Annotated in this window: 57 protein-coding genes (2 of these 57 only partly in view); 22 read left to right on the forward strand and 35 right to left on the reverse strand. The window is 64.7% G+C overall.

All coding sequences use genetic code 11. The features are described 5' to 3' along the window. The 5 genes in view from ACAG21_RS19390 to ACAG21_RS19410 are tightly spaced (at most 38 nt apart) and all read right to left on the reverse strand, a layout consistent with a single transcriptional unit that may run on beyond the window. Positions 1-97, reverse strand: partial view of an acyl-CoA dehydrogenase family protein gene (locus ACAG21_RS19390; RefSeq protein ID WP_370497883.1) — the 5' end (the start) only. The gene continues 1,064 nt to the left of window position 1, outside the view; only the first 97 of its 1,161 coding nucleotides appear in the window; it begins with the start codon at positions 95-97; its stop codon lies beyond the left edge, outside the window. Positions 98-135: 38 nt separating this feature from the next. Then, a complete protein-coding gene (locus tag ACAG21_RS19395) occupies positions 136-1,101 on the reverse strand; it encodes an alpha/beta hydrolase (RefSeq protein WP_370497884.1) in 966 nt (321 codons plus the stop codon). Positions 1,102-1,107: 6 nt separating this feature from the next. Next, positions 1,108-2,271, reverse strand: coding sequence for an amidohydrolase family protein (locus ACAG21_RS19400; protein ID WP_370497885.1), 1,164 nt, complete (start codon positions 2,269-2,271; stop codon positions 1,108-1,110). Further along, positions 2,268-3,314, reverse strand: coding sequence for an amidohydrolase family protein (locus ACAG21_RS19405; protein ID WP_370497886.1), 1,047 nt, complete (start codon positions 3,312-3,314; stop codon positions 2,268-2,270). The genes ACAG21_RS19400 and ACAG21_RS19405 overlap by 4 nt, the downstream gene beginning before the upstream one ends. Continuing rightward, entirely contained in the window at positions 3,311-3,670 is a 360-nt protein-coding gene (locus ACAG21_RS19410) for a Rieske (2Fe-2S) protein (RefSeq protein ID WP_370497887.1), read from the reverse strand. The genes ACAG21_RS19405 and ACAG21_RS19410 overlap by 4 nt, the downstream gene beginning before the upstream one ends. 181 nt (positions 3,671-3,851) lie before the next feature. Here ACAG21_RS19410 and ACAG21_RS19415 point away from each other — a divergent pair, with 181 nt between their 5' ends. Both ACAG21_RS19415 and ACAG21_RS19420 read left to right on the forward strand, forming a co-directional pair. Continuing rightward, on the forward strand, positions 3,852-5,078 hold the full coding sequence (locus ACAG21_RS19415) for a cytochrome P450 (RefSeq protein ID WP_370497888.1): 1,227 nt from the start codon (positions 3,852-3,854) through the stop codon (positions 5,076-5,078). Next, positions 5,075-6,232 carry a Zn-dependent alcohol dehydrogenase gene (locus ACAG21_RS19420; protein ID WP_370497889.1) on the forward strand — a complete coding sequence of 386 codons (1,158 nt, stop codon included), beginning with the start codon at positions 5,075-5,077 and terminating at the stop codon, positions 6,230-6,232. Before ACAG21_RS19415 ends, ACAG21_RS19420 begins: the two co-directional genes overlap by 4 nt. 3 nt (positions 6,233-6,235) lie before the next feature. Here ACAG21_RS19420 and ACAG21_RS19425 read toward each other — a convergent pair whose 3' ends face one another. Both ACAG21_RS19425 and ACAG21_RS19430 read right to left on the reverse strand, forming a co-directional pair. Continuing rightward, entirely contained in the window at positions 6,236-6,970 is a 735-nt protein-coding gene (locus ACAG21_RS19425) for an SDR family NAD(P)-dependent oxidoreductase (protein WP_370497890.1), read from the reverse strand. Continuing rightward, positions 6,967-7,407 (reverse strand): VOC family protein, encoded by a 441-nt coding sequence (locus ACAG21_RS19430; RefSeq protein WP_370497891.1) that lies wholly within the window; start codon positions 7,405-7,407, stop codon positions 6,967-6,969. Before ACAG21_RS19430 ends, ACAG21_RS19425 begins: the two co-directional genes overlap by 4 nt. Positions 7,408-7,785: 378 nt before the next feature. Here ACAG21_RS19430 and ACAG21_RS19435 point away from each other — a divergent pair, with 378 nt between their 5' ends. After that, entirely contained in the window at positions 7,786-9,036 is a 1,251-nt protein-coding gene (locus ACAG21_RS19435; RefSeq protein ID WP_370497892.1) for a PPE family protein, read from the forward strand. Positions 9,037-9,086: 50 nt separating this feature from the next. Here ACAG21_RS19435 and ACAG21_RS19440 read toward each other — a convergent pair whose 3' ends face one another. The 5 genes from ACAG21_RS19440 to ACAG21_RS19460 all read right to left on the reverse strand — a co-directional run bounded on the left by ACAG21_RS19440 (position 9,087) and on the right by ACAG21_RS19460 (position 14,653). Next, a complete protein-coding gene (locus ACAG21_RS19440) occupies positions 9,087-10,991 on the reverse strand; it encodes a YhgE/Pip family protein (RefSeq protein WP_370497893.1) in 1,905 nt (634 codons plus the stop codon). Between the two features lie 2 nt (positions 10,992-10,993). Next, positions 10,994-11,671, reverse strand: coding sequence for a hypothetical protein (locus ACAG21_RS19445; protein ID WP_370497894.1), 678 nt, complete (start codon positions 11,669-11,671; stop codon positions 10,994-10,996). A gap of 12 nt (positions 11,672-11,683) precedes the next feature. Further along, the gene (locus ACAG21_RS19450) at positions 11,684-12,310 is read right to left on the reverse strand and encodes a TetR/AcrR family transcriptional regulator (protein WP_370497895.1); all 627 of its coding nucleotides are present in this window, start codon (positions 12,308-12,310) and stop codon (positions 11,684-11,686) included. Between the two features lie 91 nt (positions 12,311-12,401). Continuing rightward, the gene (locus ACAG21_RS19455; RefSeq protein WP_370498026.1) at positions 12,402-13,622 is read right to left on the reverse strand and encodes a cytochrome P450; all 1,221 of its coding nucleotides are present in this window, start codon (positions 13,620-13,622) and stop codon (positions 12,402-12,404) included. 11 nt (positions 13,623-13,633) lie between these two features. Then, entirely contained in the window at positions 13,634-14,653 is a 1,020-nt protein-coding gene (locus ACAG21_RS19460) for an LLM class F420-dependent oxidoreductase (RefSeq protein ID WP_370497896.1), read from the reverse strand. Positions 14,654-14,740: 87 nt separating this feature from the next. Here ACAG21_RS19460 and ACAG21_RS19465 point away from each other — a divergent pair, with 87 nt between their 5' ends. Then, entirely contained in the window at positions 14,741-16,237 is a 1,497-nt protein-coding gene (locus ACAG21_RS19465) for an acyl-CoA carboxylase subunit beta (RefSeq protein WP_370497897.1), read from the forward strand. Here ACAG21_RS19465 and ACAG21_RS19470 read toward each other — a convergent pair. The 4 genes from ACAG21_RS19470 to ACAG21_RS19485 are packed head-to-tail and all read right to left on the reverse strand — an operon-like array spanning position 16,227 to position 20,460. Beyond that, entirely contained in the window at positions 16,227-17,276 is a 1,050-nt protein-coding gene (locus tag ACAG21_RS19470; RefSeq protein WP_370497898.1) for a TIGR03857 family LLM class F420-dependent oxidoreductase, read from the reverse strand. The genes ACAG21_RS19465 and ACAG21_RS19470 overlap by 11 nt on opposite strands. Next, positions 17,273-17,653 (reverse strand): nuclear transport factor 2 family protein, encoded by a 381-nt coding sequence (locus ACAG21_RS19475; RefSeq protein WP_370497899.1) that lies wholly within the window; start codon positions 17,651-17,653, stop codon positions 17,273-17,275. Before ACAG21_RS19475 ends, ACAG21_RS19470 begins: the two co-directional genes overlap by 4 nt. Then, complete coding sequence (locus tag ACAG21_RS19480) at positions 17,650-18,798, reverse strand: alpha/beta hydrolase (protein ID WP_370497900.1); 1,149 nt, start codon at positions 18,796-18,798, stop codon at positions 17,650-17,652. The genes ACAG21_RS19475 and ACAG21_RS19480 overlap by 4 nt, the downstream gene beginning before the upstream one ends. Positions 18,799-18,828: 30 nt before the next feature. Continuing rightward, positions 18,829-20,460 (reverse strand): flavin-containing monooxygenase, encoded by a 1,632-nt coding sequence (locus ACAG21_RS19485; protein WP_370497901.1) that lies wholly within the window; start codon positions 20,458-20,460, stop codon positions 18,829-18,831. A 100-nt stretch (positions 20,461-20,560) separates the two neighbouring features. On the opposite strand from ACAG21_RS19485, the gene ACAG21_RS19490 reads away from it, so the two are divergent. The 8 genes from ACAG21_RS19490 (at position 20,561) to ACAG21_RS19525 (ending at position 29,056) form a co-directional block, all read left to right on the forward strand. Continuing rightward, positions 20,561-21,553: a Rieske 2Fe-2S domain-containing protein gene (locus tag ACAG21_RS19490; protein ID WP_370497902.1), complete on the forward strand. Its 993-nt coding sequence runs from the start codon at positions 20,561-20,563 to the stop codon at positions 21,551-21,553. Next, a complete protein-coding gene (locus ACAG21_RS19495) occupies positions 21,550-22,188 on the forward strand; it encodes a cysteine hydrolase (protein WP_370497903.1) in 639 nt (212 codons plus the stop codon). The genes ACAG21_RS19490 and ACAG21_RS19495 overlap by 4 nt, the downstream gene beginning before the upstream one ends. Continuing rightward, a complete protein-coding gene (locus ACAG21_RS19500) occupies positions 22,185-22,805 on the forward strand; it encodes a PaaI family thioesterase (protein ID WP_370497904.1) in 621 nt (206 codons plus the stop codon). The genes ACAG21_RS19495 and ACAG21_RS19500 overlap by 4 nt, the downstream gene beginning before the upstream one ends. Before the next feature lie 8 nt (positions 22,806-22,813). Continuing rightward, on the forward strand, positions 22,814-24,472 hold the full coding sequence (locus ACAG21_RS19505; RefSeq protein WP_370497905.1) for an acyl-CoA synthetase: 1,659 nt from the start codon (positions 22,814-22,816) through the stop codon (positions 24,470-24,472). Beyond that, entirely contained in the window at positions 24,469-25,296 is an 828-nt protein-coding gene (locus ACAG21_RS19510) for an SDR family NAD(P)-dependent oxidoreductase (RefSeq protein WP_370497906.1), read from the forward strand. Before ACAG21_RS19505 ends, ACAG21_RS19510 begins: the two co-directional genes overlap by 4 nt. 127 nt (positions 25,297-25,423) lie before the next feature. After that, entirely contained in the window at positions 25,424-26,629 is a 1,206-nt protein-coding gene (locus tag ACAG21_RS19515; protein WP_370497907.1) for a cytochrome P450, read from the forward strand. Between the two features lie 64 nt (positions 26,630-26,693). After that, positions 26,694-27,911 (forward strand): CaiB/BaiF CoA transferase family protein, encoded by a 1,218-nt coding sequence (locus ACAG21_RS19520; RefSeq protein ID WP_370498027.1) that lies wholly within the window; start codon positions 26,694-26,696, stop codon positions 27,909-27,911. Further along, positions 27,908-29,056, forward strand: a complete 1,149-nt coding sequence (locus tag ACAG21_RS19525) for a thiolase family protein (RefSeq protein WP_370497908.1) — start codon at positions 27,908-27,910, stop codon at positions 29,054-29,056. The genes ACAG21_RS19520 and ACAG21_RS19525 overlap by 4 nt, the downstream gene beginning before the upstream one ends. Before the next feature lie 43 nt (positions 29,057-29,099). Here the strand turns inward: ACAG21_RS19525 and ACAG21_RS19530 are convergent, their stop codons facing one another. From ACAG21_RS19530 to ACAG21_RS19580, 11 genes are all read right to left on the reverse strand, one after another. Next, the gene (locus ACAG21_RS19530; RefSeq protein ID WP_370497909.1) at positions 29,100-29,462 is read right to left on the reverse strand and encodes a carboxymuconolactone decarboxylase family protein; all 363 of its coding nucleotides are present in this window, start codon (positions 29,460-29,462) and stop codon (positions 29,100-29,102) included. A gap of 54 nt (positions 29,463-29,516) precedes the next feature. Beyond that, the gene (locus ACAG21_RS19535) at positions 29,517-29,891 is read right to left on the reverse strand and encodes a hypothetical protein (protein WP_370497910.1); all 375 of its coding nucleotides are present in this window, start codon (positions 29,889-29,891) and stop codon (positions 29,517-29,519) included. Then, positions 29,881-32,868, reverse strand: coding sequence for an RND family transporter (locus ACAG21_RS19540; RefSeq protein WP_370497911.1), 2,988 nt, complete (start codon positions 32,866-32,868; stop codon positions 29,881-29,883). Before ACAG21_RS19540 ends, ACAG21_RS19535 begins: the two co-directional genes overlap by 11 nt. Further along, positions 32,865-33,296, reverse strand: a complete 432-nt coding sequence (locus tag ACAG21_RS19545) for an MmpS family transport accessory protein (RefSeq protein WP_370497912.1) — start codon at positions 33,294-33,296, stop codon at positions 32,865-32,867. The genes ACAG21_RS19540 and ACAG21_RS19545 overlap by 4 nt, the downstream gene beginning before the upstream one ends. 269 nt (positions 33,297-33,565) lie before the next feature. Then, positions 33,566-33,835 carry a metal-sensitive transcriptional regulator gene (locus ACAG21_RS19550; RefSeq protein ID WP_096441666.1) on the reverse strand — a complete coding sequence of 90 codons (270 nt, stop codon included), beginning with the start codon at positions 33,833-33,835 and terminating at the stop codon, positions 33,566-33,568. Positions 33,836-33,946: 111 nt separating this feature from the next. After that, positions 33,947-35,140, reverse strand: coding sequence for an acyl-CoA dehydrogenase family protein (locus ACAG21_RS19555; RefSeq protein WP_370497913.1), 1,194 nt, complete (start codon positions 35,138-35,140; stop codon positions 33,947-33,949). Between the two features lie 13 nt (positions 35,141-35,153). After that, positions 35,154-36,215, reverse strand: a complete 1,062-nt coding sequence (locus ACAG21_RS19560; protein WP_370497914.1) for an acyl-CoA dehydrogenase family protein — start codon at positions 36,213-36,215, stop codon at positions 35,154-35,156. 20 nt (positions 36,216-36,235) lie between these two features. Next, positions 36,236-37,066 (reverse strand): amidohydrolase family protein, encoded by an 831-nt coding sequence (locus ACAG21_RS19565; protein ID WP_370497915.1) that lies wholly within the window; start codon positions 37,064-37,066, stop codon positions 36,236-36,238. After that, entirely contained in the window at positions 37,063-38,718 is a 1,656-nt protein-coding gene (locus ACAG21_RS19570) for an acyl-CoA synthetase (protein ID WP_370497916.1), read from the reverse strand. The genes ACAG21_RS19565 and ACAG21_RS19570 overlap by 4 nt, the downstream gene beginning before the upstream one ends. A gap of 12 nt (positions 38,719-38,730) precedes the next feature. After that, on the reverse strand, positions 38,731-39,933 hold the full coding sequence (locus ACAG21_RS19575; protein ID WP_370498029.1) for an amidohydrolase family protein: 1,203 nt from the start codon (positions 39,931-39,933) through the stop codon (positions 38,731-38,733). Positions 39,934-39,951: 18 nt separating this feature from the next. After that, complete coding sequence (locus ACAG21_RS19580; RefSeq protein ID WP_370498030.1) at positions 39,952-40,809, reverse strand: enoyl-CoA hydratase; 858 nt, start codon at positions 40,807-40,809, stop codon at positions 39,952-39,954. 235 nt (positions 40,810-41,044) lie between these two features. Between ACAG21_RS19580 and ACAG21_RS19585 the strand changes: the two genes are divergently transcribed. Both ACAG21_RS19585 and ACAG21_RS19590 read left to right on the forward strand, forming a co-directional pair. Then, the gene (locus ACAG21_RS19585) at positions 41,045-41,338 is read left to right on the forward strand and encodes a hypothetical protein (RefSeq protein WP_370497917.1); all 294 of its coding nucleotides are present in this window, start codon (positions 41,045-41,047) and stop codon (positions 41,336-41,338) included. A 98-nt stretch (positions 41,339-41,436) separates the two neighbouring features. Continuing rightward, the gene (locus tag ACAG21_RS19590) at positions 41,437-41,655 is read left to right on the forward strand and encodes a CsbD family protein (RefSeq protein ID WP_370497918.1); all 219 of its coding nucleotides are present in this window, start codon (positions 41,437-41,439) and stop codon (positions 41,653-41,655) included. A gap of 86 nt (positions 41,656-41,741) precedes the next feature. Here ACAG21_RS19590 and ACAG21_RS19595 read toward each other — a convergent pair whose 3' ends face one another. Together ACAG21_RS19595 and ACAG21_RS19600 are read right to left on the reverse strand one after the other, a co-directional pair. Then, entirely contained in the window at positions 41,742-42,746 is a 1,005-nt protein-coding gene (locus tag ACAG21_RS19595; RefSeq protein WP_370497919.1) for a dihydrodipicolinate synthase family protein, read from the reverse strand. Positions 42,747-42,779: 33 nt separating this feature from the next. Beyond that, a complete protein-coding gene (locus ACAG21_RS19600) occupies positions 42,780-43,577 on the reverse strand; it encodes an SDR family NAD(P)-dependent oxidoreductase (RefSeq protein ID WP_370497920.1) in 798 nt (265 codons plus the stop codon). 252 nt (positions 43,578-43,829) lie between these two features. Between ACAG21_RS19600 and ACAG21_RS19605 the strand changes: the two genes are divergently transcribed. Beyond that, positions 43,830-44,636 (forward strand): TetR/AcrR family transcriptional regulator, encoded by an 807-nt coding sequence (locus ACAG21_RS19605; protein ID WP_370497921.1) that lies wholly within the window; start codon positions 43,830-43,832, stop codon positions 44,634-44,636. 15 nt (positions 44,637-44,651) lie between these two features. Here ACAG21_RS19605 and ACAG21_RS19610 read toward each other — a convergent pair whose 3' ends face one another. Then, positions 44,652-45,542 carry an enoyl-CoA hydratase/isomerase family protein gene (locus ACAG21_RS19610; protein WP_370497922.1) on the reverse strand — a complete coding sequence of 297 codons (891 nt, stop codon included), beginning with the start codon at positions 45,540-45,542 and terminating at the stop codon, positions 44,652-44,654. Next, the gene (locus ACAG21_RS19615) at positions 45,539-46,216 is read right to left on the reverse strand and encodes a hypothetical protein (RefSeq protein ID WP_370497923.1); all 678 of its coding nucleotides are present in this window, start codon (positions 46,214-46,216) and stop codon (positions 45,539-45,541) included. The genes ACAG21_RS19610 and ACAG21_RS19615 overlap by 4 nt, the downstream gene beginning before the upstream one ends. Before the next feature lie 129 nt (positions 46,217-46,345). Between ACAG21_RS19615 and ACAG21_RS19620 the strand changes: the two genes are divergently transcribed. The 6 genes from ACAG21_RS19620 to ACAG21_RS19645 are packed head-to-tail and all read left to right on the forward strand — an operon-like array spanning position 46,346 to position 53,364. Beyond that, entirely contained in the window at positions 46,346-47,167 is an 822-nt protein-coding gene (locus tag ACAG21_RS19620; RefSeq protein WP_370497924.1) for an enoyl-CoA hydratase/isomerase family protein, read from the forward strand. An 11-nt stretch (positions 47,168-47,178) separates the two neighbouring features. Beyond that, the gene (locus tag ACAG21_RS19625) at positions 47,179-47,988 is read left to right on the forward strand and encodes an enoyl-CoA hydratase/isomerase family protein (RefSeq protein ID WP_370497925.1); all 810 of its coding nucleotides are present in this window, start codon (positions 47,179-47,181) and stop codon (positions 47,986-47,988) included. Further along, positions 47,979-48,782: an enoyl-CoA hydratase/isomerase family protein gene (locus ACAG21_RS19630; protein WP_370497926.1), complete on the forward strand. Its 804-nt coding sequence runs from the start codon at positions 47,979-47,981 to the stop codon at positions 48,780-48,782. Before ACAG21_RS19625 ends, ACAG21_RS19630 begins: the two co-directional genes overlap by 10 nt. Next, positions 48,782-50,263: a class I adenylate-forming enzyme family protein gene (locus ACAG21_RS19635; RefSeq protein ID WP_370497927.1), complete on the forward strand. Its 1,482-nt coding sequence runs from the start codon at positions 48,782-48,784 to the stop codon at positions 50,261-50,263. Before ACAG21_RS19630 ends, ACAG21_RS19635 begins: the two co-directional genes overlap by 1 nt. After that, positions 50,253-51,818: a class I adenylate-forming enzyme family protein gene (locus ACAG21_RS19640; protein ID WP_370497928.1), complete on the forward strand. Its 1,566-nt coding sequence runs from the start codon at positions 50,253-50,255 to the stop codon at positions 51,816-51,818. Before ACAG21_RS19635 ends, ACAG21_RS19640 begins: the two co-directional genes overlap by 11 nt. Next, positions 51,811-53,364, forward strand: coding sequence for a class I adenylate-forming enzyme family protein (locus ACAG21_RS19645; protein WP_370497929.1), 1,554 nt, complete (start codon positions 51,811-51,813; stop codon positions 53,362-53,364). Before ACAG21_RS19640 ends, ACAG21_RS19645 begins: the two co-directional genes overlap by 8 nt. Here ACAG21_RS19645 and ACAG21_RS19650 read toward each other — a convergent pair. The 3 genes from ACAG21_RS19650 to ACAG21_RS19660 form a co-directional block, all read right to left on the reverse strand. After that, positions 53,340-53,702: a hypothetical protein gene (locus ACAG21_RS19650; protein ID WP_370497930.1), complete on the reverse strand. Its 363-nt coding sequence runs from the start codon at positions 53,700-53,702 to the stop codon at positions 53,340-53,342. The genes ACAG21_RS19645 and ACAG21_RS19650 overlap by 25 nt on opposite strands. A gap of 77 nt (positions 53,703-53,779) precedes the next feature. Next, positions 53,780-54,088, reverse strand: a complete 309-nt coding sequence (locus ACAG21_RS19655; protein ID WP_370497931.1) for a hypothetical protein — start codon at positions 54,086-54,088, stop codon at positions 53,780-53,782. A gap of 1 nt (position 54,089) precedes the next feature. After that, positions 54,090-54,746, reverse strand: coding sequence for a DJ-1/PfpI family protein (locus tag ACAG21_RS19660; protein WP_370497932.1), 657 nt, complete (start codon positions 54,744-54,746; stop codon positions 54,090-54,092). 75 nt (positions 54,747-54,821) lie between these two features. Here ACAG21_RS19660 and ACAG21_RS19665 point away from each other — a divergent pair, with 75 nt between their 5' ends. Continuing rightward, on the forward strand, positions 54,822-55,760 hold the full coding sequence (locus tag ACAG21_RS19665) for a GlxA family transcriptional regulator (RefSeq protein ID WP_370498031.1): 939 nt from the start codon (positions 54,822-54,824) through the stop codon (positions 55,758-55,760). On the opposite strand, the gene ACAG21_RS19670 is transcribed toward ACAG21_RS19665, so the two are convergent. Then, positions 55,757-56,086, reverse strand: the 3' end of a protein-coding gene (locus ACAG21_RS19670; RefSeq protein ID WP_370497933.1) for a GntR family transcriptional regulator. It continues 351 nt past the right edge of the window; the window shows 330 of its 681 coding nt (coding positions 352-681); its start codon lies beyond the right edge, outside the window; the stop codon is at positions 55,757-55,759. The two genes, ACAG21_RS19665 and ACAG21_RS19670, sit on opposite strands and share 4 nt — an antisense overlap.

Consider the following 56,086-nt stretch of genomic DNA (forward strand, 5'->3'; position numbering starts at 1 on the left):
GCACGCGCGACAGCGGCGCTTCCTTCTGCAGAAAAGACTGGGTCGTCGAGACGAAGAGTGCCTTTTCAGGCGAGTCGACGGCGGTCGCAAGAATCACGTTCTCAATATTAGCAAACGGCAATACCGTAAGCGCTGTTACATCGCGAACACCCGGCGCACCGACTGCGCGTGCAAGGCCCGGTTCTCTTGTGAGACGACCCAGTCCGGCACCAGCGAATCGAAGCCGTTGAATGTCGCTGCTATGACATGCAATTCGGTGTGTACGAAGGCATGCAGCAGCCGGTTGGCGTAGTCGATCGCTTCGTCGCGGCATGGGTCGATCTCTGAGCAGCTGATGAACGTGGGCGGCAGGCCCTCCAGGTTCGCGCGGTGCGCCGGAACATGTTGACCGCTGGCGCTGGCCGGGCCCAGGTAGTGACCCCACGCCCGGCTCACCGCCGGACCGTTGAGTCCCGGGGTGCGCTGAAATTCGCGCCGCGACGGCGTGGCATCGCTGTCCAGCATCGGCTGGTGCAGGATCTGCATCCGGATCTGTGGACCCTCGGCGTCGAACATCCGCTGCGCCAGGCTCGCGACCAGGGCGGCACCCGCATCCCGGCCCATCACGGCCAGCCGGCTGGTGTCGACGTTCAGCTCGGCACAGTTTCGGATGGCGTAGTACAAACCCGCCTCGACGTCGTCGATCGCCGCCGGGGCCGGATTCTCCGGAGCCAGCCGGTAGTCGACCGAAACGACAAGGCAACCGCCCTCGCGAGCCAGCTCGACGCATGCCGCGTGGTCCGTGTCGAGGTTGCCGGACACGAAACCGCCGCCGTGGGCGTAGACCAGCAACGGCGCCCCCGAGTCACCCTCGATGCGGCCCCGGTAGAAGCGGAGGTTCAGCTGCTGACCGCCCGGGCCGGACATCGAGCGGGTTTCGACGGCCACGCCCTCGGTGTCGACTGCCCCGGCACGCTCGGCGGCGGCCCGGTTGGCCTGCTCTCGCTCGGCGGCCAGTGTCTCGGTACGGAATTCGACGATGCCCACCTCGCTGGCGGCGTCGCGCAGCACCGGGTCGAGGCGGTTAATGCCTTGCGGGCGGGTCAGATCCGTTTGTGTCATACCTTCTCAACTTCCAGGCGTGGCATCCTCCCCGGGGAGGGCCTGGACCGTGGCCGGCAACCCGTACAGAGCCGTCGCGTTCCCGCGCATGATCCGCTCCCGCTGGGCGGCGGGGAACCTGTTGATCGCATACGTCGGCGAGTCATAGCTCCAGTGCGGATAATCCGTCGAGAACATGAGATTGTCTCCCAGGTCCATCATTTCCAGATACTCGCGGAACTCTACGGTGTCGACATCTTCCAGGGGCTGAGTGGTGAAGCGAACGTGCTCGCGCACGTAGTCCGACGGACGGCGTCGTACCTGCGGCAAGTCGCCACGGCGGGCCTCCCAGATCCGGTCCATCCGTGACATCACCGGCATCGCCCAGGTGAAGCCGCCCTCGATGAACACCACCCGCAGGTCCGGGTGCCGATCGAAGGCGCCGTCGAAAACCAGGCTCATCAGGTGCGAGACGTACAGCAACGGCCAGGACGCGAAGAAGTCGTGCCAGTGTGCGGGATTGCCGACGGGATACTGCGGGATCAATTCGAACGGTGTCTGACCCATCAGGTGGGTAGAGATCGGTAGCCCGTTGCGCGACGCCGCCTCGTACAGCGGATCGAAATGCGGGTTGCCGAACGGGATTCCGCGGGTCTGCGGTGTCATCAACACCTGGGCCATGTACGGATGGCCGGCCCAGCGCTCGACCTCGCGCGCCGCCTGCTCCGGCGTCTGCGCGCTGACACTGATCGACCCGCGCCAGCGGCCGTGCGCGTTGTGCTTGTCCAGCCACACGTCGGCGAGCCAGTCGTTGTAGGTGGACTTGAGCACGTGTTCGGCCTGCGGTAGCTGGGCATCGCACATCGGCTCCAGCGACGCGATGCTCACGCCGGCGTCGACCAGCAGTTGCTTGGCGGCGTAGTCCGGATCGCTGCCGGCGACCCCGCCGCCCGGCGGCCACGAGTCCATGCGCAGCGACGATGTCTTGAACGCATCCGGGGTGTCGTAGAAATACGACATCGGGCTCACCGCATTGCCCGTCGGCCAGATCTTGTCCACCCATTCGGCCGGCGCGTAGGACTTGAGTACATCGGTCGACACGGGCAACGGGTGGACGTCGGTGTCGACGATGGTGACGGCGATGTGGTCGTCGCGGCGGGTGTGCGATTCCATCCGTTCGATCGTGGTCATTGCGCTCGCTCCTTTGCTCCGAGGCCGTAAAGCTCGCTGGCGTTTCGCCACAACACCTGCTCGCGCTGCGCGGCGTCGAGCCCCTGGGCCGCCACGTCGGGCGACGACGTCGACCAGTGGGGGTAACTCGATCCGTACATCAGCAGGTCGGTCTTGCCGGTGAACTCCATCCAGCGCTGCGTGTGGGCCGGCTCGATCGGGCCGTCGAATGCCGATGAGCAGAACCGGACATGGCCGGGCAGGTATTCGCTGGGATAGCGATCGACCCAGGGGGTCTGGTCGCGCATCGACAACCAGAAGGTGTCCAGCCGCCACATCAGCGGGGTGAGGATGTCGTAGCCGCCGTCGGCGAACACGAACTTGAGGCCGGGCAGCCGGCCGAACACGCCCTCGATGATCAGTGTGGCCAGATGCACGAAGTAGTTCAGCGGCATGAACGACGCATAGCCGGGGTAGGTGTGTGCGTGCCCGGCGAATGTCGGGGCATGGTCGACGCCGTTGCCACCGTTGATATGCACCGCGACCGGAAGCCCATGCGCGGCGGCGGCCTCCCAGATGGGTTCGAACATCGGCTTGCCGTACGGCTCGCGGGACTGCATCGGAATACCGACCTGTACCAGCTTGGGATTACCGGCCAGGCGTTCGATCTCGGCGACGGCGCCTCGGGGGTCTTCGGGGTTGACCTTGATCGTGCCCCGGAACCGGCCGGTGGTGTCGGGGTCGAGCCAGCGGTCCAGCAGCCAGTCGTTGACGGCGGCGCAGATGCTGGTGTTGAGCAAGTAGTCGGCGATGTTGCCGCGTGTCAACGGATTCAGGATGGCGTAGTCAACTCCGGCGTCTTCGAACAAGTGGCGGCTGACGGTGTCGGGATCCGAGCCCGGGTAGTGCTCTCCGTAGAGGTCGTGGCGGTAGTCGCCACCGGGTGCTTGGTACCACTGCTGCTCGACGTCGGGGATCGCACGCAGTTGGTGGGCGTCCGGGAGGTAGCGCCGGATCTCGGCGTTGTACCGGAAGTGCGGTTGCACATTGGTGTCGACGATCATGCGGTCACATACACCTCACCGTCGGTGACATCGACTGCGTAGGTACGGACGCGGCGACGCGGATCGGCGACGCTTTGACCCGTGGTGACGTCGAATTCCCAGTTATGCCAAGGGCATCGGACGATCTGCCCGTCGCGCACCCGGCGTATCCCGCCGGGCTCGTCCGGCGCCGCTTCGGTAGTGCTCCCGAGCAGGCCCAGGCATAAGGGGGCGCCCTCGTGGGAGCAGTAATTCACGATCGCGTACAGCGCGCCGTGCACGTTGTACACGCCCACGCCGAACTTGCCGACATCGACGAGTTTCATCCCGCCGGGCGGCAGCTCGTCGACCGAGCACACGAATCTGCGCTGGGCCACTTGAGAATCACCGCCTCGTTGACCTACCCGGATCAATACTGAACCCGTTACGGTAACCATCACAAGCCTTGCTATTTATACTATGATAGCGAAAATCCGCTCGGAACACCCGCCGAAGACGCCGGGGCGGTCAGCACCGACCCACGTCAACGGCCTTACCGGTTGCTCAGGAGGAGCGCTGATGCCGTTAAGCACCGACAACGTCGGCCAGCCCGTCACCCTCGATTACACCGGTGAAACCAGCCCCTATCCGTTCTACGAGTACATGCGACGCACCGAGCCGGTCTGGCACGGCGCCCTGGGCGACCACTCGCAGATGCCCGAGGAGCTGCGGCCGAACGACGAGTGGGTGTTGTTCGGCTATGACGGTGTGTTCCAAGCCTTCCGCGACGACCGGATCTTCACGTCGGCCGCTTATGAGAAGACCATCGGATTGGTCATGGGGCACACCATTCTGGCGATGGGCGGCAAAGAACATCACGACCACCGCAGCCTGGTGGCCAAGGCTTTTCGGGCCACCGCGCTGGAGCGGTGGGAGCCGTCGGTCATCGGGCCGGTGTGCGATCAGCTGATCGACGAAATCAAAAACGACTGTCATGCCGATCTGGTCAAGGCGCTGACGTTCGAGTTCCCGACCCGGATCATCTCGGTGTTGCTTGGGCTTCCCCCGGAGGATCTCGACATGTTCCGTCGGCTGTCGCTTGACCTCATTTCGATTCCGACCGACATCATGGCGGGGCTCAATGCCGCCAGCGAGCTGCACGGCTACTTCCTCGAGCAGGTCGAACAGCGGCGCCGCAAGCTCACCAACGACATCATCGGCGACTTGGTCGCCGCCGAGATCGACGGCGAGAAGCTCACCGACGACGCGATCATCGCGTTCTTGCGGTTACTGCTACCCGCCGGACTGGAGACGACCTACCGTTCGTCGGGCAACCTGCTGTACCTACTGCTGACCCACCCCGAACAACTGGAAATGGTCCGACAGGACCGGTCACTGATCCCCGCCGCCATCGAAGAAGGCCTGCGGTTCGAGACGCCGCTGACCATGGTCATGCGTACTACCACCGAAGAAGTCGAAATCGGCGGCAAGACAATCCCCGCCGACGCGCAGATCGACATGTGTATGGGCTCGGCCAACCGCGACGAAAGCCGTTGGCCCGAACCCAATCGCTTTGACATCAATCGGCCGCGCCAAGCCCACATCGCATTCGCCGGCGGCATCCACATGTGCCTTGGAATGCACTTGGCACGGCTGGAAACCAGGGTCATGCTGAACAGCCTGCTCGACCGCGTTTCGAACCTCGCCTTTGTTCCCGACGACGGCACCGGCGAGGAGTCCAAGATCATCGGCCTCACCTTCCGGTCGCCGAACAAGCTTCCCGTCACGTTCACGCCCGCCGCATGAAAAGCCGCGCGGCGATCCTGCACGACGTCGGCGGCCCCTGGTCTGTCGAGGATTTCGAACTGGATGCACCGCGGGCCGGCGAGGTGCTGGTCGAGATGGCCGCCGCGGGGATGTGCCACTCCGACGATCACATCCTCTCCGGTGACATGTCGGCACCCAACGAGATGCTGCGCTCGCTGGGATTGCCCACCATGTTCCCGATGATCGGAGGTCACGAGGGTTCGGGCGTGGTACGCGAAGTCGGCCCCGGCGTAACGGAATTTGTGCCCGGCGACCACGTGGTGATGTCGTTCGTCGCCGTGTGCGGACAGTGCCGCTGGTGCGCAAGCGGCATGGAGTACATCTGCGACATGGGCGCCGGCGTGCTGACCCCGGGCATGCCGACCGACGGCACCTACCGCCACCACACGGCCGACGGCAAGCCGCTTGGCCATCTGGCCAAGGTTGGCGCGTTCTCCAAACACACTGTGGTGTCGACGAATTCGCTGGTGAAAATCGAGCCGCACCTGCCACTGGTACCCAGCGCGCTGTTGTCCTGCGCGATACCGACCGGGTTCGGCTCGGTGGCCAATCGCTCCAATATGCGACCGGGTGACACCGTCGTCGTGATCGGCGTAGGGGGGATCGGCACGGGCGCGATTCAGGGCGCCCGGGTCGGTGGTGCCGCACACATCGTCGCGGTCGATCCGGTGGAGTTCAAACAGAAGTCTGCGTTGCAATTCGGCGCCACCCATACCGCCGCATCCGCAGTCGAGGCAATGGATCTGGTGCGCGAACTGAGCTACGGGGTCATGGCCGACGCTGTCGTGGTCTCGCCGTCGCTGATCACTCCCGACGACGTCCGCGACGCGGTGCGGCTCACCCGCAAGGGCGGGACCTGTGTGCTGACCGGTATGACCTCGCAGCTGACCAGTTCGGTCAAGATCGATCTGCAGGATTTCATCCTGTCCAACAAATCCCTCGCCGGCACCGTATTCGGTTCGTGCAATCCGAAAGCCGACGTCTTTCGGCTGGCCCGGCTCTACCAGACCGGCCGGCTGCTGCTCGACGAGATGATCACCCGGCGCTATCACCTCGATGACATCAACAACGCTTACGACGACCTGCGAAACGGCCGAATCGTGCGGGGCGTCATCGATTTCGAGATCGAATAGCTGCTATTTTCGACGGCCCGCCACTCGCCGCATCTGGCCGTAGGAGTCGATCGGGCTGTGCAAGGACAGGCCACCGTCGGCATGCACGACCTGGCCTGTGACCCAGGGTAATTCGAGCACACCGACGATGGCCTCCGCCACCTCGTCGGCCTGGCCCAGTCCGCCGAGCGCGGTGCGTTCGGTCAACCCCTCCACCCAGCCCGGCAGTGCTTCCGGGTTGGGCAGCATCGGCGTCCGGGTGACACCGGGCCCGACGGCGTTCACCCTGATGCCGTATGGCCCCCACTCCACGGCGGCGACCTTGACCAACATGTCCACGCCTGCCTTCGATACGCAATAGGCGCCCATGTCACGATCAGCGATAGAACCGCTGATGCTGGACACCGCGACAATCGAACCGCCCGCACCGGCGTCGATCATGGCTTGGGCCGCCGCGCGGATCGTCAACCAGGTGCCGGTGAGATTGACCCCGAGCACCCGTTGCCACTGCGCGGGCGACTGTTCGAGCAGAACTCCCGCCGCCCCGATCGCGGCACAGGTAACCACGCGGGTGGGCACACTGTGTTCCTGGACAGTTCGTTCCATCGCCGATGAGACCGCGTCGGGATCGCTTATGTCGCAATCGATGTCGCCGTCGGCCAGGTCCCACACCACGACATCGTGGCCCACGTCGCGCAGCTGCTTTGCGACTTCACGACCGATGCCGGACGCACCACCGGTCACCAGTGCGGTGCTCATTTCGCCCGCCCGATCAACTCGACAAGCACACCGTCGGGTGCGGTGATCACCGCCATCGCGACGGTCCTTCCGTCCGGGGCGACGACGTCGATGCGACGGACGCCGTCGGTGAAACCCAATGCCGCCAACGTCTCGAGCGTCTCGTCGACCTCGCGCTGCAACGAGAGCAACATGAAGCCGTGCCGCAGCGCAGTGGATTCCGGTGATGCCGTATCGGCGCCCGCCAATTCCACGAGCTCAACGCTCCCGCTGCCCGGTTTGTCCGGATCGCCCAGAAAGATCGACCGCAGCCGATCGGACGTGGCGCCGAACAGCGCTGGCCAATCGCCGGCGAACTCGTAGTCCATCAATTGGGTCAAGCCGAGGCCGTCGCGCCAGAACCGAAGCGAGCGTTCGACATCGGAGGTGCAGATCGCCGAATGGTGCACACCGAGCACGAGTTACCTCCCGCGTTTCAACCCAATGATGCTGGCCGAAGTCCACCCGTGAGTGTAGCGAGCGGGGGTTAAGCAAGTGCTCAGCGGCGCGAATTTGTTGTGCCGTTGCGGGGCCGCTCGTACCGCAATTGTTAACGGGCGAGTATGCAGTAATTTACCCATCGGTCAATATTGCACTAGCGGCCCGCTCGCGCCGATATCAACCGGGCTGAGGCGGTAGCCAAAATGATCTTGAAAATTGCTGTGGCGCTTCGCTTCTGAAGAATTGAAGTTCAGTGCGAGGTCATCAAGAGTTCAGCGCAATCGTGTTTAGATCAGGACGGCTTGTTTGTACTCTTGGCCAGGATTACCCGGTCGACTCGAAAAAGGGTTTACGACATGGACTTTGGGTTGCTACCGCCGGAGATCAACTCGGGGCTCATGTATGCCGGCCCGGGATCAGGGCCGATGCTCGCCGCTGCGGCGAGCTGGGACGCGGTGGCGGCCCAGCTGGAATCCGCCGCGGCCGGGTGCTCGTCGGAGATCTCCGGATTGACCGGCCATTGGTTAGGGCCGTCCGCGATGCGGATGGCGGCCGCGGGTACGCGCCAGGTGGTGTGGCTACAAGCCAGCGCCGCTCAGGCCGCACAGACCGCGGTGCAGGCCTACACCGCCGCGGCTGCCTACGAGGTTGCGTACGCGATGACGGTGCCGCCGCCGGTGATCGCCGCCAACCGGGCGCAACTGCTGGTATTGGTCGCCACCAACTTCTTCGGGCAGAACACCCCGGCGATCGCGGCCACCGAAGCCCAGTACATGCAGATGTGGATCCAAGACGCCACCGCCATGTATACCTACGCCGCCGACTCGGAAACCGCCAGCACGCTGGAATCCTTCAACGAGCCCCAGCAGACCACCAATGAGAACGGCCAGGCGGACCAGGCCAATGCGGTCGCTAGAACCGCTGCCCAAAACAACAGTGCGCGAACCCAATCCGTCATGCAACAGCTCAGCGCGCAAGCCGCCGCCAGCCAGACCCTCGCGCCGGGCGATTCAGTTACCGCGCCGGCAGGTAGCACCGTGACCCTGGATACCGGCGCCGTGATCTACTTCGATGGCAGCATTACCACCTCGACCCCCGACGCCACGATCGCCAGCTTGACGTCCGTCACCGTCAACACCGGCAGCGCCGTTGCCCTCACCAATTCAGCTGTTGACTCAAACGGCATCGCCTATGCAGCCGGCACTACCGTGAGCGCAACTACGGGCCCCATTACCCTCATGCCCTCCTCCGCCAGTGATGCCGTCGGGGCCTCGCTCGTCAGCGGCTCCGTCACCGTTACCGGCAACGGCACCGCGATCGGCGCAATTGGAAACGGCATGAGCAATACCATCACCGCCACCGTCGGCGCCGGCGGCGCCACCATTACCAACATGGGCAACATCCCGGTCGCCGTCACCATCAACACCGTCACTCCTATTGCTTCTAGTTCGGGCGCGGCGGCCGCAGCACCACTGGCTGCCTCGCCAGGCCTGGCGGGGACGGCGGGAATTCAACCGCAGCTCGACGCGCAAGCTCTGGCGCAGTTCGTGCAAGGCCTCTCGGGTGTGGACGTCGCGGCGGCCGACCTGGCCGGCGTGGCGGGCTAGAATTCACCTGGCATACAGCGTCATTGCTGCGCGGACGGGCTGCCGAGCCGCTACATCTTGATCGCGGGGATCAGCCTGCTGAGATTCCAGACGCGGTCTCGCCGCGCGGACAGCGACGAGATCGCCAGCGCCACAGCAGTTATCGCGACAAGCACGGTGACCGCCTGCCAGAGCCGCGCGTCGATCCCGCCGAGGATGAGCTGGCGTAATCCGTTGACGCCGTATGTCATCGGGTCGAAGCGATGCAGTATCTGGAACGGTTGTGACGTGGTTTCCACCGGGTACAGGCCGCCGGCACTGACCAGTTGCAGCATCAGCAGGGCCATGATCAGCACGCGCCCGACCGCCGGGCCCACGAGCGCGTTGATCGCCTGAGTTGCAGCCACGAATGTGGCGGAAATGAGAATCATGAATCCCAGCATCGCTACCGGGTGCACCGCGTGCACGCCGAGGGCAAACCTGACCACGCAGTAGAGAATGATCGCCTGGAACAACGCGATCGCGGCCGCCGGCAGGTAGCTGGCGAGCACCACGCGGATTTCGAGCACCTCCGCGGCAATCGCGCGACTCTGCAAGGGCCGCAATACCATCCACAGTACTAACGCGCCAAAGAACAGGGCCAACGTCAGGAAGAACGGGGCCATGCCGGTACCGAAGTTGGGCGCGGCATTCTCATGCGAGGCTGCGAGCTGCACCGGGCCGCCGATGGTGTCGGCGACCGCATCCTTTTGCTGGGTCGTCCAGTTCGGCAACTGCTTGGCCCCGTCGGCGAGTTTGGTCGACAGCTCGGCCGATCCTGCCTTGAGCTGATGTGCACCGTCATCGAGTTTGGCTATTCCGCTTGCCAATTCAGCGTTGCCCGACGCGAGCTGCTGGGCTCCGTCGCGCAGCTGGGTGAGCTTGTTCGTCAGCTCTTGGCCCTTGTCGCCGACCTGGTCGAGGGCCGATCCCAGCGGGCTGCCGGGTGTGCGCAGCGCCGACGTCATCGCGATCGCCGCGTTCTGCGCGTCGGTGAGGTGCTGGCGGATCTGCGGTGTGAACTGATGGCCCCGCAGCTGGTCCTGGATGCCGCGCAGGTTGTTGGCCAACGGGTCCCCTCGTGCGGCGAGCTGATCGATCACCGGTGACAGCGAGTCCGCGGCGCCGTCCTGTGCCGTGGCGATGGCGCCGATCTGGTCGTTGGCCTGCTGCAGCGCGGCCGCGCCCTGCTGCAGCTGCTGCGTGTTGCCGCCGATCTGCGACAGCGCCCTGGTGACCGTGAGCAACGGGTCGGTGGCCTGGTTGATCCCGTCGGAGAGTTGCTGGGCGCCGGTGGCAAGCCGCGCGGACCCGGAGCGCGCGGTGTCGAGGCCGTTGACCAGCTGGCCGGCGCCGTCATCGAGTCGGGCGGCGCCGTCGGCTGCCTGCTTGATACCCGCACCGGACGAAATCACCACCGACAGCATGTGATTGACAGCCTGTCCGGAGATCCGGCTGGACACGGCGTTGAGCACCTGGTTGATGGCGGTGCGACCGATGCTCGTGGAGATGTAGTTGTTGGCGTCGTTGTAGAAGGCAATCAGGTTGGCCTTCTTCGGCTGCCCGGTCACCGGCGACGCGATCGCCGCGCTGAAGTCCGGCGGCAACTCGACCATGAAGTAGTACTTGCCGTGGTCGACCCCGTCGCGCGCTTCCGCCAAGTTCACCACGTGCCAGTCCAGACTGCCGTCGGCCGTCAGGCTCTTGGCGATCTCGTCGCCGGCGTTGAACTGCTCCCCGGAAACGACGGCGCCGCGGTCGGAATTGACCAAGGCCACCGGCATTTTGTTGGTGTGGCCGAAGGGATCCCAAAACGCCCACAAATACAGCGCCCCGTACACCAGCGGCAGCAGCATCAGCACGACGATCGCCACGCGTGTCAAACGGCTGCGACCGAACCGTTTGATCTCCGAGCCGAATGCGAGTCCAGCCAACATCTTCAATCCCCTCCGGTCAGGACGCGTTGATCGTGAAGTTCGTGCTCGGGCGCGTCGGTGCCCAACGGGTTGGTGACGCCGACCACGACGGTGCGCTGCTGTGCGATCACGCCGAGCCGGTCCACCGCGATCGCTCGCCGGGCGTTGTCGCGCACTTGCTCGAGGTCACCGACCACCAGGATCGGGCGATTCGACAGCAGCGCCAGCGTGATGCGCAGCAAAAACAGCTCTAAATCCGACAATTCGACGATGTAAGTGTCCGGGGACGGCGGGGGTATGTCGCCGAAAACCTCCGTCAGCTCGGCCTGACCGGCTTGCAGCGGCACCAGCGAATACCACGGCGCCAGCCACCGGCGCTGCTCGGCGAGCACCGTCGCCACGGTCACCGACTCCTCCAGCTCATCGATGTCGTCGAAAGCGGCGATCGCGCAGTGCCGTCGGATCGCGCGCGGCGTCGATTCGCCGAGCACGCTCAGCGAGCCGTGCGTGGCCTTGAAGCGGCCCGCGAGCGTCAACAGCAGCGTGGTCTGCCCAGGGCCCCCGGGCATCTGGATCGCCTGGAAACCCGGCGCCAGGGCGAGGTCGACGCCCGAGAAGATAGGCCCGTGCTCGCCGTCGACGCCTAATCCGGTGGCGGTGATCACCGGCGCGCTGGTGTCCGGCTCGTCTTTGGTGTCCATGCGTGGCTCTTCCTACGTGCTCGAGGGCGGGATCGATTCCAGCAGTGCGGTGATCAGTTGCGCGAGCAGGTCTGGGTTGATGCTTCCGGGCCGCAGGACCTCCTCCATCGCAACGCCCAGATTGAGCGTGACGACGAGCTGGGCGACGTCGGCCAGCCGCCGGTCCGACGGCACGGTGTCGGTCGATTCGACGATGCGCAGGGCTTCGTCGGCCGCGGCGCGACGACGCCCGATCAGCCGCTCGCGAAGCAGCGGATCACGCTGGGCACGCAGCCAGTACTCCACGAGCAGCACGTAGTAGTCCGAACGTCCGCGAACCGAGTCGAGCACCGACCGGCTCACTTCCCGGGCGGCGGCGGCGGTGTCGCCGCCGCTGCTGTCCAGCGCTATCGCGATCTGTTCGCCGCGCAGCTCGAACTCGCGGTCGACCAGCGCCAGGAACAGTTCGTCCTTGGACTCGAAGTTCGAATAGACCGCACCCTTGGTGAAGCCCGCGGCCTGGCCGATCGCGTCGATGGTGGCACCGGCAAACCCCTCGGCCGCGAACACTTTCGACGCCGCATCCAGGATCCGGTCGCGCACCTCGCCCCGGGTCGGGCGGGTGCGAAGGGGCTTCACGGGTGACATGCCCAGCAGCATACCCTCCGGTATCGGTTAGATACTAACTAGTATCGAAGGTCACTGCGGTCGAGGCCATCAGCGCAGTCGGTGCTGACTCCCTGACCCCGGCTCAGACCAGCGAGTAGCGCACCGGCAGGTGCTTGAGGCCGCCGACGAACGTGGTGGCGACCAGCTCCGGATCACCGGTCAGCTCAATCGATTTCAGCCTGGGCAGTAGCTCGGAAAAGAAGCTGTTGACTTCCATCCGGGCCAGCGCGGCACCCATGCAGAAGTGCACGCCGTAGCCGAAGGCGAGGTGCTTATTGGGGTCACGCCCGACGTCGAAGCGGAACGGGTCGTCGAAGACATCCTCGTCGCGATTGCCCGACACGTAGGACAGCAGCACCGAATCCCCTGCCGCAATCGGCACACCGCGCACGGTGGTGTCCTGGTTGGCGGTCCGCATGAACTCCTTGACCGGGGTGACCCAACGGATCATCTCCTCGGTGGCCAACGACATCAGGTCGAGATCACCGCGCAGCCGCTCCAGCTGGTCCGGGTTTTCGATAAGTGCCTGCATACCACCGGATATGGTCGCGCTGGTAGTGTCGTGACCCGCGGTGGCCACAATCAGGTAGTAGGACACGGTGTCGATGTCGGAGAGCGGCTCGCCGTCGACACGGGCATTGGCGATCGCCGAGGCAAGGTCCTCGGTGGGGTGCTCGCGGCGCGAGGCGGTCACGTCGTTGAAGTAACCGAACATGTCGAGCAGTGCCGGGATTTGGTCCTCATTCGACGTGCCGCGCTTGAATTCGCTGTCTTCACTTCCGAACAGCTCCTGGGTGAGCTTGAGCATGCGCGCGAAGTCGGCCTCCGGAATGCCGAGTAAGGACATGATCACGAACAGCGGGTAGTTCACCGCGACCTGCTGGACGAAATCGCATTCCGGCCCGACGGCCAGCATCTTGTCCACGTAGATTTTGGCGAGCTCGTCGACGCGAAGCTTCATCGCGCGCATGGCCTTTGGCCGAAACCAGTCCGAGCCGATCGCGCGTACCACCCGGTGCTGCGGGTCGTCCATGTGAATCAGCGTGCGCACCCCGGCGTTGGCTTGCAGCTCGTCGCCTACGGTGGTGGTCAGCACCGGGCGCGGCCAGTTGGTGAACGTCATGTTCTCGCGCTCGATGTCCATGATGTCGGCGTGTTTGGTGATCGCCCAGAACGGCTTGTAGTCCGGCACCTCAACCCACGACACCGGCGCGGCGGCACGCAGGTGAGCCAGCGCCGCGTGTAGCCGCGTCTCGTCGGTGTACGCCAACGGATCTGCCAAACACTTTCCGGCGTCGTCCATCGTCGTTGTGCTCACTGGCGAAACTCCTTCATTGCGGCGGTAATACAGGACTGCGAAGCGTTGTAGAAGATCGGCAGTACGCGATCGACGCCGGCACACCGGCTATGCAGCGCGGCCCCGACCGTGTCGACGGGACCGACGACCGCGAAAGCACCCAGCATGTCGTCGTCGATCAGCGATCCCATCGCGTCCCACTCGCCTTGCTTGGACCGACGATTCAGCTCGGTGTGCAGATCGCCCCAGCCGTGCAGCTCGAGCACCCTGCGATAGGCCGGCGTGGAGCCGTAGAAGGCGATCTGTTTGCGGGCGGCCGTCATGGCGGCTTCCAGTTCGGCGTCGTTCTCGCCGGTCGCGACGATGACCTCGGCCGAGATCTCGAAATCCGAACGACCACGCCCAGCGCGCTGGGCCCCGCGCATCAGTGCCGGCACCGTCACCTCGTTGAGGTAGCGCTGGGAAACCATCGGGTGACCGAGGTGGCCGTCGCCGACCTCGCCACACATCTCGGTCATCACTTCACCGACGGCCGCAATGAACACCTTCGGCACCGGGTACGGGTGCTGCTCCGGGGTGAACATCGGCGTCATGATCTTGTGGGTATAGAAGTCGCCCTCGAAACTCAGTTTCGCTTCGCCGTTCCATGCCGACCAGATGGCGTGCAGCGCGGAGACGAATTCGCGCATCCGGCGGGCCGGATGACTCCACGGCATGCTGAATCGCTTCTCGATGTGCGGCTGGATCTGGGTGCCCAAACCGAGAATGAAGCGGCCGTGAGAGTACGCCTGCAAATCCCACGCGACGTTGGCGACGGTCATCGGATTACGCGCGAACGCCACCGCGATGTTGGTGCCCAGATCGAGCCGAGACGTGTGTTCGGCCGCCAGCAGCAGCGGCAGAAACGGGTCGTGACTGGTTTCGGCCGTCCAGCCCCCGTCGTAACCGTGTTGTTCCAGGTGGCCGACTGCTTCCACCACGCTGTCGAGGCGATTGGGGATGCCACCGTCGATCTTGAGCCGGGGGCCGTCAGGCATGCGGGTAACTTTACAGTAAGCAATCCAGTATGTGACCCTGCAGGACCAGGCGCGCGCGATCGCATCCGCGAGAGGTAGGACTGACGCATGACAAAACCCCCGGATTGGGAGGAAACGCTCGAAGACCTCGCCCGCCGGCGTCAGCACGCGCGGGGCATGGGCGGCCCGGAGCGGCTCGACAAGCACCACGCCAAGGGCAAGCTCGACGCCCGCGCGCGCATCGAGCGGCTCCTCGACCCGGGCACCTTCCGCGAAATCGGCACGCTCGTCGGCGGCGAGGTGGCGGCCGACGCACTGGTCGTGGGATCGGGTGAGATCAACGGCTCACCGGTGATGCTGGGCGCCGAGGACTTCACCACGATGGCCGGCAGCATCGGGCCCGGCGGCAACTCGAAGCGCTATCGCATCGCCGAATTGGCACTGCGCGACAAGACTCCGCTGGTGATGCTGCTCGAAGGCGCCGGCTTCCGCCCCGGCGGGGGGCACTACGGCCGCGCCCCCACCGACCTGCTCGCTCAGGCGCAGTGCTCGGGCAAGGTGCCGACGGTCGCCGCTGTGTTGGGCCCCTCGGCCGGACACGGCGCGCTGGTGGCACCGGTATGCGACTTCCGGATCATGAGCGCCCAGGGCGCGATCTTCACCGCCGGGCCCCCAGTCGTGAAAGAGTCGACGGGAGAAGACATTTCGAAGGAGGACCTCGGCGGCCCAGTCACCGCCTTGCCCAGCGGAGTGATCCACAATGTGGCCGATGACGACGAGACCGTCATTGCCGACATCCGGCGTTACCTGTCGTACTTCCCGCCCAGCGCCTGGTCCTACCCCACCCCGCGGCCCCGCGACGCAGACAGCGAGCCGCGGCCGACGCCGGAACTACTCGACATCGTTTCGCGCGACAACCGCCGCGTCTATGACATGCGCGCCGTGCTCGACGTGGTCTTCGACCGGCCGGACTGGTTCGAGGTCCAGCCGCAGTACGGCAAGGCGATCATCTGCGCGCTGGCCCATCTCGGTAGTCATCCGGTCGCGGTCGTTGCGAACCAGCCCAACGTGCTCGCCGGTTCGATTGACGCCGACGCCGCGGACAAGGCGGCGCATTTCATCATGGTGGCCGATTCATTCCATCTGCCGCTGGTTTTCTTCGCCGACAATCCTGGCATGCTGCCCGGTAGCCGGTCGGAGCGCAGCGGTGTGCTGCGCGCCGGCGCCCGGATGTTCGCCGCCCAGACGGCGGCCACCACCGTCAAGCTGCATGTGACGCTGCGCAAGGCATACGGGTTCGGCTCGATGGTCATGTCGCTGTTGGGTTTCGACAGCCAGTCCGCGACCTTCGCCTACCCCGGCGCGACGATGGGTGCGATGAGCGCGGCCGCGCTGGGCCGGGCGACGCACGCCGGCGAAGACGTCACCGCGAAGTTGCGTGACGCCGAGTTGCAGGCGTCCTTCCGCTCGGCCGAAAGCATGGGATTCGACGAACTCATCGATCCCCGCGAGACCCGTGACGCGTTGCTGGCCTCCCTGCTACGAGGTTTGTCGGCTCGTCAGGCCGCCGCGCAGCCGGTGAGCCGGACCGTGATCATGCCCTGAGATCGCCGCGGTAGGCCGTGACGACCGGCTCGAGCTCGTCGGGTGTCGCGCCGTGCATGATCAGCGCGTCCGCCCCGTATTCGAACTCCTTGCGAATGCGATCGGCACACTGACTCGCCGAACCGGTGGCAGAGGGCTCCAGCCACTCGTCGGGAATCAGCGTCGCGATGTGCTCGATCTGCTCGGCCGTGGCCTTGTGGTCGATCCCCCCTGCGATCGACGTGACAACGGAATCTGCCCGGAAGCGTTCCAGTACAGCGGGATCCCAGTCGTTGGTCTGCACCATCAAGTCGCCGTAGCCCTGCAGGTAGGTGGCCAGCCGGGCGACGGTCTTCTTCAGCCGCAGCGCTTCGGGAAGATGATCGCCGACCGTCGCGAAACAGGACCACACCCGCACGCTGTCGGGGTCGCGGCCCGCCTTTTCCGCCGCGGTCTTGACGGTTTTGACGCAGCGCTGCAACGTCGCCGGTGTGAAATAGGTGTGCAGGATGACGTCGTCGAATGCTCGGCCGCCCAGCGCGAGGGTGTTGGGCCCGAACGCCACCAGCGCGAGTCGGATGTCCTCGTTGAAGTCCGGGTCGAGGAACAGGATCGGGTATTTGCCCATCGGGCCTTCGTGGTTGAAGATCAGCTCGCCGTGGAATAGCCGGCGCATCACCTGAGCCCAGTCCTCCATCTGTGCGGTCGTCACCGCCGGGATGCCGAACGCGCCGTAGATCGCGGCGATGCCACGGCCGATGCCCAGCGTGAACCGTCCGCGGGACAGCCGGTGCATCGTTGTCGCCCACGATCCGGTAATCAGCGGATGCCGGGTGTTGTGATTGGTTGCGGCAGTGGCGATCTGCATTCGGTTGGTCACCGCGCACGCCGCCCCGACCAATGACGACGCTTCCTTGACGTTCCAGCGCTCGGAGATGAACGCGGTGCCGAAGCCCAGCTCCTCGCCGCGGCGAGCTTCGTCCATCAAAGACGCCGGGCCTTCACCTCCGGCCCCGGCCAGCAGGTAGTAGCCCAATTCGTCGAGCACCCGATCAGTCAATTCCAAACTCCTTGGTGGTAGCCGCAATTCCAGACTTCGGTGATCCGGCCGGCAACGACGCGGAACACCTCGATGCTGGCGATGTGGGTTTGGTCGCCGTCGACGGTGGAGATGGTCGAGTCGTAGACGATCGCGACGTGTTCGCCATCCTCATTCGCGATCACGACGTTGAGGTCGAAGTGCAACGACTCGACTTGCGCCCACATGTCCGCGACCCGGGCAACGGCCTCAGCATGAGTGAGTGTCCGCGCCGTACCGACCTCGTGACGGATCACCGTGTCCCCCAACAGCTCTTCGGCCAGTTCGATGTCGCGTTCGTTCCACACCACCAGGTTGTAGAGTTCGACGACTTCGCGCGCCGTCCGAACCGCCGTCATCGCTGGGACACCGGTTCTGGCCCGTTCTGCGAGACCACCTCGCGCAGGAATCGCTCGGAAACCTTTTGCACGCGCCGGGAGAAGATGTGACCCACGTGGCTGCCGTCGTACCAGTACAGCTGACCGCCCCAGCGTTGCTGCAACGCGTCGGTGGGTTCACGCATCGCCATGCGATCGTGCCAGGCCCCGACGATCAGCCGGCGCTGCGGCGGCGGGGCCGGATCGACCGCCAGCGGATCGATCACCGATGTCAGCTGCGCGACCACCGGGGATCCCAACAGGTCCCGGAATCCGTCGCGCGCCGATCCCCAGCGGGAGAGGTGCCGGGCGATCATCGCGTTGAGGCCCAGAATCGGGGTGTACAGCGCCACCGCGTCGATGTGGCGCTCCAGGTGCGAAACCAGCGCGGCGACCGGGGTGCCCATCGAAATACCGGACACCACAACGGTACTGGCCTGTGGTTGTACCCAGCGCACCACGGCGCGTACCTCCGACACCGAGCGCATCATGCCCGCGACGTTGCCGAGTGGATCCATGTCCGGGTAGGCCGGCCATTCGCGGCGCCGGCACCCGTGGCCGGGCTGCACTGGCATCGCGACGTTGAACCCCAACGTGTGGTGGATGTGGCCGACGCGAGACAGCAACAAATCCTCGGTGCCGCCCTGGCCGGCTCCGTGCACCCAGATCAGCCACGGCCGCGGCCGGTCACGGTGGCGGCACAGGTGCACCACCGCGCGCGCCGGACCGCTCAGGCCGTGGGCCGCGAGCGTTTCCGGGAGCTGCGGGTCATGTTCGAAAGTCATCCTTTCGAACGCCAGTCCGCCGATGCGGTGACGCCGTATCGACTTGACCTGCAGCGGTTTTGGCGCGGCATGCGCACCGTCGATGCCCAGTGTCGACAACTCCTCGGCCGCCGGCTGGCATGCGCTCAGCGGCCGGATGTCCGTTGTCACGTTTGCGCCCAACAGCGAAAAGCCACTCAGGACAAGTTCGTCCAGCATGACCTCACCGAACTGGCGCGCTCCCCGCGGCGAGAAGGGTGCCCAACCCGTTGATTCGTTGAGTCCGGCCACGGTGCGCGGCAGCACCATGCCCAGTTCGCGGCCGAAGTCGAAGGAACGTCTCGCCAGCGAAAATCCAGCCATGCCGCTCACCTTAAACCAGCGCCGAATCAATCATGCCAACTTGAAACCGGTATATCCCGCGGCGGCGATTTCGTCGCAGCGGCGCCGATATTCGGGGATCCCACCGGTGTAGCCCATGTACATCCGCTTCTTGCCGGGCACGTTACCGCCGTTGTACCAGGAGTTACAGGACGGGTGAACTAACACCGTCGGCGCGACCAGCGCGGTGGCGTGGTCGATCCACTCCTGTTGGGCGGTACTCAGCGCTTCGATCGTGCGTATTCCGTTGTCGCGCAGATGTGCGATGCAATCACCGATCCACTCCACGTGTTGTTCCAGCGCCGCGACGAAGTTCGTGGCGGCGCTCGGGCTGCCCGGACCCTGGATGGTGAACAGATTCGGGAACCCGGCGACCGCCAGCCCGAGGTAGGACAGCGGCCCCTCGGTGGCCCAGAATTCACCGAGCGATATCGCGTCGCGGCCCCGGATGTCGATGCGGGACAGCGCCCCGGTCATCGCGTCGAACCCGGTGGCGTAGACGATCACGTCGAGCTCATACTCAGTGGCTTCGGTGCGGATGCCGTTCGCGGTGATTTCGCGAATTGGCGACTTGCGCAGGTCGATGAGGGTGACGTTGTCCCGGTTGTAGGTCTGGTAGTAACCCTGGTCGATGATCGGCCGCTTGCAGGCGAACGGATGCACCGGCACCAACGACGCCGCCGTCTGCGGATCCTTGACGATGCGAGCCACGGCTTCGCCGTAAAGCCGGGCGGCCATCCGGTTGGCTTCGATGTCGAAGAAGACGTCGCTCCAGTTGAGCGCGCCCATCACGCCGTTTTCCTCGATGGCGCGCAGTTGCTCTTCGCGCGACGCCGACTTGATCGCCGGACTACTCAGCATTTCCAGCAGGACGGAAAAGGCGCTCAACCGCGCCGCCCCGATCGGGTGGGCCCGCTGGGCTTCGCGGATCTCGCCGTAGCGACCTTTCATCTGGTCGAGCTCGCCAGGTTCGAAGCGGTGCACGCGCCAGGGCAGGGTGTATGCGGGTGATCGCTGAAACACGCAGAGCTGCAAGGCTTGTTGAGCCACCACGGGAATCAGCTGAACTCCGGTCGAGCCGGTGCCGATGACGCCGACCCGCTTGCCAGTGAGGTCGGAGCCCTCGTTGGGCCAGCGGCTGGTGAACAGCGAGGTTCCGGCGAACGTCTTCATTCCGGGGATGTCGGGGTCGAGCGGCACCGACAGGATGCCGGAGGCCGCGACGACGAACGGTGCGACAAAGGCTTCACCGGATTCAGTGCGCACCAGCCACACCGCGGCCTCTTCGTCGAACTCCATCGCGACGACCTTGGTGTGGAACGCGATATCGCGCCGCAGGTCCAGCCGGTCGGCGACGAAGTTCAGGTACGCCTCGATCTCCGGCTGGGCCGGCATCGACTCGGTCCAGACCCATTCCTGCTGAATCTCTTCGGAGAAGCTGTAGGAGTATTCGATGCTTTCGATGTCGCATCGCGCGCCCGGGTAGCGGTTGAACAGCCAGGTGCCGCCGACGTTTTCAGCCATCTCCAGCACTCGGGTACGCAAGCCGAGCTGCCGTAACCGATGCAGCATGTACAGGCCGGAGAACCCGGCACCGATCACCAGCACGTCGAAAGATGCGCCGTGTTCCGGCACTTGCGTCATCGGGCCGTTGCCGTCATTTCACTCCTTGCCGAGCACGCAACGAACTGCTGAAATCTATACTGTAACGGATCTAGTATCAACGATCACGAGAGGCGCCAGCGTGAAAGTGCCGTTCACCTGGAAAGTCACCGGATGGTTCATGGTCGGGTGGTCCCCGGAGTTCCCCGTCGGCGAGGTCCGGCCGCTGCAGTACTTCGGTGAGGATCTGGTCGCCTACCGCGACGACTCGGGCGAGCTGCACGTGCTGGAAGGACATTGCAAACACCTCGGCGCCCACATCGGTCACGGCGGCAAGGTGGTCGGCGACTGCGTCCAGTGCCCCTTCCACGGCTGGCGCTGGGGCCCGGACGGCACCAACCGCTACATCCCCTATCAGCCGGACCGTCCCAACAAGGCGCTGCGGCTCAAGTCGTATCCGGTCCAGGAGCAATACGACTGCGTCTTCATCTGGCATCACCCCGACGGCAAACAGCCGCAGTGGCAGATGCCGGACATTTTCCGGAAGTTCCCGCAGTTCGAGACGGATCCGGCCGGCTACTACCGGGCGTATCCGGAGTTCTCCAGGCGTGCCGCGCGCGAACCGGTGCATCCGCAGATCGTCGCGGAGAACGCCCCGGACAGCGCCCATTTCGAGTACGTCCACCACGCGACGGTGACACCGCGGGTGCTGGACTGGAAGATCGTCGACCAGGAATGGCAATTCGTCGCGGGCTGGCCGGATGCGCGCAGTGACAATCCCGACGATCTCGCATTACGGTTCCACAGCCACCTGTTCGGGCTCGGCGGGGCGATCAGCGTCTTCGAGGGCGCGCAGAATCATCGCCTGATCTTCACCTGCACGCCGGTCGACGACGAGTGCTCGGACCTGTTCTATTCGATCTGGTGGCCGCGCATCCCCGGTGATGACTCGGATGTACCCGAGGGCAAACTGCGCGACCTGATCGAAAAGCAGTTCCTGTCCACCGTATTCGACGACTTGGAAATCTGGCGCTACCAGAAGTACGTCGAAAATCCGGCACTGTCCAAGGTCGACGCGAAAGGCTATATGGCACTGCGAAAATGGGCGACACAGTTCTACGACGTGCCGGCATGAAGCCACACCTGGCCGACCTCGTCACGCCCGCACGCACGGCGATCATCGCCCAGGAGTGTCAGGGCGCGGTCATGGGCCCGGACGCCGGGCTGGCCATGCTCGCCGAGGAAGCCCGCCGCGAGGCACTGCCCAACATCGTGCGGCTGTTGCCCGCGGCCCGGGCGGCCGGCGTGCATGTCGTGCACTGCCTGGTGCAGCGCCGTCCCGACGGGCTTGGGTCCAACCACAATGCCAAGATCTTCGCGATGAGCGGCGGCAACCAGGTGGACATCACTCCCGGTACCCCCGGCGCGGACGTACTGCCCGAATTAGGTCCCGAGCCAACGGATTTGATTCTGCGCCGCTGGCACGGGGTGGGACCGATGGGTGGCACCGACCTGGATGCGGTGTTGCGCAACCTCGGGGTGTCCACGCTCGTCGTGGTCGGCGTCTCGCTGAATATCGCGATACCCAACGTTGTCATGGACGCGGTCAATGCCGCCTATCGCGTTGTGATCCCCCGGGACGCTGTCGCGGGCATTCCCACCGAGTACGGTGCAGCGATGATCGCCAACACGCTGTCGCTGCTGGCAACCATCACCACGACCGACGATCTGCTCCAAATCTGGCAGCAGCAGGCCAAAGGATCCTCATGACCGACACCGCCTCCGGCACCCGCGGTGGGTTCCCGGAAATCTCTCCAGTCGATAACGCACCGCCTGAGCTGGGCCGATTCGCTGCGGCGATGCGCCGTCTGCAGGATCTGACGGTGTCGACCAACCCGGACAGCTCGCTGTGGGCAAGTGCCGCACAGCACGTCGAAAACGCCTGTGCCATGCTCGACGGCCACCAGGCTCCAGAGCACGTGGCGCCGGCCGGACGCGTTCTCGAATTGCCCGGGCTGGGCCATCCGCTGCTACCGCCATGGACCCTGACGGAGTCCGGACCCGACGGCGTCACGATGGAAGGCCACTTCAGCCGGTCTCACGTCGGGGGCAACAACGCGGTGCACGGCGGCATGATCCCGCTGTTCTATGACTGGCTGTTCGGCATGGTCGTCTCCACCGCGGGCATTCGCCCGACCCGGACCGCCTACCTGCACGTCGACTACCGCAAGATCACCCCGATCGACGAGCCGCTGATCGCCAAGGGACGAATCGGCAATACCGAAGGCAGGAAAGTCTTCATCTCCTCGGCGATGACGTCGGCCGACGGTGCGGTACTCAGCGAGGCCAACGGCCTGATGGTCCGCCTGCTACCCCACCAGCCGTGAGGGCCAGAATGTCTGACACCGCAACACAATTCACGGTCACGGCCGTCGCTCGCGCGGTCGCGGACGCGATCGGCGACCGGGAGCTGCTGATCCAGGGCGAGCGGCGATTCAGCTACGCGCAGACCATCGAGCGGGCCAACCGTCTCGCGGCGTATCTGCACTCTCGGGGCCTGGGCTGCCACACCGAGCGCTCGGGGCTGGCCGGTCATGAGGTGGGCCAGGACCTGCTCGGCCTGTACGCCTACAACGGAAACGAATTCGTCGAATCGTTACTCGGCGCCTTCGGAGCCCGCGTGGCACCGTTCAACGTCAACTTCCGTTACGTCAAAAGCGAGCTGCAGTATCTACTCGCGGACTCGGGCGCGACAGCGCTGGTGTACCACGGCGCGTTCGCGCCACGGGTGGCCGAAGTCCTGCCCGAGCTCCCGAAGCTACGCGTGCTGATCCAGATCGCTGACGACTCGCGCAACGACTTGGTCCACGGCGCAGTCGATTACGACACCATCATCGATTCCAGCCCGTCGACGCCGCCACCGGTGCAGCACTCACCCGACGACCTGTACGTCCTCTACACCGGCGGCACCACGGGGATGCCGAAGGGTGTGCTGTGGCGCCAGCACGACATCTTCATGACGTCGTTCGGCGGCCGCAGTCTGATGACTGGCGAACCCGCCGGCTCGGTCGACGAGATCGTAGAACGAGCGGCCGCCGCCCCAGGAACCAAATTGATGATCTTGCCGCCACTGATCCATGGTGCGGCGCAGTGGAGCGTGATGACCGCCCTGACCACCGGACAGTCCGTCGTATTCCCTTCGGTCGTAGACCATTTGGACGCCGACGACGTGGTCCGCACGATTGAGCGCGAACGGGTCTCGGTGGTGACGGTGGTCGGCGACGCGATGGCCCGGCCGTTGCTCGCCGCCCTGGAGAAGGGCCTCGCGGACGTGTCGTCGCTGGGCGTGATCGCCAACGGCGGTGCCCTGCTGACGCCGTATGTCAAGCAGCGCTTGATCGAAGCGCTGCCGAATGCCGTTGTGGTGGACGGTGTCGGATCCTCGGAGACCGGGGCGCAGATGCATCACATGTCGGCGTCCGGCGCGGTGTCCACCGGCACCTTCAACGCCGGACCCGATGCCTTCGTGGCATCCGAGGATCTGTCGTCGATACTGCCCCCGGGACACGACGGAATCGGCTGGCTGGCCCAACGCGGTTTCATTCCACTCGGTTACAAGGGCGATGCGGCCAAGACCGCGGCGACCTTCCCGGTGATCGGCGGTGTGCGGTATGCAGTTCCGGGGGACCGGGCCCGCCACCGCGAGGACGCCAGCATCGAGTTACTGGGCCGCGATTCGGTGACGATCAACTCCGGCGGCGAGAAGATCTTCGTCGAGGAGGTCGAAACCGCGATCGCCTCCCATCCCGCGGTGGCCGATGTGGTGGTTGCGGGACGGCCCAGCGAACGCTGGGGTCAAGAGGTCGTCGCCGTCGTAGCGCTGGCCGAAGGGGCGCACGCCGATGCCAAGGATCTGGTGACGCATGCCGCGCAATCGCTGGCTCGCTACAAGCTTCCCAAGTCGGTCGTCTTTCGCCCCGCCATCGAGCGCAGTCCATCGGGCAAGGCCGATTACCGCTGGGCGCGCGAGCAAGCCGGACAAGGGAATTCATGAAGTATCAGGATCGTGTCGCCGTCGTCACCGGTGCCGGGTCCGGAATCGGGCGCGCCTTGACCTATGCGCTCACTCAAGGCGGAGCGCACGTGGCGGCCTCCGACATCGACACGGCGAATCTGGCTGCGACACAGGCCATGTGCCGGTCGGGCCACGTCACCACGTATCAAGTCAACGTCGCGGACCGCGATGCGGTGTGCGGGCACGCCGAAGACGTCCGCCGCGATCTCGGGCCGGCATCGATGCTGTTCAACAACGCCGGGGTCGACCTGTTCGCCAGCGTGGCGGACATGTCCTGGAAGGACTTCGACTGGCTCGTCGGCATCAACATCGGTGGCGTGGTCAGCGGGACCAAAGCCTTTCTGCCGCAGCTGATCGAATCCGGGACTACCCAGCGACCCGCGCGATTGGTCAACCTGTCCAGCGCGTTCGGCCTGATCGCGGTCCCCTACCAAGGTGCTTACAGCACTTCGAAATTCGCGGTGCGGGGCTTCACCGAGGCGCTGCGCGAAGAGATGATCCTGCAGCGCCACCCGGTGACGGTACATTGCGTGCACCCGGGCGTGGTACGCACCAATTTCGGGACGAACATGCGCGCCGCGCAGACCGAAGATCCCGAGCAGGCGGCGAAGTACTTCAGCCGAATGGCACTGACGTCGCCGGAGAAGGCCGCTCAGATCATCCTGCGCGGAGCCGAGAAGAATCGCGCCCGAATCCTGGTCGGAGCCGACGGGCGGGTGATGGCGGCGCTGCCGCGCCTGCTCGGTGTCCGATACGCCGACCTGATGGCGTACGCCGCGAGGCTGAGTCCCAACGCGCGCTAGGGGCGCGGGCTGCCCTTGAGGCGGCGACGGGTCCTAACCCCACGTTGTCTACTGTAGTAATTACAGTACGATCTTACGTAATGACTGTCCTGGTGCGCTGAGACGGAAGAAGATGCTGGAGATCTAGGTGACGACAAACGTTCACACCACTGGCACCGGCGAGGAAACCGTCGATCTGCGTGACCCCTATCCGTACTTCGCCCACAAGCGCCGTCAGTCCGGTGTCTTCCGCGGGACGGTCATGGATTACACCAAGACGCCCGAGTCCATGCAGCCCAAGAACGAGTACTCCGCGGTGTCGTTCAACGCGGTCAACACGGTGTTCCGGGACGGGCGGGTGTTCAGCTCCAAGCCCTATGACAAGACGATCGGCCTGTTCATGGGCCCGACCATTCTGGCGATGGAAGGCAGGAAGCATCGCGAACACCGCAACCTGGTATCGGCCGCGTTCAAGTCCCGGGCCCTGGCACAGTGGGAACCGACGATCGTGCGGCCGATCTGCAACGCGCTGATCGACGAATTCATCGAAAGCGGCACCGCCGACCTCATCCGCAACTACACGTTCGAGTTCCCCACCCGCGTGATCGCCCGGCTGCTGGGCCTGCCGGACGAAGACCTGCCGGTGTTCCGTAAGCGCGCCGTGCAATTGATCAGCTACCACGTCAACTACGAGAAGGCCTTCGAGGCGTCGGCGGCACTGAAGGATTACTTCGTCGAGCAGATCGAGAAGCGCAAGTCCAAGCCCACAGCGGACATCATCGGCGATCTGGTTACGGCCGAGATCGACGGCGAAAAGCTCAGCGACGAGGCCATCTATTCGTTCCTGCGGCTGTTGTTGCCCGCCGGGCTGGAAACCACCTACCGGTCCTCGGGAAACCTGCTGTATCTGTTGCTCACCCACCCCGAACAGTTCGCCGCCGTACAAGCCGATCACGCCCTGATCGGCCAGGCGATCGAGGAAGGCCTGCGCTACGAGACGCCGCTGACCACCGTGCAGCGGTTCACGACCGAGGACACCGAACTGGAAGGCGTCACGATTCCGGCGCGCTCGGTGATCGGGGTGTGCATCGGCTCGGCCAACCGGGACGAAACGCGCTGGGCGCGGTCCGAAGAGTTCGACATCTTCCGCAAGGCCATTCCGCACATTTCATTCGCCGCCGGTGAGCACACCTGCCTGGGTCTGCACTTGGCACGGCTGGAGACGCGTGCCGCGATCGAATGCCTACTGAGCCGGTTGACCAACTTCACGGTGCTCACCGACGACGACCCGCACATCCACGGCCAGCCCTTCCGATCGCCGACGGTGCTTCCCGTGACGTTCGACGCCAAGTAGCGTCCGCGGTTAAGAAACGTAGGGCCTGACGACAACGGAGTTGGTGGGAGAAATGGTCAAGGTAATGCAGGGCATTCGTGTCCTCGAGGTTGCCCAGTTCACGTTCGTCCCGGCGGCGGGAGCGATCCTTGCCGACTGGGGCGCGGACGTGATCAAGGTCGAGCACCCGCTGCGTGGTGATACCCAACGTGGCTTCCTCAACATGGGCGGCATTCAGGTCAACCCCGACCGGCATCCGCTGATGGAGCATCCCAACCGCGGCAAGCGCAGCGTCGGGATCGACGTGTCCACTCCCGGCGGGCAGGAAGTGATCTACGACCTGGCCAAGACTTCCGATGTGTTTCTGACCAACTACAAGCCGTCTCAGCGCCAACAGCACAAGTTCGACCTCGAGCACATTCGCGCGGTGAACCCGAACATCATCTACGCCCGCGGTTCGGCCTACGGCGACAAGGGTGCCGAGCGCAACGTCGGTGGCTACGACGGAACGGCATTTTGGACGCGCAGCGGTATCGGTTACGCGCTGACTCCCGAGGAGCTGGGAGGCGCGCTGGGACAAGGCATTCCCGCGTTCGGCGATTCCATTGGGGGCATGTTCATCGCCGGGGGCATCTCGGCGGCGCTACTGCATCGCGAACGCACCGGGGAGGCGGTCGAACTGGACGTGTCGCTGTTGAGCACGGCGTGGTGGGCCGCCGGCGCCAGCATGACCCAGGGCATGGAGACCGGAGAGGTGATGCGCACGCCGATGCCGGGTTCGGCCGGCGCGATGTCGGTGAATCCGTTCATGGGCAACTACGAAACATCCGACGGCGGCACGATCAACCTGTGCATCATCAGTCCGACCGGCCTGATCCGGGACACCTTCGAGCACCTCGGCATCCCCGAGGCCGCCGACGATGAGCGCTTCTCTGAGGTGCTCCCGTTGATTCAGAACGCCAGCGCGGCCGCCGAGCTGATCGCGAAAGCGTTCGCCGCCAAGCCCTTTGAGTACTGGCGCCAGCACCTCAAGACAATGAAGGGCCAATGGGCGCCGTTTCAGAGCCTGCTCGACCTGGCCAACGACGAGCAGGCGATCGCCAACGACATGATCGCCGAGGTCGAAGTCGCAGCCGGCGGAGCACCGTTCAAGGTCGTCCGCGGGCCCGTCCAGTTCAACCACGAGCCGCTGGAAACCACTCGGGCGCCGCAGGCCTCCGAGCACACCGAGATCGTCTTGATGGAGATCGGAATGGATTGGGATCGCATCGAGGAACTCAAGAATGCGGGAGCCATTGCGTGACGAATGACGTCGCGATCATCGGAGTCGGTCTGCACCCGTTCGGCCGTTTCGAGGGCAAGTCGGCGATGCAAATGGGTGTGGACGCCATCATCGCCGCGCTCGCCGACGCCGGTATCGCCTGGCAGGATGTGCAATTCGCCACCGGCGGCAGCTGGACCGTCGCCAATCCGGATGCGATCGTCGGCATGATCGGGCTCACCGGCATCCCGTTCACCAACGTGTTCAACGCGTGCGCGACGGCGGCCAGCGCGGTCAAGGCCTGCGCCGACGGGATTCGGTTGGGCGACTACGACATCGGCATCGCGATCGGCTTGGACAAGCACCCGCGCGGGGCCTTCACCGAAGACCCGGCACTGGTGGGCATGCCCAGCTGGTATGCGGAGAACGGGCAATATCTGACCACCCAGTTCTTCGGCATGAAGGCCAACCGGTACCTGCACGACCACAACATCTCGCGGGAGACGCTGGCCAAGGTTGCGGCCAAGAACTTCCGCAATGGAGCCTTGAACCCATGCGCGTTTCGCCGTAAGCCGATCCCAGAAGAAGACATCCTCAACTCGACGATGCTCAACTATCCGCTGACCCAATACATGTTCTGCGCACCCGACGAAGGCGCCGCCGCGGCGGTGATGTGTCGGGCCGACATCGCGCACCGATACACCGCCAAGCCGGTCTACCTGAAGGCTGTGGAAGTCCGCACCCGGCGTTACGGCGCCTACGAGGTCAACACCACATGCGCTCCAGTCGAAGAAGACGTCGCGCCAACGGTTTACGCCGCCCGTGCCGCGTTCGAGAAGGCCGGTGTCGCGCCCGCCGACGTCGACGTGATCCAGTTGCAGGACACCGATGCCGGCGCCGAGATCATCCACATGGCCGAGTGCGGGTTCTGCGAGCACGGCGACCAGGAAAAGCTGCTGGCCGACGGCGCTACCGAGATCAGTGGCCCGATGCCGGTCAACACCGACGGCGGGCTGATCGCCAACGGCGAGCCTATCGGCGCCTCCGGGCTGCGGCAGATCCACGAGATCGTCCGCCAACTCCGCGGTGACGCGGGTGACCGTCAGGTGGCCGGCAATCCGAAGGTGGGGTTCACCCAGTTGTACGGCGCACCCGGCACCGCCGCGGCCACCATCCTGACGACCTGACGCGACCGTCGATGGCTCAGTTCACCCGGTAGGCGATTTCGCTTCAGTTCACGTTCTGCGCATCAACGAATTCGCAGAACGCATCGTAGGCACGAGCGCCGTAAATCGTGGCCGGACCGCCGTGCATCAGAATGCTCACGCCAATGGCCTCGGCGGCTTCCGCTTTGGAGGCACCGGCACGAACGGCTCCCTGCGCGTGTGAGGCGATGCAGCCGTCACACTCCGCCACCACCCCGATTGCCAGCGCAATAAGTTCCTTCGTCTTGGTATCCAGAGCACCGGAAGTCAGTGCCGCCTTGCTCATTTCGCCAAATCCCCGGTACACATCCGGGATCATCTTCCGCAGCGCGCGGTGCTGCGTGTTCAGGTCGTTCAAAACGCCTTGATAGTGGTTGTGATCGCTCATGTCATTTACAATCCATATACCCGCCGGGGTATTCCCGTGAGCATGGCAACACGGCTATGGGCGCGGCGGTATCGACGGTCCGGGCGTCTGCGACGGTCCTGGCGTCTGCGACGTGCCCGGGCCTCCCGGGCCCATCATGCCCCCCGGGCCCATCATGCCGCCTGAGTTCATCATCGGGCAGCCCGTCATGCCGGGATGCATGCGGCCACCGGGCCAGCCATCACGATCCCAGCCATGCTCACGGCCCGAAGACCAGCCCAACATAAGTCCGGAGTAGAAGATCACCGCAACGACGAACACGACACCGGCCGTGATGACCACCCACGCAACGGCTTGACCGAGCCGGCTCGGCCGGTCGCGCTGTTCGGCAACGGGAGGCTGCCCGCCCGAGGTGGCGCGAGGGGCCTCCAATTCAGATTCATCCGTCATGATTCGAATGATGTCCCACAGCTGCGGCCCTGCGGTAGGGACCATCGGCCCTACTAGCGCCCACCATCGCCGGCGCCGCTGACGTCGACGAACCACAATTGGCCGCGGCCGCGTCCTCGCCCAGTAGGAGGGAGCGAACCAGCCGACGCGGCCCGAAAGGCCGCAGCATCGAGCTGGCGGGGCGTGGGCGCACGCGGATCGGCCACCAGAACCAGCGTCCCAGCAAGGCAGCGATCGACGGCGTCATCAGCGAGCGCACGATCAGCGTGTCGAACAGCAGGCCCAGACCAATTGTCGTGCCGGCCTGCCCAATAGAGCTCAGATCGCTGGCGGCCATCGACATCATGGTGAAGGCGAAGACCAGGCCCGCCGAGGTGACTACCCCACCCGTCTCACCCATCGAGCGAATGATGCCGGTTCTCAGCCCGGCTCCGATCTCCTCTTGGAAGCGCGACACCAGCAGCAGGTTGTAGTCGGAGCCGACCGCGAGCAGGATGATCAAGCCGAACACGGGTGCGATCCAGTTCAAATCCAGGCCGAAGAGATGCTGCCATACCAGCACCGAGAGACCGAACGCGGCGCCGAGCGACAACAGCACCGTTCCGACGATCACCAAGGACGCCACCAGTGCCCGGGTGATAATCACCATGACAGCGAAAATCAGTGTCAGAGCGGCAATCCCGACGATCAGCAGGTCGTACTGAGAGCCCGATTGAATGTCACGGTAGATGGCGGCGGTCCCGGCGAGGTAGAACTTGGCATCGGTCAGGGCCGTGCCCTTCACCGCTTGGTGCGCGGCGGCCAGTTCCGGCTTGACCGCCGAGATGCCGGCCGGGGTGGCCGGGTCCGCGTCATGGGTGACGATGAAGCGCGCGGCCTTGCCGTCCGGTGACAGGAAGAGCTGCAGACCCCGCTGGAAGTCGGGATTCTGGAATGCTTCCGGTGGCAGGTAGAAGTAGTCGCCACTGCGTGAGGCATCGAAGGCCTGACCCATCGCGCTGGCGGTATCGGTCATCTGAGCCATTTGCGTGAGCAGGCCCGAGAAGCTGCTGTGCATGGTAAGCAGGGTCGCTTGCATGGACTTCGCGACCGCGATGATCGGCGGGAACTGGGCCAGCATCTGGGGCATGATCGCGTCGACGTTGCCCATGTCCTTGATCAGCGTGCTCATGTTCTCGCTGAACTTGTCCACCCCATCGATCGCCTCGAACACCGACCTCGACGCCCAGCACACCGGGATGTTGAAACAGTGTTGTTCCCAATACAAATAGTTGCGGAACGGCCGTGCGAAGTCGTCGAAATCCGACAGATGGTCCCGCATCTCGTTCAGCGTGGCTTGCATCTCGCCCATGTCGCCGACCATGTGATGCGTAGTGCCGCTCAGCTGCCCGAGCAAACCTTGCATCCGCTCCATCGAGGCGATCATCGCGCCGAGATCGTCGCTCATCGTGAGCATGTCCGCCGTGCGGTCCCTCATGAATTGGAGGTTCTGCTGGATCGGAATCGACTGGGCACTGATCTGGAACGGTATCGAGGTGTGCTCAATCGGGCCGCCCAACGGGCGGGTAATGCTTTGCACCATCGCGATGCCCGGGGAGCGGAAGACATCCTTTGCGATTCTGTCCAAGATGATCATGTCGCCGCTGTTGCGCATGTCGTGATCGCCCTCGATCATCAGGATGTCGGGATTCATGGTGGCGGCGCTGAAATGCCGCTCCGCGGCGGCATATCCGACATTCGATGGCAGGGTCCCGGGTATGTAGAAGCGGTCGTTATAGCTGACCTTCATGCTCGGCATGATCAAAATGCCAACGATCGCGATGATCAGCGAGGCCGCGAACACCGGGCCCGGCCAGCGGACGGTCGCGGTCCCGATGCGCCGCCAGCCACGCGTCTTGATCATCCGTCTCGGGTCGAGCAAGCCGAATCGAGTTGCCACCGCGACCACGGCCGGGGCCGCGGTGAGCGCACCCGCGACCACCACGAGCAACCCCAGAGCCGACGGAATGCCCAATGCCTTGAAGTACGACAGTCGCGCCAGGTGGAGGCAGAAGGTGGCACCGGCGATCGTCAACCCCGAGCCCAAGATGATGTGAAAGGTCCCGCGAAACATCGTGTAGTAGGCGGCTTCTCGATCCTGACCGGCCTGGCGGGCCTCCTGATAGCGACCGATCAGGAATATCGCATAGTCCGTTCCCGCCGCGATCGCCAACGAGGACAGCATCGCGACGACGAACGTCGAGAAGCCCAACAGCCCGTAGTTGCCCAGCAACGCGATAAGGCCCCTGGCCGTACCCATCTCGAAGCCGACCATGGCCAAAACCAACAGCATTGTGCTGACCGAACGATAGGCAATGAACAGCATGATCATGATGACCACGCCCGTCACGCCCATCATTTTGAGCATGCTCTTGTCGGCGGCCTCATTCATATCGGTGGTGAGCGGCGCCGGACCCGTCACGTAGACCTTGATCCCGTTGGGCGGTGCTGATTTGTCAACGACCTCGCGCACAGCTTTGACGGACTCGTTGCCTTGGGTGCTGCCCTGGTTGCCGGCCAGATTGAGTTGGACGTATGCAGCTTTGCCGTCCCTGCTCTGCACACCGGCGGCAGTGAGCGGGTCTCCCCACACGTTCTGGACATGCTGCACGTGCTTGGGGTCAGCCAGCAGCTTGTTCACCAAGCCGTCGTAATAGCGGTGCGCGTCATCTCCGAGAGGCTTGTCGCCTTCCAGGACGATCATCGCGGTGCTGTCGGAATCGGATTCGTGGAACGTCGAGCCGATGCGCTTCGCGGCGACCATCGCTGGTGCATCCTGCGGCGACATCGTCACCGCGTGGTTGCGGGCGACCGATTCGATCGGCGGCACAAGCACATTCAAGGCAACGGTCAGCAGCAGCCAAGCTATCAGGATCGGCACCGCGAAGGTGCGGACGAACCGCATGAATTTCGGACGAGCGTCGCTATCGGTGCTCATGCGGCCTTCACCAAACATGAAGTTTGTGCGTGGTGTCCGGCCGAGGATTTCTCGTCTTTGACCTCGCCGTTGACAGTGATGCGGCATCCGATGTTGTCGCTATCGCCCTGTGCCACCACGTTGGCGATCACGGCCGGCACCGTCGTGTCTATCGTGTAAGTCCAGGGCAGCCGCGTGAACATCGCTTGTTCGGACTGGGCGTTCTTGTTCAGGTAACTCACGCTTCCAGCCGTGTCGCTGGGCCCGTAAACCTCATATGTCACCCGCTTGATATGCGTCGGTTCGAGCGGTTCGGCGCTGCTCCCGGTCGCGGTGAAGATCGCGTCGGAGCCGAAGACACCGCGCAGGCGCATAACGGCAATGCCGCCCAGCACGATCGCCACCACGACCACGATCGGCACCCATGCTCGCTGGAGGAATCTCAACATCGGTGTTTTCGCTCTCATTGCCTCGTGTTGTCAGTTTCGCGCCGGCCTAGCGGACCAAACAGGGTCGTTCGGCCCTGATTCGGATGCGCAGAACGGACACTTCCAGCCGATCGCACGTCAGCCTCCCTGCTATTCCTGAGCGCAGCCAATCTGTTTATACCATACCCGGTAGGGTATCAACTACGAAAAAGAGGGACTTTGCCCAGGTCAGCGTGCTAGGGAGTTCCTCATCATGCAACCGCCCAGCGGCTGCGCTAAGAATCGATGGGTCAGGCCAGAGCCAGAAAGAGCTTCTCCAACTCTTCTTCCGTCAGCGGCTTCTTGCCCTTCGCGCCCTTTCCGGTTGAGCATTCGCGCATACCGGTGGCCACGATCTTGAATCCGGCGCGGTCAAGCGCGCGGGAGACCGCGGCCAGCTGCGTGACCACGTCCTTGCAATCGCGGCCCTGCTCGATCATCGAAATAACGCCGGCCAGCTGGCCTTGCGCGCGCCGCAACCGATTCAACACGGCAGCGATGCTGTCCTCGTCACCAACCATCACGATCCCCTCGCTTGTTATATGCCAATATAAGCCATCATTCCCCCGGGGGTATTCCGCAGCGTGATACCAGGGGCCGCTTGAGCCGAGGGGTTGGTGTGTGGCGCGGGGCTAGGAGATTTTCTTGACGGGCGGTGAGTAGTTGGGCTTTCCCAGTCCCAGCGTGTACTGGCCAATCATGTTACGGAACACCTCGAGCGTGCCGCCGTAAATTCCCACCAACGGTGCGAACCGGTAGACGTATTCTGCGCTGCCGTCATCGGCGGCCCCGTCGGCGCCGAACGGCAACGTCGCGGCCGCGCCGTGGATGTCCATCAGGTCCGGGGAGATATCGCGCATTGTCTGGGCGATCGCCACTCGCCCGTAGATGTTAGGGGATGACAACGCCGCCTCCAACCGGGCGACGCTGCGGCCGAGCCGGTACGCGACGGACTGGTCGTCAACGAGCCTGCGCCCGTTGGGATCCCGCCGCGTCACGGCCTTCACGGCGTTGTCGACCGCCAGCGCCATCGAACCGGCCTGGTGCATCATGATCGAGGTGTCCTGCAGGCCGTCGGGTGCGGCCGCCACGGCGCCGTGCTCGGTGTTGAGCGGCTCGCGCAGCACCGTCCAACCGGCGTTCACGTCGCCCAGTCGGTACTTGTCCTCGACGCGGACGTCGCTGTAGTAGACGATGTTGGTCCGGTCGCCGTCCACGGTGCGGATGCCCTGGATCTCGATGCCCAGGGAGTCCAACGGCACCAGGAACATGGTCAGGCTCTTGTGCTTTGGCGCGTCCGGGGCGGTGTTCGTGATCAGGAAGACGTACTGGCAGTTGTGCGCGCCGGTGGTGAACATCTTCGAACCGTTGATCACCCAGTTGTCGCCGTCGCGCACGGCGCGGGTTTTGCAGGTCGCGATGTCGGAACCGCCCTCGGGCTCGGTATAACCGAGGCAGAGCCGGACTTCGCCGCTGAAAACTCGCGGCATCACCTCATCCTGCAGCTCGGCCGAGCCGAACCGCGCGACCGACCGGGCCACCATAGCCGTCGTCCCCCAGGTCACCCACGGAACGTGAGCGCGGCGCTTCTCCAGCTCGTAGATGCGCCGGCGCACACGACTGAATCCGCCCTCGGATTCCGGCTTCCATTCGGATGACAGATAACCCGCGGCGCCGAGTGCCAGATGCACACCCTCGTCGAAGTTGTCACCGGTCTCGCGATCGCGCCGCAGAACTTCCTCGGTCACATGGGTTTTCAGAAAACTGCGCAATTCCTCGCGAAACGCTTTGTCCTCATCGGAAAGCTCCACCTGGGAGAAGTCCATGTTTGCTCCTGTCCTAGACGGCTGCCGCGGCGCTCTCGCGGGCGGTCACGATCTCGGCGACACGCTTCGCGGTGGCGCCGGGGTCTCCGGCCGCGAGCGGCCATCCCCGGGCACGGACCAGGTAGGCCGTCGCCGCGGCTTCGGACGAAACACCAAGTCCACCTTGGATGTGGACGGCCATGGTTGCCGCCTTGGCGGCTTCCTCCGACATGAACACGAACGCCGACGGCGCCAGCTCCGCCCGCTCGCCCGGTTCATTGTCCAGGAACCAGGCCGCCCGCCGGGCCAGGTTTCGCCCGCCCGCAACGGTGATCGCCATGTTGGCCAGCGGATGCGAAATGGCCTGCAGCGTCGAGATCGGAACACCCAATGTGTAACGGGTCTTGGCGAATTCGGCCGCGATGGTCATCGTCTCCTCGACCAGGCCCACCAGAGCAGCCGCGGTCAGCAGTCGCCATTCGTCCAGCGCGAGTTCGTAGTTCGCCAGCGCTTCGGGCCCCTGCGCCACGACCGTGCGATTGTCGGCGCTGGCCGGATCGACCCAGGCCATCGGCAACCGGCCGAGATTGTCGACCTTGGCGGGCCGCGTCCCGAATGTCAGGCGTACCACCTGGTCGCCATCGCGGACGACGATGTGGTCGGCGATCGACCCGGTGGGGATCAGACGTACCCCGGCCGGCGGGCCGTCGATCCGCGCGTCGAGGCCCGCGAGTTGCTCGCCGTCGGCGATCCCGGCAGTGTCGTCACCCAGCGCGCCCAGCCGGCCCAGCAGCCGCGCCGTGCACACGTGATCGATCCACGGGACCGGAGCCAGCGACCGCCCGATCTCTTCGGCCACCAGGGTCAGGTCCACCAGTGTGGCGCCGTCTCCGCCGCAGGACTCCGGCAACGCCATCGTGGTCGCACCCATGGCGCACAATCGCTCCCACAGGTTCTTGTCGAATCCGGAAGGCTCTGCGGCGCGCACCGTTTCGATGGAGCAGTGGGTCTTGAAGAATTGCTTGTAGGCATTCTGCAGATCCACGTGGTGGTCAGACAGGCTGTAGTCCAGTCTGCGTAGCTCGAAGCGGTCCATCTCTGTGCTCCTGTCGTATCTCAGGCACGATCGCCGAAGAAAAACTCCTGTGCGTTGTTGTACAGGTAGTTGTCCAGTACCTCGGCGGGTAGGTCCAGCGCGCGGGCTTCGGGGATCACCCGGTGCATCCGCAGGACCGGCCAGTCGGATGCGTAGATGACCTTGTTCGGGCCGCGGGTGCGCATGTAGTGCAGCAGGCTTTCCGGCAGCCGCTTGGGCGACCAGGCCGAGGTCATCAGGCGCAGGTTTTCGTACTTGAGCATGAGCCGGATAGCGACATCCCACCATGGATCGGCGCCGTGGATCATGCACAGCTTCAGTTCGGGAAACCGCACACACACCCGGTCGAGGTGAATGGGGTTTTGCACCTCTCCGGGGATCGGTGGCCCCGGAATACCGGTGTTGACGCAGAGCGGCAGGTTGAGTTCCGCACACTTGGCGTAGAGCGGGTAGTAGACGGCATCGCTGGGCGGGTATTGGCCGTCGCCCCAAAAGCTGGGTCCCACTACGGCATACGCGACCGGCAGGTCGCGCACGATGGCGGTCAGTTCACGCAACGGCCCCACCGGGCGCAGCAGGTTGACGCCACCCATGGCCAGGGCGAATCGATCCGGCTTGGCTTCGACGAATTTGCGCGCGGTAGTCGACGGACCGGCAAGGTTGTCCATCAGGATGGCCTTCCGCACACCGTGGCCGTCCATCTCGTCGAGCAGCTCGGACAGGTCGACCGGCGCGAACATCGACCGCGGGCCCTTGAAGTAGTCGTCGCGGACCTTGAGCATCCAGGTCGGCTGGGAGTCGGCCTCACCGAAATGCACGTTGACCAGGCAGTCGATCGCTTTCTCGTTCATGCTGGCCCTTCCGCCTCGGCGCCGGCCAATGCCGCAGCCGGAAGCTGTTCTGCGGCAGCTTGTTTAGCCCATCGGTAGTTTGGTTTGCCGTTGCCGAGCCGCTGGACCTGCTCGACGAACAAGATGGCCTTGGGCGCTTTGAAGTGCGCCAGCTGCGACTTGCACAATGCGGCGAGTTCGGCTTCGTCGACGGCGGCTGCGTCCGGCGCGACCGCGACCAGTGCGACGACTTCCTGGCCCCAGCGATCACTGGGCCGCCCCACCACCAGTGCGTCGGCGACGCCGGGGTGGCTACGCAGCACCTCTTCGACCTCTTCGACGAAAACCTTCTCACCGCCGGTGTTTACCACCAACGAATCACGACCGTACAGGCGCAGGGTGCCGTCCGATTCGATACTGGCCCGGTCGCCGGGGATCACCACCCGGGTGCCTTCGATCTCCGGGAAAGTGCGCTCGGTGGCCTCGGCGTCGTCGAAGTAGCCCAACGGAATCCGGCCGCTGCGCGCCACCCAGCCGATCTCGGGATCACCGGGCGCCAAGAACCTGCGGCGATCCTCCGACACCACCGCTGCGCCCTCGCGGAGGTGAAAGGTCTCACTCTGCGTGCCGCGCTGACTGTGCCCGAATCCCATGTTGCCAGATTCCGACGACCCGTAACCATCGATGATGGTGACCTGCGGCAACTTTTCCATCAGCGCGCGCTTGAACTTGGGATTCGTTGCGGCTCCGCCGGTTCCGATTGCATTCAGCCTCGACAGATCGTAGGAACCTCGTTGCAGCTCGTCGACCAGGGGGCCGGCGTACGCGTCGCCCACCATGGTCATCATGCCCACACCTTCGCGCTGCGCAGTCTCCCACACCGCGCGCACGTCGAGTTTGCCCCGGCCGTCGTAGAGCACCGCGGTGAATCCGTTCATGATCGCGGAGAAGGCCGTCCACATTCCGGCGGCATGCATCAGTGGAGAGACCGCGAACCATGGCTGACCGCCACCACGTACCTTGGCGTGAATCTCGTCGACGCTGCTGTGGTCGGCCCCGACCATCGACGCCACATACATGTCGCTTTGGCGCCACAGCACGCCCTTGGGACGGCCGGTCGTTCCGCCGGTGCACATCATGATCAAGTCGTCGGGTGATCCCGGCGCCGGATCCCCCGAACCGCCCTGCGCCAGCGCATCATCCAGCGATACCGCACTGGGCAGTTCGGCGGCGCCGCTGCCGTCGTCGATGGAGATCAACAACTCGGCACCGGGCGACGGCAACACCTCGGCGCAACGCGCGCCGAGCGATCGGTGATAGATGATGCCGCGCGGCCGGACGTAGGAGAGCAGATCGGCGATTTCCCGGGGTGAATAGCTGTAGTTCACGTTGACCGGGACCACGCGGGCCTTCAGGCACGCGATCAACGCGTCCGGGTATAGGTCGTTGTACATCAGCAGCGCGACCCGGTCTTGACCGCACTCCCAGCGGTTCAACGTGTCGCGTTCACGGTGCACCCCGAAACCGTTGGCGATCAAGAAGTTCGCCAATCGACTGGTCCGCTCTGCCGACTCGGCGAAGGTGCTGCGGCGTGATCCGCACACCGTCATCAAGCGGTCACCGATGACGTCGGCGATGGTGTCGAGAACCGCACCGACGGTCCATTCACTCACTGCCGTGGCCGCCTAGGCCGCCACGGTGGCTTTGACGCCGAGCAGATCTAACGCGTTGTCGCGCATGATCTTGCGGATGTCCGATTCGCTGAAGGCGGTCAGTTCTTCGGCGAACGACATCGGCGATTCGAGACCTTCGCCATGCGGCCAGTCGGAACCGAACAGGATCTTGTCGACGCCGATGACCTCGGCCAGCTCCGGCAGGTCATCCTCGTAGTACGGAGCGATCCACACGTTGTTGCGTAACTGCTGCACCGGGTCCTCGGGAAAGTCGCGCGGCTGGGTGTTGGCTGCCTTTTTCAGGCGCTTGACGAGCCGATGCACGAAATACGAACCGTTTTCGATGCTGACCGCCTTCAAGCTCGGATGGCGGGTGAACACACCATGCACGATCATCGAGGCCATCGTGTCGTGGATGGCACGGTCGTCAAGCAGCACATTGTCCAACGGATCCTTGGCGCCAAACCCTTCGAACGTCGCCTTGCCACCCCAGGCGGCGGCGATGTGTAGATAGCCGCTGTCGCTCAGGTGGAATCCGACCGGCACTCCCGCCTCGGCCAGCCGGGCCCAGACCGGGTCGTGGCTGGGATGCCCGAGCGAGCGCGGCTTGACCAAGCCGGGCACCGGCGCCGGACGAACCAGCACCAGCTTGGCGCCGCGCGCCAACACGAAGTCGACCTCCTCGAGCGCCTTGACGGGGTCGGCCAGCGAGATGATCGGCGCGGAAATGATGCGACGATCCGGGCGGTCGAAGCCCCAGTCCTCGTCGAGCCACAGGTTGAACGCGTGCACCGACGCCATTGTCGCGTCGATGTCATGCTTGAGCGCTTCTTCGACTCCGCATCCGAATGTCGGCAACATGAAGACGGTGTCGATGTCCTGGGTGTCCATCACCGTGATGCGGGCGTCGCGGTTCTGGTACTCGGGGTGTTCGCCGAGCCGCTCGACCTTCATCAGCGACGCCGGATCGACGCCCTCGGGAATCTCACCGCGGAACAACAGGTCGAGGCAACCGGGCACGATGATCGGGTCGAAGGTGGGGTTGGGAATGAAGTGATTGACCCGGCCGCCGATGACCGCCAAGGTGCGCTTGCCCTGTGTGACCATCTGCACGCCGCGGCTCTTGAACGCTTTGTCCAGGTGGCGGGTGAACGCGTCCAGCGGTTCGTAGTAGTGGTTATCGACGTCAATCGCCTTGTAGCTCAAGCTATTCATCATCTTCCTTCCCTGGAACTACGCGTCTGTTGGGCGCAGCGTTGGAAACTGCGGGGGCCGCTTCTCGAGGAAACTCGTGATCCCTTCGATGACGTCCGGCCGCGACATCGCCTCGTGCACCAGGACTTCGGAACGGGCATTGGCGTCCACGACGTCGCGGATGTCGTCGCCGTAGACCTGCCGTTTGATAACGGCCATCGATGCCGGCGAACAGTTTTCGGCCATGTCCTCGGCGTACTCCAGGGCACGCTTCATCAGGTCGTCGGCCGCCACGACCTCTTTGACCAGGCCCAGCTCGGCGGCCTCCTCGGCGAGAAAGGTGCGTGCGCTCAGCAGCAGGTCGAGCGCAACTCCCATGCTGGTCAGCCGCGGCAGGATCCAGGAGATGCCAAATTCGGCGATCAAGCCCCGGCGAGCGAACACGGCGCCGAATTTGGCCCCGGCAGCGGCGAAGCGCACGTCGCACATCAGCGCCTGGGTCAGGCCGATACCGACACAGGCACCGTTGATGGCCGCGATGACGGGCTTGCGCAGCGTGGTGACGAAGTGCGGCGGTCGTTCGCCCACCAATTCGGCCAGGTTCGTCTCGCCGGCCTTCTCCATCGATTCGCCGACCTTGGCCGCCGCGCTCGGCGCACCCAAATAGGCACCGGCGCAGAATCCCCTGCCCCGGCCGGTCAGCACGATCACCCGGATCGCGGGGTCGGATTCGGCGCGGTCGATGGCGGCATAGAACCCGGCCGCAATGTCAGGACCCCACGCGTTGAGGCGGTCCGCCCGATTGAACGTCAGGATCGCGACGCCGCTGCCGGTGGTCTCGTACAGCACCGCGTCGCCGGCCCGGGAGTCCTGGGAGGCGCCGTTGCTGCCGGACATCTTCCGCGGCACCTCCTGATGGGCTTGACTGCGGATTTCAAAGGGCTTTGTACCCATACTGTATACCTATCGGTACTGCATTCCACAACTGTCCGAGCGGCCCCGTGAACCCACGCCAAACAGCGAATTTCGCGATGCGCAACCGCGGTCCGGACGACCTCAAATCCGTCCCGATGCGCACCGCATTGTTTGGGATCAGGGTGGACCGGGTTATCGACACCTCGACACGACGGACGTGCATTTCGAGGCAACTAAGGGGATCGCAGTGAGAGAGGCAGCAAAAACGGCCTGGCACCGCCTGAAACAGGCGCGATCGGCCGTCATGAAATTCGAGGCGACGTGGGCGGGCATTCAATTTCTGTTCGCGCTCGGACCGATCGGGCTCATGATCGGCATCGTTTTGTGGGTACGAGGGCAACGAAATCGGGCTGCGCAGGCGCATCCGGGGGCGCCGGCGGGGACTGAGGCCGCAACCGAATCCCCCACGCCGGTGGCGGCGGGCGCTGCCGCGAACGGGCTGGCCCGCTGACACTGTGTCGAGCGCCACGTCCCGATCGTGTTTTCCCCCGTCGGGCGGCTGGGAAGAGAAAGTAGTGGCACCCACTAGGCAGGAGGAGGGAATTGCCAATGGTTGACGTCATCAGGGGCGTCGTGGAAGACGTAGTCGGCAAGGCCAAGGAGGTGGTCGGTACGGTCGCGGGTCGCAACGACTGGATCACCGAAGGCCAGGCGCAGCAGGACAAGGCAGAAGCGCTGCGCAACGCCTCGAAGAAAGAGGCTGCAGCCGACAAGGCGCGTGCCGAAGCGAAACTCCACGAGGCACGTCAACGCGCCGAGCAGAACTAGTCACGCGTGTTCGCAAGGCCCGGTCACCCCCTCGGTGGCCGGGCCTTCGTATTGGATGCAGCACAACGGCTTTGGTCGCTCGGTCGCTAGTCGATGAGCCCGAGCTTGCGGTACGCCGTCTCCATTTGGGCTTTGGCCGCCAGCGGCAGCTCGGCCTGCGGAGGCCGGGAATGCGGATACGCGCCTATCGGCAGGCCCAATAGCGAAGCGGCATACTTGAACGCGCCTCCCCAGTGGGTGAAGTAGTCCGATCGTCCCGGATAGCAGGTCCACCACGAACCGACGTCGAGATCGAATTGGTCCAGACCGGACTCGCGACCGTAATCCATTGCCTCGAGCAGCTTGTCGGACATCACCAGATCCCAATACTCGGAGAACAGTCGCCGTCGCGGGGTTTCGAACAGGTAACCGGCGGTACCGAGTTGTGCCGGGCAGACGATTCCATCACGCAGCCATCCGGCCCGATACACCGTCTTGTCGCATTCCCACACCGCCAGACCTGGTGCCAGTTCATGCAGCATTCTGCTCGCCGCGGGCCGGAACGCGCCCTCCTTGGTGGCGCATACCGCGGGCACTTCATCGTAAATGCGGGCGCTTTCGGCCGGGGTCAACACATAACCCGAGGACGGGGAGTTGAACATGCCCAACGCGATATCCGTCCGCGCAGCAACGTATTTGAAGAAGCGCAGCACGCCGTCGCCGCCGTGTGCCTCCATCATCGGTGTTTGGATGTAGACGATGTCGGCACCCGACTCCTGGGCGTGCAGCGTCAAATCCAGGCAGTCCTTCGCCGACATGGCCGCCGTGCAGGACTGCACCACCACATCGGGATTGATGCGGCGCGCCTCCTCGATCGCCACCTCCAGCAACCGCTTGCGCTCCTCGTTGGTCAGCGACCAGAACTCGGAAAGGCCGCTCGTGCACCACAACATCGGGTGCCCGAGATCGCCGACGCAGTAACGCACCAGCGTCCGGTAAGCGTCCCAGTCGATATCGTCACCGTCGGTGCCGCAAAACGGCGTGTAGAGCGAGTCGCCGATTCCTCGCAGCGCTCCGCGCGCCCAGGCGCGTGCCTCAGTAGCCGTCGCCACAATCCACTCCTTTTGTCGGCCAAGCGATTTGAGTCAGGTGAAGTCTGAACCACCGTCGACGTTGATGTTGGCGCCGGTCATGTAGGAGTTGCGTCGCGACGCGAGAAATGCGACGACCGGCCCGATTTCTTCCGGCAGGCCGGCACGCGACATATGTGCCGGATGCCCAAAGTGCTTGTCGATGGCCTCCATCAGACGATAGGGGTCGCTACCGTCGACGCCGACCGAGTCGGCCCAGCCGACGAGCGACTCGGACGCGATGCTGCCCGGAGACACCACGTTGACCAGGATCTCGTCTTTGGCGAGCATCAACGACAGGTTCTTTGAGACGCTGGTCAGCATCGACTTGGCCGCGGTGTAGGCGGGCAGCATCACACTCTGCCGCTGTGTCGAATGGGCCGAAAAGTTGACGATCCGCGCCCACTGCGCCCTACGCAGCAGGGGTAGCGCCGATCGAACACAGCGCACCATCCCCAGCACGCCGGCTTCGACGGCCTCACGCCACTGGTCGTCGGTCAGCTCTTCGAAGCTGCCCGGCGCCCCCGGCCCGACCGTATTGATCAGTACGTTGAGTTCGCCTTCCCATCGGGTGGAAATCTCGGCGAATACCCTGTCGACCTCCGCGGCGTCACCGATGTCGACCGCGAACCCAACCGCGTCCGGACTGCCACGTTCAGTGAGATCCGCCACTGCATTGTCGAGGACGGCCCGAGTACGGCCGAACAACGCCACCCGTGCGCCGTCCTCGGCGAGGCAACGGGATGTGGCCAAACCCATGCCGCGGCTACCGCCGACGACTACTGCGGTCGCATTCCCCAGCCCTAGATCCATGACGATTTCCGCGGCTCATGCGGTGCGGCAGCCGATGGCTCGCATCCGGTCATCCTCGCCCGTCCAGCCTTCTTTACCAAAAAGCCTACGATAGGTATTACAGTAGCAGACGGAAAAGCGTACGAGAGCCCGGTTGACGGTCATACCCGAATGGCGACACGCCTACATATACGCAGGTGGGAGCACATCTGCGGAGTAGATTTGATTCAATCGTGGCACGATTTCTGGACCGTACGTGCAGGATACATTTTGATGGAGGTGCCCGTAGTGGCAAAGCAGGCAACCGCTGATAAGCGTCAACGACGCGAACGCGGGTCCATCAACCCCGATGACATCATCAGCGGCGCATTCGAACTCGCGGAGCAAGTCTCGATCGACAACTTGAGCATGCCGCTGCTCGGCAAACACCTCGGCGTCGGAGTTACCAGCATCTACTGGTATTTCCGTAAGAAGGACGACTTGCTCAACGCGATGACCGACCGCGCGTTGAGCAAATACGTGTTCGCAACGCCCTATGTCGAAGCCAGCGATTGGCGCGAAACCCTGCGCAACCACGCCCGCTTGATGCGTAAGACGTTCATGGGCAACCCAATTCTGTGCGACCTGATTTTGATTCGCGCGGCGCTGAGCCCCAAGGCGGCCCGACTCGGCGCCCTCGAGATGGAGAAGGCGATCTCCAACCTGGTCGAGGCCGGCCTCACGCCCGAAGACGCCTTCGACACCTATTCGGCGGTTTCGGTCCACGTCCGCGGCTCGGTGGTACTGCAGCGGCTCTACGAAAAGAACCAGTCCTCCGACGTCGGCCCGCGTGCCATCGAGGACGCGGTTGCCATCGATCCCGAAAACACCCCACTGCTCGCCCAGGTGAGCCGGATAGGTCACCGGATCGGTGCGCCGGATGAAACCAATTTCGAGTACGGCCTCACCTGCATCCTCGACCACGCCAGCCGGCTGATCGACGAGGGGTCGAAAGCCGCCAAATCGACGACATCCCGGCCGCGCAAGGCGACAAAGTCGGCTTCGCCGCGTGCCCGGGCGAAGGCAACCGCGAACCGCTAGGCACGAATGTCGTTACTAGGCTTCGGGTTCCGGCACATGGAAGTGCTCGTCGCGTAGCCGGAATGCCTCCTTGGTGCCGTGCTGGGCGCGGGTTTTGACGAAGTTGAATTCGTCGGGCCCGAATTGCAGGTTGGTGCCATAAGCGTGGAAGAGATAGCTCGCGACTTCTTCACCGTTGTACGCCTGGGACTGCTCGACGAGGCGGAATGCTTCCTTGGCGATCACAACTCCGTCGGCGGGCATCTTCGCCGCCTTCTCGGCCCAGTAACGAGCCCGTGCGGTCACGGCGCCGGGATCGCAAGTGTCGGTGAAGATTCCGAGATGTTCGAGCTCGCCCGCTTCGATGACATCACCGGTCAACAGCAGGCGCCGCGCCAGGACCGGACCCAACCGGTGGAAGAACATGTGCAGGCTGCCCAGCGCGGGCCCCAGGAACCGGGTCGCCGGCATCCCGATCTTGGTGTCACGCGCGATCACCGAGATGTCGGTCATCAACGCCATTTCGAAGCCGCCCCCCAAGGCGTACCCGGATATCTCCCCCACCGTCACCTTCGGGAAGCCCATGAAGTTGTGGTAGAAGCTAAATGACTTGCGGTCCACCGTAAGTCGCCTGCGCTGGCTGGGCCGGCGCTTGGGCGTGGCCTCGTCGGGCGCCGTGGACTTCTCGCCATACCAGCCGTATGCGTTGTTCATGTCAGCCCCGGTGGAAAAGACTCCCTCGGCTCCGCGCAACAGCACCACAGTCAGATCGTCGTCTTCGGCCACCTGATCCAGGCACCGGCCGACGGCCTCGCGCATGGTGGCGTCATAGGAGTTGCGCTGCTTGGGATTGTTCAGGGTGATCGTCGCTATTCTCTTGCCGGGATCGACCTCGAAAAGCACGCGATCGTCGCTCGGGGCAGTCATGTCGCGGATTCCTTTCGCCGCCTGCCGAATCGGTAACCGGTCAGCTTGTCCGGCTGCGATGCCAACGTGTTGACCCGGCCGATGCACAGCACTTCGTCACCGAGCCGCAGCCGTGCGGTCGACTCGATGCCTCCCTCGATCTGCGACCGGGCAATCTCGAAGCGCAGCTCGGTCAGCAGCGGCGTGGGCCGCCGGAAGCTCACATGCAGCGATCGCGTCTTGCCGGACAGTCCCATGACGCAACTGTGATGCTGGATCACGCAGTCGAAGAACACGGACAGAAAGCCGCCGTGCACCAGTCCCGGCGGTCCTTCGTAGACGACCGGGAAGACGACCCGCCCCCTGGCCTTGTCGGCGTCGAGGTAGTCGAAGGAGTACTCGGGAAAGGACGGGTTGTAGGCGCCGATGTCGGTGGCGTGGTTGAGATAAACACGACGCGGGTCGTCGTCCATCTCACCGATTCGGGGCGCGTAGTCCTGCGGCGCAGCGGAGGCGAGCTCGCTTTCCCATTCACCGAACTTCGCCAGCATCGCATCGACCGTCGGGTGCGGATGTTCCAGGGAGAGCAACAGTGAACTCAGCCGCCGCATCGCTGCGGCGGCTGCCACGGTTTGGGCAAGGGGCATCTCGCCGAATTTCGTATCGTCGGCGCGTACCGGTGTCCCCTCGGGCATGCGACCCTCTTTCACCGGGTGTGACCCGGTTGTTCCGTCGGCAGCGTTTCCTTGATAACTTATACAGCGTAACAATCGTATTGCCTACTGTATGGGTAACCGTATCGCTGAGAAAGGCCGGATCCGACGGTGAGTCACGACGCCGATACGGCCGACGCCGAGGGGTCGGTGATCGCACACCGGGACGGCGCGATTCTGCGACTCACCCTCGACCGCCCGCAGCGCCGTAATTCGTTGACCCACTTGATGATCGAGATTCTGGTCAGCGCGCTGACCGAGGCCGCCGCCGACGACTCGTTGCGTGCGATCCACCTGCGCGGCGCCGGGCAAGACTTCTGCTCGGGCGCCGACTGGGTCGCTACCAACAACGGCAGGGTACAGCGACCGCGCACCGGGGACCTGGTGCGCCGGATTCCGCACGCCGCGCACCGGCTGATCGAGCTGGTGCAAACCATCCACCTCCCGGTGGTCTGCACGGTTCGGGGTTGGGCGGTAGGCATGGGCTGCAATCTCGCCCTCGCCGCCGACTTCACGGTGGCGGCCGACGATGCCGTGTTCTGGGAGCCGTTCATCGAACGGGGTTTCAGCCCGGATTCCGGCGCCAGCTGGCTGCTGCCCCGACTCGTCGGGATGGCGCGAGCCCGGCGCATGCTGCTGCTCAGCGAGAAGGTCGGCGCAGCCGACGCGGCCGACTGGGGCTTGATTCACCAGGCCGCCCACCCGGGCGAACTCGACGACGCCGTCGAGCAGCTGCTGGTGCGCCTCGCCGACGGACCGACCGTCGCGCTCGGACTGGCCAAGCAAGCCCTGAACTACGGTCAGCACGCCTCGCTCGGCCAGTCCATGACACAGGAGCTCTTCAACCTGGAACTGTCCTGTCGGACAGCCGATTTCAAAGAAGGCCTGGAAGCATTCCGGCAACGACGCGCGCCGAAATTCGATGGCCGGTGAAGGGAACACGGATGCCTGACTCGTTCGACACCATCAAATACGAGGTCGACGGGCACACCGCCACGATCACACTGAACCGTCCGGAGGCACTCAACGCGCTCAGCCCGCACATGGTCTCCGAGCTACGCGCCGCCTATCACGAGGTCGAAAACGACGACAACGTCTGGCTGACCATCGTGACGGGTACTGGACGCGCGTTCTGCAGCGGGGCGGATGTCAGGGAGATTCCCGAAGACGGCAAGGTGATTTACGAGCGGCCCTATCTGTCGACCTACGACCAGTGGGAGGCCCCACAGGAGGGCACTCCCCCGTTCCGCACGATGGCCAAGCCGGTGATCACCGCGGTCAACGGAATCTGTTGTGGCGCAGGCATGGACTGGGTCACCACGACAGACATCGTCATCGCATCCGAACAGGCGACGTTTTTCGATCCGCACGTCAGCATCGGACTGGTCGCCGGCCGTGAATTGGTGCGGATCTCCCGGGTGCTGCCCCGCTCGATCGCTTTGCGAATGGCCTTGATGGGTAAGCACGAACGGATGAGCGCTGGGCGCGCGTACGAGCTCGGATTGATCAGCGAGGTCGTCGAGCACGACCTGCTTCTGGACCGTGCCCGCGAGATAGCCGACATCGTCAACTCCAATGCGCCATTGGCGGTCCGGGGCACCCGGTTGGCGATTCTGAAGGGCTTGAACGTGCCGCTGCACGAGGCCGAGGTCATGGCCGAAACCTTCCGCGAACGGGTGCTGCGGACCGAGGACGCCGCCGAAGGTCCTAAAGCCTTTGTCGAGAAGCGCAAACCAAACTGGCAGTGCCGTTGAGTACCCCGCGTTTCGAAACCATTCTCCTCGACGTCGGCGCGGACGACCACGTCGCGACCATCACGCTGAATCGTCCCGATCAGCTGAATGCGTTCAACCGCACGATGTGTGAGGAGATGGCCGAAGCGTGGCGCACCGTCAAACTCGACGAGTCGGTGCACGCAGTGGTGCTGCGGGCCGCCGGCAGCCGGGCTTTCAGCGCGGGCCTGGACATCAAGACGCCGTACGGGCAACCCGAAAACGTATGGAACCACGAGGATCCCGGCGAACTGCTCAGCCCCAAGTGGCAGAAGTTGTGGAAGCCGGTGGTGTGCGCCGTCCAGGGCATGTGCACCGCGGGTGCGTTCTACTTTCTCAACGAGGCCGATGTGGTGATCTGTGCCGAAGACGCAACGTTTTTCGACTCACACGTCTCGGCGGGCCTGGTCTGCGCACTGGAGCCGATCGGCCTGATGCGCCGCGTCGGCCTGGGCGAAACGCTGCGCATCGCGTTGATGGGCAACGACGAACGGGTCAGCGCCGACACCGCGTTGCGGATCGGGTTGGTGTCCGAGGTGGTCGCGACCGACCAGCTGTGGAGCCGAGCCCACGAGATCGCCGCGGCGATTGCGGCCAAGCCGCCGACGGCCACGCAGGGCACCGTCAAGGCAATATGGGAATCGCTGGACCGGCCCTACCGCGCCGCAATGGAGCAAGGGTTGATCTACACCCGGCTGGGCAACCCCCTGGGCACCGCCGAACTGGCGGCGCAGCAGGACGTCGACGGCAAGCCTGCCGATCCAAAGATCCGCTGATGGGCCATCATCGGTTGAGTCAGCGCATCGCCGACGTACTGGATCTGCGGCCGAGCGCACCCGCGATCGAGTACGACGGTCGTTGGCTGTCGTGGGGCCAGATCGCCGAAGCGGCGCGGCGCATGGCGTCGGTGACCGCCGAACACCGCGACAACCCCGCGATCGGGATGCTGCTGCGCAACCGCCCGGGCCAGGTAGCGGCGTTCCTCGGTGTGCTGCTGGGCGGGGGCACCGTCGTGACGATCAATCCATCGCGTGGCGACGAGCGCACGCGAGCCGACATCGCCGCACTCCGACTGCCCCTGGTGGTCGGTGAGCCCGAGGATCTGGCCACCTTGGTCGCTCCCGGCACGCCGACCATGCCGATCTCCGGATGCCTCGCCGAGCCCGGCGAATCGGTAGGACCACACGACGGGCTCACGGCCGCAACACAAATCGCGGTGCGGATGCTGACCAGTGGAACGACGGGTCCGCCCAAGCGAATCGACCTCGGCTACGACATGCTGGCGCGCAGCGTGATGGATCCGGACCCCGACCAGGCGCCGGCGCCGCAGGAACTGCGCCGCGGGGTCGCGATCATGAACTCACCGCTGGTGCACATCGGCGGCGTGTTCCGGGTCCTGCAATGCGTCACCGAAGCGAGATCCTTTGTACTGCTGGAACGCTTCGAGCTCAACGCCTGGGCACAGGCGGTGCGCACGCATCGGCCGCGCGCTGTCTCGCTGGTGCCGGCCGCGTTGCGGACGGTGTTGCATTCCGCGCTGACGCGCGCCGATCTGGACAGTATTCGAGCGGTCACCTGCGGCACGGCCCCGCTGTCGGCCGACGACGCCGACGCCTTCACCGAGAAATACGGCATACCCGTCTTAACATCCTATGCCGCAACAGAATTCGGTGGTGGGGTGGCCGGCTGGACCCTGGCCGACTACCAGCAGCATTGGTCCAGCAAACGCGGTAGCGTCGGGCGGGCCAACCCGGGCGCCCAGCTGCGGGTGGTCGATGACGCCGGCACGCCATTGGGAGCCGACCAGGTCGGGCTGCTCGAGGTCAAACCGGGACAACTGGGGCGTTCGGTGCCCTGGATGCGGACCACGGATTTGGCGCGCATCGACGCCGACGGCTTCCTCTGGATCGTCGGGCGGGCCGATCAGGCGATCATTCGCGGCGGCTTCAAGGTGATGCCCGACGACGTGCGCGCCGCATTGGAGGGGCATCCGGCGGTAGCGGGCGCGGCCGTGATCGGGCGATCCGACGCCCGTCTCGGCGAGACACCGGTCGCGATGGTGCAACTGCGCGACTCGCACGGCACCGATACCGATGCGTTGGTGCAGTATCTGCGAACGCGGTTGGCGCGCTACGAGATTCCCACCGAGATCGCGATCGTCGGTGAGATTCCGCGCACCCCGTCGGGTAAAGCCGACCTGAGTGAGATCCGCCGGTTCTTCGACGAATCCGCGGCGCAGCGCGATCATGCCCGGTGATTCGACGGTCGCCGACGTCCTGCGGCAGCAGGCCGGCTCGCGGGACAACCATCCGCTTCTCGTGTGCGACGCAGAGCGGATCAGTTACGCCGAAGCCGACGTCGCATCGGCGGAGCTCGCCCGCGGGCTGATCGCCCTCGGCGCGGGCAAGGGGACCCATGTGGGAGTGCTCTACCCCAACGGCACCGAGTTCGTCGTCGCGATGCTGGCAGCCGCCCGGATCGGCGCTGTGGTGGTGCCGTTCTCGACGTTCGTCACCGCCCGCGAAATGGGCGAGCAGCTGGTCGACAGCGATGTCGAAATACTGTTGACAGCGAAGTCTTTTCGCTCTCACGACTACGTGCAGCGGTTGGCCGAGGTGCTTCCGGACGTCGATCTCGACTCCCGGTTGTTAACACCGGCCGCCCCACAACTGCGCCACGTCGCGATCACTCACGAGACGATGTTCCGACGAGCCGGCACCGTCGACCCCGAGCTGCTGGCGGCGATGGAAACCGACGTCTACGGCTGCGACCCGCTAACGATCGTCTACACGTCGGGATCGACCAGCGCCCCCAAGGGCGTGGTGCACACCCACGCCGCGCTGCTGGGACATCAGCGCAATCTCAACCGGATTCGCGGATTGACCCCCACGGACAAGCTGTTCTGCAACTCGCCGTTCTTCTGGATTGGCGGGTTCGCGTTCGGGCTGCTTGCCACCCTGGTAGCCGGTTCGACCTTGATATGCTCCAACGCCACCGATGCCGGGGCGATGCTGGACCTGCTGGAGGCCGAACAGCCGACGGTGACCAATGGATTCGCGGCCGGCATCGCTCACCTGGTCGACCACCCGAGTTACCCCGACCGTGATCTGTCGTCGATGCGGCGCGGCAACCTCTACCCGATCATGGCCCCCGACAGCAGGCCGACCGACCCGGAGCTGCGGCACAACATGCTGGGCATGACCGAGGCGGGCAGCGTCGTGCTGATCGCAGAGGACGAATCCGATCAGCCCGAAGCACGGCGCGGATCGTTCGGCAAGCCCGCGCCCGGATTCGAGACGATGCTGATCGACCCCGAGACGGCCGAACGCGTCGCCGTGGGAGACGTCGGCGAACTCTGCATCCGCGGGCCGTATGTGATGCAGGGCTATTACAAGCGGGCGCGCGAGGAGTGCTTCGACGCCGACGGCTGGTTGCACACCGGCGATTTGGTGCGCACGGATAACGACGGGTTCGTCTATTTTGTCGGCCGGCGCGCCGCGATGATCAAAACGGCCGGCGCCAACGTCTCGGCGGCCGAGGTCCAGATGGCCATCACCAAGGTCACCGGCGGAGCTCCGGCGTACGTCATCGGCCTACCCGACCCACGACGGGGGCAACTCGTCGCCGCGGTGGTGGTCCGGCCGGACGGTGCCACTGCGCTGGACACCGTGACGTTGAGCGAACGACTCAAATCCGAACTGTCCGCGTACAAGATCCCCAAACGGTTCATCAGCTTGGCACCCGCCGACGTGCCGCTGATGTCCAGCGGCAAGGTCGACATCCAGCGCCTGAAGCAGCTCTTCGATGCCTGACACCATCGACGCGCTGGTCCGGCTCCGAGCCGGCCTCCACGGGGATACGCCGATGGTGATCGATCCCACGTCTCGGCTCAGCTACCGCGAACTCGATTCGACGACAAGCGATTTGGCGGCGGGATTCATCGAAGCCGGCGTCGGCAAGGGTACCCGGGTCGGATTGATCATGCCCAACAGCGTCCGTTGGGTGCAGATCTCCATCGCGCTGGCCCGCATTGGCGCCGTGCTGGTTCCGTTGAGTACCCTGCTGCGGGCCAGTGAACTCGTCGCACAGCTGCGCATCGCGGCCGTGCAGTTCCTGGTGAGCGTCGAGGAATTCCGGGGTCATCGCTACCTCGACGACCTCGAGGCGGTACCGCGGGCCGAACTGCCTGCGCTACGCCGGGTTTGGTCGACCGGACAACTTGACGACGCTCCAGCGAGCGATCGCGCACGCCACATCGTCGAGGCCATGACCGCCACGGTGACCGCCGCCGACCCGCTGGTCATCATGTTCACCTCCGGCAGCAGCGGAAGACCCAAGGGTGTCGTGCACTCTCATGGCAATGCGTTGGGCGCCGTGCGGTCGGGTCTTGCGGCGCGGTGCATCACCTCCCAGACCCGTCTGTATCTGCCGATGCCATTCTTCTGGGTGGGTGGTTTCGGCAGCGGAATACTGTCCGCCCTGCTGGCCGGCGCCACCCTGGTGACCGAAGAACTTCCCCGGCCCGAAACCACCCTGCGATTGCTGGAACGCGAGCGTGTCAACCTGTTTCGCGGCTGGCCGGATCAAGCCGAGGCACTGGCCCGGCACGCGAGCGCGGCCGGCGTTGACCTTTCGGCACTGCGTCCGGGCAGCCTGGAAGCCTTGCTGCCGCCCGAGCAGCGGGCTGCGCCCGGAGCACGAGCCATGCTGTTCGGTATGACCGAGGCTTTCGGGCCGTACTGCGGCTACCCCGCCGACACGGATATGCCGGTGGCCGCCTGGGGCAGCTGCGGAAAACCGTTCGACGGCATGGAAGTCCGCATCGTCGACGTCGACAGCGGCGAGCCCCTCGCGGCCGGTATCACCGGGATGATCCAGCTCCGTGGACCGCACACGATGCGCGGGATCTGCTGTCGTAGTCGCGAAGAGCTGTTCACCGTCGACGGCTTCTACCCGACCGGCGATCTGGGCCATCTGGACGAGGACGGATTCCTGTTCTACCACGGGCGATCCGACGACATGTTCAAAGTCAGCGGCGCGACGGTCTACCCGAGCGAGGTCGAGCGAGCGCTGCGCACCATCGAGGGCATCGACAATGCCTTCGTCACCAATGTGCCGGGCACCGCGGGAGAACGGGTAGGCGCGGCGGTGGTGTGCGGTGATCGTGGGCTGACCGCCGCGCAGTTGCGCACCGAGGCGACGGCCGCGCTGAGTTCCTTTAAGGTGCCGACGGTGTGGCTCCTGCTGCACTCCGACGACGACGTGCCGCGGGGCGGCACCGGTAAGGTCGACATCCGCCGGCTGCGCGAGATGCTCGCCGACGCGGACCGGCGTCAGGGCACCCGCGTCCAGGGTTGACAGTTCAGCGACTCGAAGGCCTTCACGGAAGTATTGATGTTCGCGAACATCGGACCGATCGAGGTGTTCGTCTGCAGTACGTGGTCCTTGTTGGCATCGGGCGTGCTGTAGGTGAACCACGAGCACATCGAGTCCTGGGTCGGCACATTGTTGATCCACACGCCGAACGCCGACCCCGATCCGCCGGTGTGGTAGAGACCGGGCGCGATGTCAGCCCCGACGACGAAGACGCCATTACCGGGGATGGGGTCGAGCAAATCCGCATGCGCCGGTGCCCCGAACGCGATCGCCGTCGCGGTTGCAACGAAGAGGGCCGATACCCGAAGCGTGGGAGTCATCTTCTTCTCTCCATTCGTTGCCCACCCTGATGGCAGCGTATGCCCCGCCCGGCCCCAGCAACAAGAGATGGCGACGGCTACCGGCGAACCCCGGATACCGCCGAGCGTGGCAGCCGGCCGGCGCGCGAATGTCCGCTCAGGACATCACCGTGGACGAGCACGTCGAATGCCAGATTCAGCCGCATCGGCCTGCTCACCGACTGGCGCCAGGTGAGTCGAGTGCCCCCATCCGCCGGCTCGCTGGTAAGACCTTGCAACGCAACGGTTTCGTCTTTGTAGGTCGCCGTGCCGGCCAGCCCGTCGCGCAGCTGTGTGAACTCGTACAGCACCGCCAGCGTCCCGATCGGGGTCTTGATCGTTACATCCCAGTCGCCTTCGATGCTCAATTTAAACCTCCACAGGTTCTCGGCCCACCGGCCGCCATACGGTGCCCCGCCGTTCGTATTCGAAGAGTTCCTCGACGGCGTGGGCGATTTGAGGGCCGTAGCAGCGATCGAGCAGATGCAGCGCCAGGTCAAGCCCCGACGTCACGCCGCCGGCGGTCACCAGATCTCCGTCGTCGACGACGCGGGCCGCGACGGGGTGCACGCCCGCGGCCTCGAGCAGATCCAGGCCCAAACGATGCGTTACGGCGTGACGCCCTTCGATCAGGCCCGACATCGCCATCACCACCGAACCACCACACACCGCCGCCATGGTCACGTCGGGATTGGCAAATGCCTTGTGCAGCAGCGGAGTCAGTTCGGTCTGCGCAGCCCGTGCCAACAACACCGGAATGGTCTCGACGCCGTCATCGGGGTCACCGGCGATCGGCCCGCTGGCACCGGGGACGATCACACACCCCGGTTCGGACGGATCGAGCACGGCGGTGGCGGCCAGCGTCAAGCCGCGGGTCCCGCTCGTCACGCGGCGAGGGCCTTCCGCCGCCACCAATGTCACCCAGAGCTCGCCCGCGACCATATCCGAGCCGGCCGCAAGAACTTCGAACGGAGCGATGACGTCCAACGGGTCGAACCCGTCGTACAACACAATTTGCGCATGCACCCGGCTATGTTCGCCGGTCGCTACGACTCAGACCAGTGGCTGGATTGCCACATTGCGCCGGTATATTGCCAAGCCATGCATACCGTCGCCGTTCTGGCCGAGCCCGACACCATCGCCTTCGACCTCGCGATAGCAGTCGAGGTCTTCGGCCGTGTCTGGCTCGACAATGCAGCGCCGGGCTACCGGGTTCGAGTGTGTGGCTGCGAACCCGTGGTCGCGGCGGGGCCAATCCGGATCGCGACCGACTTCGGCCTAGACGAGCTCGCCAACGCCGACACCATCGTCGTGCCGGGCCGCAATGATGCCGCGGCAGCAGTCCGCGGCGACGTGATCGAGGCATTGAAGTCCGCTTACCACAAGGGTATTCGAATCGCATCGATCTGTAGCGGCACTTTTACCGTCGCCGCCGCGGGCATCCTGGACGGCAAGCGGGCGACCACGCACTGGCTTGCGGCGGAGTTGTTTTCGGCGACTTACCCGACTGTCAGGCTTGACGCCGACGCGCTCTATGTCGACGAAGGCCAAGTCCTCACCTCGGCGGGAGCGTCGGCCGGACTGGATCTGTGCCTGCACATGGTCGCTCGCGATTATGGCTCGGCCGCCGCCGCTGACGCCGCGCGCCTGGCCGTCACCCCGCTGCACCGCAGCGGCGGCCAAGCACAATTCATCATCCGCAACCGGCGCATGTCCAACACCGAACTCGACGGCCTATTGATTTGGATCGAGAACAACGCGCACCTACCACTGACGCTGCGCGACATTGCCCGCCAGGCAGCCAGCAGCGAGCGGACGATCAATCGAAGATTCAAGCTCGAGACCGGTCAGACACCCATGCAGTGGGTCAACAATGTCCGGATCCGCCACGCCCAGCAGCTGCTGGAGAGAACTGCCGATAGTGTCGAAAACATCTCGCGCCAAGTAGGTTTCGCGTCAGCGACGAATTTCCGCGAACAATTCCGCCGGGTGTCCGGAGTGTCGCCGCAGAGTTATCGCAGCACCTTTCGCCAGAGCTAAGATTCCTCGTCAAGCACCACACCGCGCGCGACGAGGTGGTCGATCAACGGAATAGCCCCGGCGGCAAGGTGTTCCGACATTGCCGCGCGGGCAAGTTTGTCGTCGTGAATTTCAAGCGCGGTCAAGATCTTCCGATGGTCCTTGATCGACTGGCTCGGCCAGCCCTCGATCGAGGGAAACACCGATTCGGGGGCGTATCGGGTGATCTGCGACATCAACTGTGCGAGTTTCGGCGAGTCCGCCGCCACGTTGATGGCTCGGTGAAACTCGTGGTTCAGCCGGACCGTTCGCTCGTGGTCATCGCCGGCATAGGCCTGTTCCAGCTG

Origin of the sequence: Mycobacterium sp. pR1184 (assembly GCF_041287235.1) — a bacterium.
Taxonomy (GTDB): Bacteria; Actinomycetota; Actinomycetes; order Mycobacteriales; family Mycobacteriaceae; genus Mycobacterium.

What these genes read in the sequence shown, in the direction of transcription:
- ACAG21_RS19395 (WP_370497884.1), bottom strand. Translation starts at nt 1,101, where the DNA reads ATGACACAAACGGATCTGACCCGCCCGCAAGGCATTAACCGCCTCGAC.
- ACAG21_RS19400 (WP_370497885.1), bottom strand. Translation starts at nt 2,271, where the DNA reads ATGACCACGATCGAACGGATGGAATCGCACACCCGCCGCGACGACCAC.
- ACAG21_RS19405 (WP_370497886.1), bottom strand. Translation starts at nt 3,314, where the DNA reads ATGATCGTCGACACCAATGTGCAACCGCACTTCCGGTACAACGCCGAG.
- ACAG21_RS19415 (WP_370497888.1), top strand. Translation starts at nt 3,852, where the DNA reads ATGCCGTTAAGCACCGACAACGTCGGCCAGCCCGTCACCCTCGATTAC.
- ACAG21_RS19420 (WP_370497889.1), top strand. Translation starts at nt 5,075, where the DNA reads ATGAAAAGCCGCGCGGCGATCCTGCACGACGTCGGCGGCCCCTGGTCT.
- ACAG21_RS19425 (WP_370497890.1), bottom strand. Translation starts at nt 6,970, where the DNA reads ATGAGCACCGCACTGGTGACCGGTGGTGCGTCCGGCATCGGTCGTGAA.
- ACAG21_RS19435 (WP_370497892.1), top strand. Translation starts at nt 7,786, where the DNA reads ATGGACTTTGGGTTGCTACCGCCGGAGATCAACTCGGGGCTCATGTAT.
- ACAG21_RS19440 (WP_370497893.1), bottom strand. Translation starts at nt 10,991, where the DNA reads ATGTTGGCTGGACTCGCATTCGGCTCGGAGATCAAACGGTTCGGTCGC.
- ACAG21_RS19445 (WP_370497894.1), bottom strand. Translation starts at nt 11,671, where the DNA reads ATGGACACCAAAGACGAGCCGGACACCAGCGCGCCGGTGATCACCGCC.
- ACAG21_RS19450 (WP_370497895.1), bottom strand. Translation starts at nt 12,310, where the DNA reads ATGCTGCTGGGCATGTCACCCGTGAAGCCCCTTCGCACCCGCCCGACC.
- ACAG21_RS19455 (WP_370498026.1), bottom strand. Translation starts at nt 13,622, where the DNA reads ATGGACGACGCCGGAAAGTGTTTGGCAGATCCGTTGGCGTACACCGAC.
- ACAG21_RS19460 (WP_370497896.1), bottom strand. Translation starts at nt 14,653, where the DNA reads ATGCCTGACGGCCCCCGGCTCAAGATCGACGGTGGCATCCCCAATCGC.
- ACAG21_RS19465 (WP_370497897.1), top strand. Translation starts at nt 14,741, where the DNA reads ATGACAAAACCCCCGGATTGGGAGGAAACGCTCGAAGACCTCGCCCGC.
- ACAG21_RS19475 (WP_370497899.1), bottom strand. Translation starts at nt 17,653, where the DNA reads ATGACGGCGGTTCGGACGGCGCGCGAAGTCGTCGAACTCTACAACCTG.
- ACAG21_RS19480 (WP_370497900.1), bottom strand. Translation starts at nt 18,798, where the DNA reads ATGGCTGGATTTTCGCTGGCGAGACGTTCCTTCGACTTCGGCCGCGAA.
- ACAG21_RS19485 (WP_370497901.1), bottom strand. Translation starts at nt 20,460, where the DNA reads ATGACGCAAGTGCCGGAACACGGCGCATCTTTCGACGTGCTGGTGATC.
- ACAG21_RS19495 (WP_370497903.1), top strand. Translation starts at nt 21,550, where the DNA reads ATGAAGCCACACCTGGCCGACCTCGTCACGCCCGCACGCACGGCGATC.
- ACAG21_RS19500 (WP_370497904.1), top strand. Translation starts at nt 22,185, where the DNA reads ATGACCGACACCGCCTCCGGCACCCGCGGTGGGTTCCCGGAAATCTCT.
- ACAG21_RS19505 (WP_370497905.1), top strand. Translation starts at nt 22,814, where the DNA reads ATGTCTGACACCGCAACACAATTCACGGTCACGGCCGTCGCTCGCGCG.
- ACAG21_RS19510 (WP_370497906.1), top strand. Translation starts at nt 24,469, where the DNA reads ATGAAGTATCAGGATCGTGTCGCCGTCGTCACCGGTGCCGGGTCCGGA.
- ACAG21_RS19520 (WP_370498027.1), top strand. Translation starts at nt 26,694, where the DNA reads ATGCAGGGCATTCGTGTCCTCGAGGTTGCCCAGTTCACGTTCGTCCCG.
- ACAG21_RS19530 (WP_370497909.1), bottom strand. Translation starts at nt 29,462, where the DNA reads ATGAGCGATCACAACCACTATCAAGGCGTTTTGAACGACCTGAACACG.
- ACAG21_RS19535 (WP_370497910.1), bottom strand. Translation starts at nt 29,891, where the DNA reads ATGACGGATGAATCTGAATTGGAGGCCCCTCGCGCCACCTCGGGCGGG.
- ACAG21_RS19540 (WP_370497911.1), bottom strand. Translation starts at nt 32,868, where the DNA reads ATGAGCACCGATAGCGACGCTCGTCCGAAATTCATGCGGTTCGTCCGC.
- ACAG21_RS19545 (WP_370497912.1), bottom strand. Translation starts at nt 33,296, where the DNA reads ATGTTGAGATTCCTCCAGCGAGCATGGGTGCCGATCGTGGTCGTGGTG.
- ACAG21_RS19550 (WP_096441666.1), bottom strand. Translation starts at nt 33,835, where the DNA reads ATGGTTGGTGACGAGGACAGCATCGCTGCCGTGTTGAATCGGTTGCGG.
- ACAG21_RS19555 (WP_370497913.1), bottom strand. Translation starts at nt 35,140, where the DNA reads ATGGACTTCTCCCAGGTGGAGCTTTCCGATGAGGACAAAGCGTTTCGC.
- ACAG21_RS19560 (WP_370497914.1), bottom strand. Translation starts at nt 36,215, where the DNA reads ATGGACCGCTTCGAGCTACGCAGACTGGACTACAGCCTGTCTGACCAC.
- ACAG21_RS19565 (WP_370497915.1), bottom strand. Translation starts at nt 37,066, where the DNA reads ATGAACGAGAAAGCGATCGACTGCCTGGTCAACGTGCATTTCGGTGAG.
- ACAG21_RS19575 (WP_370498029.1), bottom strand. Translation starts at nt 39,933, where the DNA reads ATGAATAGCTTGAGCTACAAGGCGATTGACGTCGATAACCACTACTAC.
- ACAG21_RS19580 (WP_370498030.1), bottom strand. Translation starts at nt 40,809, where the DNA reads ATGTCCGGCAGCAACGGCGCCTCCCAGGACTCCCGGGCCGGCGACGCG.
- ACAG21_RS19590 (WP_370497918.1), top strand. Translation starts at nt 41,437, where the DNA reads ATGGTTGACGTCATCAGGGGCGTCGTGGAAGACGTAGTCGGCAAGGCC.
- ACAG21_RS19600 (WP_370497920.1), bottom strand. Translation starts at nt 43,577, where the DNA reads ATGGATCTAGGGCTGGGGAATGCGACCGCAGTAGTCGTCGGCGGTAGC.
- ACAG21_RS19605 (WP_370497921.1), top strand. Translation starts at nt 43,830, where the DNA reads ATGGAGGTGCCCGTAGTGGCAAAGCAGGCAACCGCTGATAAGCGTCAA.
- ACAG21_RS19610 (WP_370497922.1), bottom strand. Translation starts at nt 45,542, where the DNA reads ATGACTGCCCCGAGCGACGATCGCGTGCTTTTCGAGGTCGATCCCGGC.
- ACAG21_RS19615 (WP_370497923.1), bottom strand. Translation starts at nt 46,216, where the DNA reads ATGCCCGAGGGGACACCGGTACGCGCCGACGATACGAAATTCGGCGAG.
- ACAG21_RS19625 (WP_370497925.1), top strand. Translation starts at nt 47,179, where the DNA reads ATGCCTGACTCGTTCGACACCATCAAATACGAGGTCGACGGGCACACC.
- ACAG21_RS19635 (WP_370497927.1), top strand. Translation starts at nt 48,782, where the DNA reads ATGGGCCATCATCGGTTGAGTCAGCGCATCGCCGACGTACTGGATCTG.
- ACAG21_RS19640 (WP_370497928.1), top strand. Translation starts at nt 50,253, where the DNA reads ATGCCCGGTGATTCGACGGTCGCCGACGTCCTGCGGCAGCAGGCCGGC.
- ACAG21_RS19645 (WP_370497929.1), top strand. Translation starts at nt 51,811, where the DNA reads ATGCCTGACACCATCGACGCGCTGGTCCGGCTCCGAGCCGGCCTCCAC.
- ACAG21_RS19650 (WP_370497930.1), bottom strand. Translation starts at nt 53,702, where the DNA reads ATGACTCCCACGCTTCGGGTATCGGCCCTCTTCGTTGCAACCGCGACG.
- ACAG21_RS19665 (WP_370498031.1), top strand. Translation starts at nt 54,822, where the DNA reads ATGCATACCGTCGCCGTTCTGGCCGAGCCCGACACCATCGCCTTCGAC.